General features: G+C 59.1%; 54 protein-coding genes and 4 tRNA genes. 10 read left to right on the top strand and 48 right to left on the bottom strand.

The genetic code is table 11. From position 1 onward, the window contains the following. Positions 1-80 precede the first annotated feature (80 nt). Entirely contained in the window at positions 81-1,241 is a 1,161-nt protein-coding gene (gene lepB / locus RMO51_RS22535) for a signal peptidase I (RefSeq protein ID WP_310398248.1), read from the bottom strand. Between the two features lie 283 nt (positions 1,242-1,524). Between lepB and RMO51_RS22530 the strand changes: the two genes are divergently transcribed. After that, a complete protein-coding gene (locus tag RMO51_RS22530; RefSeq protein ID WP_310398247.1) occupies positions 1,525-1,992 on the top strand; it encodes a hypothetical protein in 468 nt (155 codons plus the stop codon). Between the two features lie 55 nt (positions 1,993-2,047). Here the strand turns inward: RMO51_RS22530 and rpsN are convergent, their stop codons facing one another. From rpsN to rplC, 14 genes are all read right to left on the bottom strand, one after another. Next, a complete protein-coding gene (rpsN, locus tag RMO51_RS22525; RefSeq protein WP_035567891.1) occupies positions 2,048-2,317 on the bottom strand; it encodes a 30S ribosomal protein S14 in 270 nt (89 codons plus the stop codon). A gap of 12 nt (positions 2,318-2,329) precedes the next feature. Further along, positions 2,330-2,884 carry a 50S ribosomal protein L5 gene (gene rplE / locus RMO51_RS22520; RefSeq protein ID WP_310398246.1) on the bottom strand — a complete coding sequence of 185 codons (555 nt, stop codon included), beginning with the start codon at positions 2,882-2,884 and terminating at the stop codon, positions 2,330-2,332. 15 nt (positions 2,885-2,899) lie between these two features. After that, positions 2,900-3,247: a 50S ribosomal protein L24 gene (gene rplX / locus RMO51_RS22515; RefSeq protein ID WP_310398245.1), complete on the bottom strand. Its 348-nt coding sequence runs from the start codon at positions 3,245-3,247 to the stop codon at positions 2,900-2,902. Between the two features lie 3 nt (positions 3,248-3,250). Beyond that, positions 3,251-3,619: a 50S ribosomal protein L14 gene (gene rplN / locus RMO51_RS22510; RefSeq protein WP_035567895.1), complete on the bottom strand. Its 369-nt coding sequence runs from the start codon at positions 3,617-3,619 to the stop codon at positions 3,251-3,253. Positions 3,620-3,628: 9 nt separating this feature from the next. Beyond that, positions 3,629-3,928 (bottom strand): 30S ribosomal protein S17, encoded by a 300-nt coding sequence (rpsQ, locus tag RMO51_RS22505; protein ID WP_310398244.1) that lies wholly within the window; start codon positions 3,926-3,928, stop codon positions 3,629-3,631. A gap of 5 nt (positions 3,929-3,933) precedes the next feature. Next, on the bottom strand, positions 3,934-4,146 hold the full coding sequence (gene rpmC, locus RMO51_RS22500) for a 50S ribosomal protein L29 (protein ID WP_310398243.1): 213 nt from the start codon (positions 4,144-4,146) through the stop codon (positions 3,934-3,936). A 3-nt stretch (positions 4,147-4,149) separates the two neighbouring features. Beyond that, positions 4,150-4,575, bottom strand: coding sequence for a 50S ribosomal protein L16 (gene rplP / locus RMO51_RS22495; RefSeq protein ID WP_035567899.1), 426 nt, complete (start codon positions 4,573-4,575; stop codon positions 4,150-4,152). A gap of 138 nt (positions 4,576-4,713) precedes the next feature. Beyond that, the gene (rpsC, locus tag RMO51_RS22490) at positions 4,714-5,613 is read right to left on the bottom strand and encodes a 30S ribosomal protein S3 (RefSeq protein WP_310398242.1); all 900 of its coding nucleotides are present in this window, start codon (positions 5,611-5,613) and stop codon (positions 4,714-4,716) included. A gap of 6 nt (positions 5,614-5,619) precedes the next feature. Then, positions 5,620-6,036, bottom strand: a complete 417-nt coding sequence (gene rplV, locus RMO51_RS22485) for a 50S ribosomal protein L22 (protein ID WP_310398241.1) — start codon at positions 6,034-6,036, stop codon at positions 5,620-5,622. Between the two features lies 1 nt (position 6,037). Next, positions 6,038-6,316 carry a 30S ribosomal protein S19 gene (rpsS, locus tag RMO51_RS22480; protein WP_068191730.1) on the bottom strand — a complete coding sequence of 93 codons (279 nt, stop codon included), beginning with the start codon at positions 6,314-6,316 and terminating at the stop codon, positions 6,038-6,040. A 3-nt stretch (positions 6,317-6,319) separates the two neighbouring features. After that, positions 6,320-7,147 carry a 50S ribosomal protein L2 gene (rplB, locus tag RMO51_RS22475; protein ID WP_310398240.1) on the bottom strand — a complete coding sequence of 276 codons (828 nt, stop codon included), beginning with the start codon at positions 7,145-7,147 and terminating at the stop codon, positions 6,320-6,322. Between the two features lie 105 nt (positions 7,148-7,252). Continuing rightward, a complete protein-coding gene (gene rplW, locus RMO51_RS22470) occupies positions 7,253-7,540 on the bottom strand; it encodes a 50S ribosomal protein L23 (RefSeq protein WP_310398239.1) in 288 nt (95 codons plus the stop codon). Then, complete coding sequence (gene rplD, locus RMO51_RS22465) at positions 7,540-8,178, bottom strand: 50S ribosomal protein L4 (protein ID WP_310398238.1); 639 nt, start codon at positions 8,176-8,178, stop codon at positions 7,540-7,542. Before rplD ends, rplW begins: the two co-directional genes overlap by 1 nt. A 9-nt stretch (positions 8,179-8,187) precedes the next feature. Continuing rightward, entirely contained in the window at positions 8,188-8,808 is a 621-nt protein-coding gene (gene rplC / locus RMO51_RS22460) for a 50S ribosomal protein L3 (RefSeq protein WP_070727262.1), read from the bottom strand. 293 nt (positions 8,809-9,101) lie between these two features. Between rplC and RMO51_RS22455 the strand changes: the two genes are divergently transcribed. Both RMO51_RS22455 and RMO51_RS22450 read left to right on the top strand, forming a co-directional pair. Continuing rightward, complete coding sequence (locus tag RMO51_RS22455) at positions 9,102-10,643, top strand: glycosyltransferase family 39 protein (RefSeq protein WP_310398236.1); 1,542 nt, start codon at positions 9,102-9,104, stop codon at positions 10,641-10,643. A gap of 6 nt (positions 10,644-10,649) precedes the next feature. Continuing rightward, positions 10,650-12,107, top strand: coding sequence for a hypothetical protein (locus RMO51_RS22450; protein ID WP_310398235.1), 1,458 nt, complete (start codon positions 10,650-10,652; stop codon positions 12,105-12,107). Between the two features lie 267 nt (positions 12,108-12,374). Here the strand turns inward: RMO51_RS22450 and RMO51_RS22645 are convergent, their stop codons facing one another. The 24 genes from RMO51_RS22645 to RMO51_RS22335 form a co-directional block, all read right to left on the bottom strand. Next, positions 12,375-12,884, bottom strand: a complete 510-nt coding sequence (locus RMO51_RS22645) for a carboxypeptidase-like regulatory domain-containing protein (RefSeq protein WP_409025061.1) — start codon at positions 12,882-12,884, stop codon at positions 12,375-12,377. A gap of 97 nt (positions 12,885-12,981) precedes the next feature. Beyond that, on the bottom strand, positions 12,982-13,287 hold the full coding sequence (gene rpsJ, locus RMO51_RS22445) for a 30S ribosomal protein S10 (RefSeq protein WP_035567915.1): 306 nt from the start codon (positions 13,285-13,287) through the stop codon (positions 12,982-12,984). A gap of 39 nt (positions 13,288-13,326) precedes the next feature. Beyond that, positions 13,327-15,465, bottom strand: a complete 2,139-nt coding sequence (fusA, locus tag RMO51_RS22440; RefSeq protein ID WP_310398234.1) for an elongation factor G — start codon at positions 15,463-15,465, stop codon at positions 13,327-13,329. 110 nt (positions 15,466-15,575) lie between these two features. Beyond that, positions 15,576-16,043, bottom strand: a complete 468-nt coding sequence (gene rpsG, locus RMO51_RS22435) for a 30S ribosomal protein S7 (protein WP_035567919.1) — start codon at positions 16,041-16,043, stop codon at positions 15,576-15,578. A gap of 116 nt (positions 16,044-16,159) precedes the next feature. Further along, entirely contained in the window at positions 16,160-16,591 is a 432-nt protein-coding gene (gene rpsL, locus RMO51_RS22430; protein WP_068191715.1) for a 30S ribosomal protein S12, read from the bottom strand. A gap of 302 nt (positions 16,592-16,893) precedes the next feature. After that, positions 16,894-17,217 carry a DUF3467 domain-containing protein gene (locus RMO51_RS22425; RefSeq protein ID WP_035567389.1) on the bottom strand — a complete coding sequence of 108 codons (324 nt, stop codon included), beginning with the start codon at positions 17,215-17,217 and terminating at the stop codon, positions 16,894-16,896. Positions 17,218-17,253: 36 nt separating this feature from the next. After that, positions 17,254-17,730: a hypothetical protein gene (locus RMO51_RS22420; protein ID WP_310398231.1), complete on the bottom strand. Its 477-nt coding sequence runs from the start codon at positions 17,728-17,730 to the stop codon at positions 17,254-17,256. Positions 17,731-17,807: 77 nt separating this feature from the next. Beyond that, on the bottom strand, positions 17,808-22,160 hold the full coding sequence (gene rpoC / locus RMO51_RS22415) for a DNA-directed RNA polymerase subunit beta' (RefSeq protein WP_310398229.1): 4,353 nt from the start codon (positions 22,158-22,160) through the stop codon (positions 17,808-17,810). 394 nt (positions 22,161-22,554) lie between these two features. Then, complete coding sequence (locus RMO51_RS22410) at positions 22,555-23,082, bottom strand: hypothetical protein (protein WP_310398227.1); 528 nt, start codon at positions 23,080-23,082, stop codon at positions 22,555-22,557. A gap of 48 nt (positions 23,083-23,130) precedes the next feature. After that, positions 23,131-23,373: a DUF2442 domain-containing protein gene (locus tag RMO51_RS22405; protein WP_310398225.1), complete on the bottom strand. Its 243-nt coding sequence runs from the start codon at positions 23,371-23,373 to the stop codon at positions 23,131-23,133. Then, on the bottom strand, positions 23,357-23,590 hold the full coding sequence (locus RMO51_RS22400; RefSeq protein WP_310398224.1) for a DUF4160 domain-containing protein: 234 nt from the start codon (positions 23,588-23,590) through the stop codon (positions 23,357-23,359). The genes RMO51_RS22405 and RMO51_RS22400 overlap by 17 nt, the downstream gene beginning before the upstream one ends. 69 nt (positions 23,591-23,659) lie before the next feature. Continuing rightward, positions 23,660-27,529 (bottom strand): DNA-directed RNA polymerase subunit beta, encoded by a 3,870-nt coding sequence (gene rpoB / locus RMO51_RS22395; protein ID WP_310398250.1) that lies wholly within the window; start codon positions 27,527-27,529, stop codon positions 23,660-23,662. Between the two features lie 284 nt (positions 27,530-27,813). Continuing rightward, on the bottom strand, positions 27,814-28,197 hold the full coding sequence (gene rplL / locus RMO51_RS22390) for a 50S ribosomal protein L7/L12 (protein ID WP_310398222.1): 384 nt from the start codon (positions 28,195-28,197) through the stop codon (positions 27,814-27,816). A 65-nt stretch (positions 28,198-28,262) separates the two neighbouring features. Beyond that, a complete protein-coding gene (gene rplJ, locus RMO51_RS22385; protein WP_310398220.1) occupies positions 28,263-28,811 on the bottom strand; it encodes a 50S ribosomal protein L10 in 549 nt (182 codons plus the stop codon). Positions 28,812-28,825: 14 nt separating this feature from the next. Then, positions 28,826-29,524 carry a 50S ribosomal protein L1 gene (gene rplA / locus RMO51_RS22380; RefSeq protein ID WP_310398218.1) on the bottom strand — a complete coding sequence of 233 codons (699 nt, stop codon included), beginning with the start codon at positions 29,522-29,524 and terminating at the stop codon, positions 28,826-28,828. A 19-nt stretch (positions 29,525-29,543) separates the two neighbouring features. Beyond that, a complete protein-coding gene (gene rplK, locus RMO51_RS22375) occupies positions 29,544-29,987 on the bottom strand; it encodes a 50S ribosomal protein L11 (protein WP_310398217.1) in 444 nt (147 codons plus the stop codon). A gap of 233 nt (positions 29,988-30,220) precedes the next feature. Further along, a complete protein-coding gene (gene nusG, locus RMO51_RS22370) occupies positions 30,221-30,787 on the bottom strand; it encodes a transcription termination/antitermination protein NusG (RefSeq protein WP_068191701.1) in 567 nt (188 codons plus the stop codon). A 12-nt stretch (positions 30,788-30,799) separates the two neighbouring features. Beyond that, on the bottom strand, positions 30,800-30,994 hold the full coding sequence (secE, locus tag RMO51_RS22365) for a preprotein translocase subunit SecE (RefSeq protein WP_310398216.1): 195 nt from the start codon (positions 30,992-30,994) through the stop codon (positions 30,800-30,802). Between the two features lie 64 nt (positions 30,995-31,058). After that, positions 31,059-31,129 (bottom strand) — tRNA-Trp (locus RMO51_RS22360). 147 nt (positions 31,130-31,276) lie between these two features. After that, positions 31,277-32,467 carry an elongation factor Tu gene (gene tuf, locus RMO51_RS22355; RefSeq protein WP_310398214.1) on the bottom strand — a complete coding sequence of 397 codons (1,191 nt, stop codon included), beginning with the start codon at positions 32,465-32,467 and terminating at the stop codon, positions 31,277-31,279. A gap of 168 nt (positions 32,468-32,635) precedes the next feature. Next, positions 32,636-32,707: transfer RNA gene (locus RMO51_RS22350), tRNA-Thr, on the bottom strand. Positions 32,708-32,803: 96 nt separating this feature from the next. Next, positions 32,804-32,876, bottom strand: a tRNA-Gly gene (locus RMO51_RS22345). Positions 32,877-32,935: 59 nt separating this feature from the next. Continuing rightward, positions 32,936-33,018, bottom strand: a tRNA-Tyr gene (locus tag RMO51_RS22340). Positions 33,019-33,206: 188 nt separating this feature from the next. Then, the gene (locus RMO51_RS22335; RefSeq protein WP_310398213.1) at positions 33,207-35,795 is read right to left on the bottom strand and encodes a M1 family metallopeptidase; all 2,589 of its coding nucleotides are present in this window, start codon (positions 35,793-35,795) and stop codon (positions 33,207-33,209) included. A gap of 96 nt (positions 35,796-35,891) precedes the next feature. On the opposite strand from RMO51_RS22335, the gene RMO51_RS22330 reads away from it, so the two are divergent. The 4 genes from RMO51_RS22330 (at position 35,892) to frr (ending at position 38,244) form a co-directional block, all read left to right on the top strand. Further along, a complete protein-coding gene (locus tag RMO51_RS22330) occupies positions 35,892-36,395 on the top strand; it encodes a biotin/lipoyl-containing protein (protein WP_310398212.1) in 504 nt (167 codons plus the stop codon). 42 nt (positions 36,396-36,437) lie between these two features. Beyond that, positions 36,438-36,758, top strand: coding sequence for a hypothetical protein (locus tag RMO51_RS22325; RefSeq protein WP_310398209.1), 321 nt, complete (start codon positions 36,438-36,440; stop codon positions 36,756-36,758). A gap of 23 nt (positions 36,759-36,781) precedes the next feature. Then, positions 36,782-37,582, top strand: a complete 801-nt coding sequence (gene pyrH / locus RMO51_RS22320) for a UMP kinase (RefSeq protein ID WP_310398249.1) — start codon at positions 36,782-36,784, stop codon at positions 37,580-37,582. A 98-nt stretch (positions 37,583-37,680) separates the two neighbouring features. Continuing rightward, complete coding sequence (frr, locus tag RMO51_RS22315) at positions 37,681-38,244, top strand: ribosome recycling factor (RefSeq protein WP_310398207.1); 564 nt, start codon at positions 37,681-37,683, stop codon at positions 38,242-38,244. A gap of 96 nt (positions 38,245-38,340) precedes the next feature. On the opposite strand, the gene nadD is transcribed toward frr, so the two are convergent. From nadD to RMO51_RS22285, 6 genes are all read right to left on the bottom strand, one after another. Next, the gene (gene nadD / locus RMO51_RS22310; protein WP_310398205.1) at positions 38,341-38,925 is read right to left on the bottom strand and encodes a nicotinate (nicotinamide) nucleotide adenylyltransferase; all 585 of its coding nucleotides are present in this window, start codon (positions 38,923-38,925) and stop codon (positions 38,341-38,343) included. A 105-nt stretch (positions 38,926-39,030) separates the two neighbouring features. Continuing rightward, positions 39,031-39,615 carry a guanylate kinase gene (gmk, locus tag RMO51_RS22305; RefSeq protein WP_310398204.1) on the bottom strand — a complete coding sequence of 195 codons (585 nt, stop codon included), beginning with the start codon at positions 39,613-39,615 and terminating at the stop codon, positions 39,031-39,033. Positions 39,616-39,644: 29 nt separating this feature from the next. Continuing rightward, on the bottom strand, positions 39,645-39,944 hold the full coding sequence (locus RMO51_RS22300) for a hypothetical protein (RefSeq protein WP_310398203.1): 300 nt from the start codon (positions 39,942-39,944) through the stop codon (positions 39,645-39,647). A gap of 72 nt (positions 39,945-40,016) precedes the next feature. Further along, positions 40,017-40,661, bottom strand: a complete 645-nt coding sequence (locus tag RMO51_RS22295; RefSeq protein WP_310398202.1) for a sigma-70 family RNA polymerase sigma factor — start codon at positions 40,659-40,661, stop codon at positions 40,017-40,019. 288 nt (positions 40,662-40,949) lie between these two features. Continuing rightward, positions 40,950-41,999 (bottom strand): glycosyltransferase family 9 protein, encoded by a 1,050-nt coding sequence (locus RMO51_RS22290; RefSeq protein WP_310398201.1) that lies wholly within the window; start codon positions 41,997-41,999, stop codon positions 40,950-40,952. After that, positions 41,996-42,760 (bottom strand): glycosyltransferase family 2 protein, encoded by a 765-nt coding sequence (locus RMO51_RS22285; RefSeq protein ID WP_310398199.1) that lies wholly within the window; start codon positions 42,758-42,760, stop codon positions 41,996-41,998. Before RMO51_RS22285 ends, RMO51_RS22290 begins: the two co-directional genes overlap by 4 nt. A gap of 146 nt (positions 42,761-42,906) precedes the next feature. Between RMO51_RS22285 and RMO51_RS22280 the strand changes: the two genes are divergently transcribed. The 3 genes from RMO51_RS22280 to RMO51_RS22270 all read left to right on the top strand — a co-directional run bounded on the left by RMO51_RS22280 (position 42,907) and on the right by RMO51_RS22270 (position 45,114). Continuing rightward, the gene (locus tag RMO51_RS22280) at positions 42,907-44,109 is read left to right on the top strand and encodes a hypothetical protein (RefSeq protein ID WP_310398198.1); all 1,203 of its coding nucleotides are present in this window, start codon (positions 42,907-42,909) and stop codon (positions 44,107-44,109) included. A gap of 123 nt (positions 44,110-44,232) precedes the next feature. After that, a complete protein-coding gene (locus RMO51_RS22275) occupies positions 44,233-44,463 on the top strand; it encodes a hypothetical protein (protein ID WP_310398197.1) in 231 nt (76 codons plus the stop codon). 117 nt (positions 44,464-44,580) lie between these two features. Continuing rightward, positions 44,581-45,114 (top strand): GNAT family N-acetyltransferase, encoded by a 534-nt coding sequence (locus tag RMO51_RS22270; RefSeq protein WP_310398196.1) that lies wholly within the window; start codon positions 44,581-44,583, stop codon positions 45,112-45,114. On the opposite strand, the gene RMO51_RS22265 is transcribed toward RMO51_RS22270, so the two are convergent. The 3 genes from RMO51_RS22265 to RMO51_RS22255 form a co-directional block, all read right to left on the bottom strand. After that, the gene (locus RMO51_RS22265; protein ID WP_310398195.1) at positions 45,054-46,301 is read right to left on the bottom strand and encodes a sterol desaturase family protein; all 1,248 of its coding nucleotides are present in this window, start codon (positions 46,299-46,301) and stop codon (positions 45,054-45,056) included. The genes RMO51_RS22270 and RMO51_RS22265 overlap by 61 nt on opposite strands. Before the next feature lie 66 nt (positions 46,302-46,367). Next, complete coding sequence (locus tag RMO51_RS22260; protein WP_310398194.1) at positions 46,368-48,509, bottom strand: matrixin family metalloprotease; 2,142 nt, start codon at positions 48,507-48,509, stop codon at positions 46,368-46,370. 216 nt (positions 48,510-48,725) lie between these two features. After that, positions 48,726-49,709, bottom strand: a complete 984-nt coding sequence (locus RMO51_RS22255) for a glycoside hydrolase family 43 protein (RefSeq protein WP_310398193.1) — start codon at positions 49,707-49,709, stop codon at positions 48,726-48,728. Positions 49,710-49,849 lie beyond the last annotated feature (140 nt).

Raw genomic sequence — 49,849 nt, 5'->3', positions numbered from 1 at the left:
CCGGGGTTGCTCCTGCGTGGAGCAACCCCGGTTGCGTTTTGACTATTCCGGCCCCGGTCAACCAGTAGTCAACCTTGTTTTTAGCTGATTGACCGGAACATGCGGCTCCATCGGATTTTATGCAGGAAGTCCGCGTGAGGGTCGATGGAAAGCCATACAAACACGGCTTTGCCCACGATATGGTCTTCGGGCACAAACCCCCAAAAGCGCGAATCCTCCGAGTTATGCCGGTTGTCGCCCATCATAAAATAATAATTCTGCTTCACGGTGTAGCGTGTCAGCGGTTGGCCGTTTTGCTGAATCATGCCTTCCTTCCAACTGATGCCCTGGTTATGCTCGTACTGCGCCACGATTTTGTAGTAAATCGCGGCGTTCGCAGACGTTAGCGCAATCGTTTGGCCCTTCTTGGGCACCGGCAACGGCCCGTAGCTATCGAGTTGCCACCGGTTGGGAGCGTTGCTCGTCGCGGCTGTGCCATGAAAATCCGCCACGTCGGGGAAAAGCGCCACCCCGGGCGCGGTCACAGTAAGGGCCCTGACGTAGGGCTGCTTGCGAAAATAGTCGGCTACGCTGGCGGGGCAGTTGATAACAAACCCTACCTGACCAGTCGCGGCGTCGGAAACCACCCGCGGAATGCCATCGGGCTCTGCGTAGTCCACAACGCCGTGTTCGTGCAAAGCCTTCCTTATGTCATCGTTGGGAGCCTCCACCGCCATGAAGTAGGTGGTCTGGGGCTGGCCGGCTACCGGCCCCGGCTGGCCGTTCAGGAATACCTGGCCCGCGCGCAGTTCCAAAGCATCCCCCGCTACCGCAATGCACCGCTTGATTAGGTGCGTGCGCATATCGGCCGGCAAAGGCTGCTCATGCGGCACGTGGAAGACAATAATGTCGTTGCGCTGAACGGAGCCGAAACCCGGAAATCGGTACGTGGGTAGCTGAATAAGGTCAGAATAGCTTTTGATGCCCGTTCCCCACACGGTTTGGTGCGTAAGGGGCACCTGCAAGGGCGTTTGGGGCGTGATGGGTCCGTAATGCAGCTTGCTCACAAACAGATAGTCGCCCACCATCAAGGATTGCTCCATGCTCTCCGATGGAATGACGTAGGCCTCCACCGCCGACCAACGAAGCAGCGTGGCTGCGACAACAGCGAAAATCAGCGAGTCGGCCCACTCCCGGGTTCTGGTCTTAGGTTTCGGAGGCTGCGCCTTATCACCGCCGCGGTTGCTTTCAAAAAAGGCCATGAGAGATTGTTAAAGATGGTTGGGGGTTCAGTATTCTATTTCATAGTTGCAATTCACAATACTACGATGACTTCCAAAAGAAATTCCCAAGCCAAGGCCCGATATGCCAAAGTGCCCGTTAGCCGGCTCCTGGCCCACCTCGCCTTTTCCCCCACCCGCCCGGCGCGCATCTGGAGAAACTTGGAGGGGCGGCAGGCTCTATTGAGAATCTTTATTTCAATCTGACAAATTATAGGATGAAGACTTACTAAATTTAGATGTACAAATCTTCCCTATTCTGAGTATGAAAAAATTGTGCATCATTATCTGTTTTATCGCCATTAGACTCCCTCATTTTTGCCATGCTCAACTTAATCCATTGGCAGAGCAAAAAGCTTTAGCGTCAGATTCGTTGATAGGCGCTTGGACCATGTCAGCGACTGAGCACATATGGATAAACAAAAGCTATAAGAGCCAAGTCACTCAGACAACTACACGTATCGTATGCAATGCTTGCCCAACAGTCATATTAGACTCCAATCATACAGGCCAAATAATAAGTGCAAACGGGATAAGGCAAACGTTCGAATGGTCAAGAAGTGGAAGTGAATTAAAAGTTATGAATCATACTCCAAAAAGGATAAAAGCTAACTCAACACTTCAAGACGGTGTTTATAGCATAGCAATGAGCCAAGGTTCATTAGGTGAGAATATACTCAGATTACTTGATGCCAAAGCAACTACTTATGTCTTGGTCAAGGAATACCCATGAGCACAAAAAAGCCCCTGATTATTCAGAGGCTTTTTTGTTTGTCCTAAACCGGATACTACCAGCTCGACTTGGTCACACCGGGAATCTTCCCGGCGAGGGCCATTTCGCGGAAACGCACGCGGCTGATGCCAAACTTGCGCATGTAGCCGCGGGGGCGGCCATCAATCATGTCGCGGTTGTGCAAACGCACGGGCGAAGCGTTTTTGGGCAGCTTGTCGAGACCTTCGTAGTCGCCGGCAGCTTTCAGAGCCTTGCGCTTCTCAGCGTAGCGGGCCACGGTGGCAATGCGCTTGCGCTCCCGTGCTTTGATGGATTCTTTGGCCATGGATTCGGGAGATTAAGCTTCTTTTTTAGCGTTAGCGAACGGCATACCGAAGGCTTTGAGCAGCTCGTAGCTCTGCTCGTCGTTCTCGGCGGTGGTCACGAAGGTGATGTCCATGCCCGAGATGCCTTTAATTTTGTCAATCGAGATTTCGGGGAAGATGATTTGCTCCTTCACGCCGAGCGTGTAGTTGCCACGACCATCGAAGCCTTTGTCGTTGATGCCTTTGAAGTCACGCACGCGGGGCAGGGCCACCGTCAGGAGGCGGTCCATGAACTCGTACATTTTCTCGCCGCGCAGGGTCACTTTAGCACCGATGGGCATGCCTTCGCGGAGCTTAAAGTTCGAGACAGACTTCTTAGCAATGGTGGCAATGGCTTTCTGGCCGGTGATGACCGTCAGCTCTTCCACGCCGTTGTCCACCAATTTCTTGTCAGCTACTGCGGCACCAATGCCGCGGTTGATGCAGATTTTGGTGACACGGGGTACCTGCATCACGCTTTTCAGCTGGAATTTCTCCTGCAGCGCGGGTACGATGTCTTTGTTGTAAATGTCTTTGAGACGGGCCATGAGTAGGGGGGCGGGTTACGCCGTTTTCTTGGCAGTGGCGCGCTTGGCTTTGGCAGGCGCGGCAGCGGGGGCTGCAGCAGCTGCGGCGCCTTTGCGCACACGCTCACCGGTGGTGGGGTTGATGGCCTGCACGTTGCTCACGTGCATGGGCGCCTCCATCTTGGTGATGCCGCCCTGGGGCGATTTGGCGCTCGGCTTGTTGTGTTTCGTCACCAGGTTCAGGCCCTCAACGATGACGCGCTGGGTTACCCGGTTTACCGACTTGATTACGCCGGATTTGCCCTTTTCGTCGCCAGCAATCACCTTCACGGTATCGCCCGACTTTACGTGCAGTTGCACGGGGTCTGCTTTTCTGATAGCCATGATTTAGAGTACTTCGGGGGCTAGGGATACGATTTTCATGAACTGACGCTCACGCAGCTCGCGGGCCACGGGGCCAAAGATGCGCGTACCGCGGGGCTCGTCGTTGTTGTTGAGCAACACGGCGGCGTTGTCGTCGAAGCGGATGTACGAACCGTCTTTGCGGCGCACTTCCTTCTTCACACGAACTACTACGGCCTTGCTCACGGTGCCTTTCTTGGCGTTGCCGGAAGGGATGGCCGACTTAATGGCCACCACAATCTTGTCGCCAACGCTGGCGTATTTCTTGCCCGTGCCACCCAAAACGCGGATGCAGAGGACTTCCTTGGCGCCGCTGTTGTCGGCCACCGTCAGGCGGGATTCTTGCTGTATCATCGAATTAGATTATTTAGCGCGTTCAATAATTTCTACTAGGCGCCACCGCTTGGTTTTGCTCAGCGGACGGGTGCTCATGATGAGCACCGTGTCGCCTTCGCCGCACTCGTTTTTCTCGTCGTGGGCGTGGAATTTCGTGGTTTTGGTCACGAACTTGCCGTACTTGGGGTGCTTCTGCTTTTGCACCACAGCCACGGTGATGGACTTGTCCATCTTGCTGCTCGTCACCTTGCCGGTGATTTCCTTGCGCATGTTGCGCGAGGCTTCTTCGGCAGTGGTTTGGTCTTGGGTTGTTGCGTCGGTTGCCATCGGAATTAAGCGGGGTTAGCGGCCTGCTCGTTGTTCCGACGCGTCTGCTCGGTGAGCAAGCGGGCGACGTTTTTACGGTTGGCCTTGAGGCGGGCCGGGTTTTCCAGGGGCGAAATCGCATGGGCGAAACGCAGCTGCTGGCCCGTAGCCTGCTCGGTTTTAATTTGCTCTTTCAGCGCTTCGGCGGAAAGGCCTTTGTGGTCGGTCTTGTTCTTCATGACTTAGGCAGCGTCCGTGTAGTCGCGGCGAACCACGAATGAAGTACGAACCGGCAGCTTCTGAGCCGCGAGACGCAGCGACTCTTTGGCTACTTCCAGCGATACGCCGTCCGACTCGAACATGATTTGACCCGGCTTCACGCAGGCTACCCAATACTCGGGCGAGCCTTTGCCCTTACCCATCCGCACTTCAGCCGGCTTCTTGGTAATGGGTTTGTCGGGGAAAATGCGAATCCATACTTGCCCTTCGCGTTTCATGGCACGGGTCATGGCGATACGGGCAGCCTCAATTTGGCGAGCCGTAATCCAAGAAACCTCCAGCGACTTGATAGCGAACGAACCGAAGTCTATGGAGCTGCCGCGGTAGGCCAGGCCTGTTACGCGACCCTTTTGCATCTTGCGATACTTGGTCCTTTTCGGTTGTAACATTTGATTGAAATTTAAAAAAGATTCTTGGGGGATGTAGAGACGCATACTTGCGTCTCCGGGACCGCGCCAACTAGATTAGTGCGGCATTCGTTCTAGCGCAGAGACGCAAATATGCGTCTCTACAACCAGCCGAATAAATTAGCGACGCGGGCCGCGGGCGGCACCACCGGCGGCTCCACCACCAGCGGCGGGGCCGTTGCGGCGGGGACCGGCGTTGTCGCCGCGGGGAGCACCACCGCCGGCATTGCCGCCACGGTCGTTGCCACCACGGCCACCGGCACCGCCAGCGCCACCGTCACGACGAGGGCCGCGGTCGCCTTCACGACGCTCGCCACGGGGGCCACGGTCGTCACGACGTCCACCGGCGTCGCCACCGGGGTTGGTGAGCTGCTGGTTGGGCGAGAGGTCGGGCTTGCCGAACACCTCACCGCGCATTACCCACACCTTGATGCCAATTTTGCCATACACAGTCTGAGCTTCCGACAGAGCGTAGTCGATATCGGCGCGCAGCGTGTGCAGCGGCGTACGACCTTCTTTGTACTGCTCCGAACGGGCAATCTCCGCACCGCCGAGACGGCCACCGCACTGAATCTTGATGCCTTCGGCACCAACACGCATAGCGGCCTGAATCGACATTTTCATGGCGCGACGGAAGGAGATACGAGCGGCCAGCTGCTGGGCGATGCTCTCGCCTACCAGCTTGGCATCCAACTCCGGACGCTTGATTTCGAAGATGTTGATTTGAACGTCTTTGCTGGTGATTTGCTTCAGCTCGTCCTTAATCTTGTCAACCTCCTGGCCGCCTTTACCGATTACCACACCCGGACGCGCCGTGTTGATGGTGATGGTGATGCGCTTCAGGGTGCGCTCAATCACAATGCGGCTGATGCCGCCTTTCTGAATGCGCGCATTGATGTACTTACGGATTTTCTCGTCCTCCACCAATTTCTCGGCGAAGTCCTTGCCGCCGTACCAGTTGGAGTCCCAGCCTTTGATTACTCCCAAGCGGAAGCCAACCGGATTTACTTTCTGTCCCATATTAACTTAGGATTTGGCGTCGGCCTTAGGGGTTTCTTCAGTGGTGGTGGCTGCTTTGGCGCCTTTGCTGCCGAGCTTCTCCGCTTTCGTGTCGATTTTCAGCGTCACGTGGTTGCTGCGCTTGCGGATGCGGTGGCCACGGCCCTGGGGGGCGGGGCGCAGGCGCTTCAGCTGGCGTCCTTCGTCCACGAAGATTTCGCTGATGTAGAGGTTTGCGTCCTCAATCCGCTCTTCTTCGTTGTGCTGCTGCCAGTTGGCCAAGGCCGAAAGGAGCAGTTTCTCAATCTTCTCGGCGCCGATGTTGGCTTCGAAGCGCAACAGGCCGAGGGCCTGGGTCACTTTCTTGCCGCGCACGAGGTCGGCCACCAGTCGCATCTTACGAGGCGAGGTCGGCACATTGCGGAGTTTTGCTACTGCTTCCATCTTAGCGCTTGCCTTTATCTTTTTTGGCGACGTGACCACGGAAGTTACGCGTCGGGGCAAATTCGCCCAACTTGTGCCCCACCATATTCTCGGTCACATACACCGGGATGAACTTATTGCCGTTGTGAACAGCGAACGTGTGGCCAACGAAATCGGGGGAAATCATCGAGCGGCGCGACCAGGTCTTCACCACCGATTTCTTACCAGCCGTTTCGAGTGCCGTGACTTTCTTTTCCAGCCGGAAGTCAATGTACGGCCCTTTTTTGAGTGAACGTGCCATATATTACTTCTTGCCTTTGCGGCTCACAATGAGGTTCTCCGAATGCTTTTTCTTGTCGCGGGTCTTGAAGCCTTTCGCCAACAGACCGTTGCGGCTGCGCGGGTGACCACCAGACGACTTGCCTTCGCCACCGCCCATGGGGTGGTCGACGGGGTTCATGGCCACGCCACGGGTACGAGGACGGCGACCAGCCCACCGGTTCCGGCCAGCTTTGCCCATCCGGGTGTTCATGTGGTCACCATTCGAAACGGTACCAACCGTGGCCATGCAGGTCACGAGGACCATGCGCATTTCGCCGGAAGGCAGTTTCAGCGTGGCGTAACGCTCTTCACGGGCTACGATTTGGGCGTAGGTGCCAGCCGAGCGGGCCATGGCCGCGCCCTGACCAGGCTGCAGCTCAATGTTGTGGAGGATGGTACCGAGGGGAATCTCGCGCAGCGGCAAGGTATTGCCAACTTCGGGAGCCACGCCCGTACCCGATACGACCGTCGTACCCACTTGCATGCCAGCGGGTGCGATGATGTAGCGCTTCTCGCCATCGGCATAGCTCAGCAACGCGATGCGGGCAGTGCGGTTGGGGTCGTACTCGATGGTCTTCACCGTAGCCGGCACACCGGCTTTGTCACGCTTAAAGTCAATGATACGGTACTGGGTTTTGTGACCACCGCCGATATAGCGATTGGACATTTTACCGGAAGAGTTCCGGCCACCCGTTTTGGGGAGGGAAGTCATCAAGGACTTCTCCGGGGTCGAGGAGGTAATCTCGTCGAACGCCGGCGCAACGCGGAAGCGTTGCCCTGGGGTTGTTGGTCTGAGTTTTTTAAGTGCCATTACTAGCTAGTTGTGCTTTTGCGGCGGGGAATGGGGAGTTAGGAGTTAGGAGCTGGAAGCTAGAATTTGTATTCTAAGTCCTGTCTCCTAGCTTCTAGCTCCTTTTTAAAGGTTGCTGTAGAAGTCGATGACGTCGCCGTCCTTCACAGTAACAATGGCTTTTTTACCATTGGACCGGCGGCCGGAAACCTGGCCGCCTTTGGTACCCTTGGATTTGATTTTGCCAATGGTGCGCATTGTGTTGATGTCGGTCACGGTCACGCCGTACAGCGTTTCGATGTCCTTCTTGATTTGCACTTTGTTGGCGGTGCGCTCCACTTCGAACGTGTAGCGACCTTTCTCGTTAAGGCCGGTGGCCTTTTCGGTAACGATGGGGCGTTTCAGGGTGCTCATTATTCGGCGGTGCTATAGAGTTCAACCAATGAAGCCATGCCGTCTTCCGAAATCAGGAGCGTGTCCGTGTTCAGCAGGTCGTGGGTGTTGAGGCCGATGGGCGTCGACACTTTCACTTTCTGCAGGTTGCGGGCGCTGAGGATGACGTTCTTGTTGACCTCACCGGTCACGAGCATGGTCTTTTTGCCATTGTTCAGCTTGAGGCCGGTCATGATGGCGAGGAAGTCCTTGGTGCGGGGAGCGTCCATGGCAATGTTCTCCACCACGGAGATTTTGCCATCTTTTGCCAGGCTCGACAGGGCCGAGAGGCGGGCTACGCGCTTGGTCTTCTTGTTCAGCTTGAAGTTATAGTCGCGAGGCTGCGGACCGAACATCCGGCCGCCGCCTACGAACACACCCGACTTCATGCTGCCGGCGCGGGCACCGCCCGTACCTTTTTGCTTCTTCAGTTTCTTCGTGGTGCCGTGCACCTCGTTCCGCTGCTTGGACTTGTGCGTGCCCTGGCGCTGGTTGGCCAGGTACTGCTTCACGTCCAGGTACATCACGTGCTCGTTTACTTCGAGACCGAAGATGGCGTCAGACAAGGTCACTTTGCGGCCGGTGTCTTCGCCTTTGAGGTTGTATACTGCGAGTTCCATCGTACTAGTCTATTTCTCGATTACCACGTAAGAATTCTTCGCGCCGGGAATCGAGCCGCTCACCAGAATCAGGTTCTTGTCGCCTACTACGCGCATCACCTTCAGGTTCTGCACTTTCACGCGGTCGTTGCCCATCCGGCCACCCATGCGCATTCCTTTGAATACGCGCGAAGGCCAGGAGCAAGCACCAATCGAACCGGGGTGACGCAGGCGGTTGTGCTGGCCGTGGGTCTGGCCACCAACACCCTGGAAGTTGTAACGCTTTACAACGCCCTGGAAACCCTTGCCTTTGGAAGTGCCCACTACGTCAACAAACTCGCCCTCTTCGAAAAGAGTAGCATCGATGGTGGCGCCAGCGGCGTAGGTCGATTCGGCGTCGAGGCGGAATTCAACCAATTTTTTCTTGGGGGTCGTACCGGCTTTCGTGAAGTGACCTACCAAAGCTTTGGTGGTGTTCTTCACTTTCTTCTCGCCGTACCCAATTTGAATGGCGGTGTAGCCGTCATTCGCGATAGTCTTAACCTGCGTCACTACGCACGGACCCGCCTCAATGAGCGTGCAGGGAATGTTTTTCCCATCCGGAGTGAAGAGGCTTGTCATACCGATTTTCTTACCGATGATGCCAGGCATTCTGTTACTGATAAAATGACACAAAAAGAAAACGGCCGAATGCCGTTTTCGCTAAGGGAGTGCAAAGCTAAGGAATCAAATGAGAAATTCCAAAAGTAGCGTCGAAATATTCTCCTGGTGAGGCCCTTAGCCGCGTTAGTTGCGTTCTTGCGTCGCCGGAATCAGCGAGTGGGTTCATCTTTGCGTCTGCGTTGTATGTGCGCTTTTTGGCGCATACGCTTTTCCAAACCCGAACCGACTCTGCTTACTATCGGCAGCTCGGGGGCCGCGAAGATTGGCGCGCTGCTTTTTGAATGACTCGGACCCTACCTGAATTTCGTTACCTCGGACGCCGCGCTGGCCTCCTGGTAGGCATTGGCGCGGCCATTGGGCTGCTCGCTGACCTGGCGGGCCTTACGCTCCGGCAATGGGACGAAGCGCGCCTAGCTGTCAGCGCCATCGAAATGACGCAGCGCAGCAACTGGTTTGTCGTCACGTACGGGTTCCAGCCCGACCTGTGGAACACCAAGCCGCCGCTCATGGTCTGGCTGCAAGCCGGCCTCATTCTACTACTCGGCCCGTCCGAATGGGCCATTCGCTTGCCGGCGGCGCTGGCGGCGCTGGCCAGCATCGGCTTGGTTTATTGGTTGCTGGCCAAATTCCTGCGACGGCCCGTGAGTGGCTTAATTGCTGGCATTGTCATCATCAGCGCCTTGGGCTACGTGGGCGAACACCACGGCCGCAGCGGCGACTATGATGCCCTGCTGACCTTGGCGGAGCTCGGCGCGGGTGTATCGCTGCTGCTATTGCTGGAAACCGGCCGGCGTCGCTGGTGGCTGGGTGTGGGCCTGGGATTAATTGCCGCGACGCTTACCAAGGGGGTAGCCGCTCTCCTGCCTTTGCCCGGCGTTGCGCTGTACTGTCTGGTGCTGCCCCGTGGGCGCCGGTTGCTCCTGTCGCCTTGGCTGTGGTTGACGCTGCTGCTGTGGGGCGCGGCAGCGGTGGGATGGTACTACACGCGGGAGCAGCTCGCTCCTGGCTACTGGCAAGCCGTCGACGCAAATGAGCTGAGCGGTCGGTTTGCGACAGTTCTGGATGACCACGTCGGCCCGTGGTATTACTACGTTAAGGAAATGACCCGGAGCAAGTTTTTGCCTTGGGTCTACCTGGTGTTGCCAGCCATTCCTTTCGCCGTGCGCCACCCCGATGCCCGCGCCCGGCGCGTGGCGTGGTTTGCGTTAGCATGGGCAATGTCGCTGTTGCTGGTGCTGTCAGTGGCCAAAACCAAAATAGCCTGGTACGCGGTGCCGGCCTACCCGTGGCTGGCCATTGTCATTGGCGTGGGAGCACCTCGCTTGGCCCGCGCCGTCTACCTCCTCGTCAAGCCGAATAGCAGCCTGCGTACGGGGCTGCGCTTTGTCTTCGTGGTACTGCTCGTCGTGTCGCCGTTAGCCACCATTTGGCGCGTGGTTCGAACTGGTTGGACCGATAAAGAGGCCGAGGTGAGGCCCGGCTACGGCCTGCGGGCGCTCGGCCGGGAAGCGGCGCCGCCTGCTCCGTTGGCGGTGGTGGCTCCAACTGGTTTCTACCAGTCTTTTCGACCCCTCACGGCCGTAGGGGGACAGCCGGGGTACAACGCCTCGTTGCGGTTTTATCTACTGGCTTACCCCCGCTCGGCGCAGATAATACCGCCTAATGAATTGAGGAAACTACGGGGGCCGGGCTACATACTCACCACCACTTCTGCTGATTCCGCGCAAGTACAAGCCACTTTCCCTCAACTCCCGCACCGGCCCGTAGGCCGTTACGCCTGCTGGTTGTGGACGCTGCCAAGCACTGCTCGCCTAGCCAACTGATTTCTCATGTCCGACGCGCCCGCTAGCCGATTGACTGATTTCGTGCTTTTCCCCAAAAAGACTTACTGGATAGTAGCTGGCTTGCTGTTGGTTTTGTTCGCCACCACGCTGTACCACCGCATTGCCCATTTCGACGATGCCTGGTGTACCGAGCAGTCGTACCAGTTGCTGAAGGGTGGCATTGTGCGGTCCGAGCTGTTTCGGGGCTACAATTTTTGGGGTGAGCAGATGTTCGTCTTCCACAAAGCGTTTGTGTACGCCCAGGTTCCGGTGCTTGCGGCGCTGGGCTGCTCCATTTGGGCGGCCCGCCTGGTGCCCATGCTGTTTTCCGTCGTCGGGCTGCTGCTGCTGATTCGGTATTTCCGGGGGCAAGTCGAGGCGCAGTGGCTGGCGGCGGTGCTGTACATCGGGTGTGGCTGTCTCTGGCTCTTTGGCGTCGACAACCGGCCGGAAACGATGACCCTGGCATTTGGCTTTGCTTCCTTCCTGCTGCTGCAACGGGCGCCGCGGTCGACCGGCACTCTGGCCGCGGCAGCAGTTCTGGCGGGCCTCGCCGGCCTGACGCACCTCAACGGCATCATCTACCTAGCGGCCGGTGCCAGCTGGCTACTTTTTCGGGAAGGATGGAGCCGGGCCTTGCCATTCGGGCTGGTAGGGGGCATCGTGACGAGCCTCTACGCCCTCGATGCCGTGCTGGCCGGACAGTTGGACCGGTTACTGTTTCAGTTTGGCAACGACCACGCGGCCCAGGCTAATTTTCACTGGCAGGCTAAGCTGAAAGTCATGGCCTCGTACGACAAGCTTTTTTTCCACAGCGACGGGGAAGTGCCGCTAACCGTATTCGTGCTGGCAATCGTCGGGGCCGTCTTGGCCCGCGCCCTTACCCGTCGCTTGGTTCTGACCGCAAGTATGCAGTACCTGCTGTGGCTACTCGGTGCTTTCTGGCTGCTCACCAAAAGCATGAATGTCTACTACTATCTGCTGTTCGTGCCCTTCTTCATCGCAGCCGCGGTGGATTTGCTAAGCCGCGCCTGGCCGCATTTTACCCGGACGCAGCGCCGGGCCGTGGTGCTCGTCTGCTGCCTTTACCCTTTGGGCGGGGTGGCCCGCACCCGTTACCTGCTACTGGAAAATGCTACCGATGGCAACGTGATGGCCGAAAATGCGCTTCTGGCAACCTACATGCCGCAACGCGGCGCGAAGGTGATTGCCCCGCTCGACTTCTTTTTCGGCCAAATGCCGCACTACCGGGTACGGTCACTAACGTATTTTGCGCTAACCAATAACGAGCAGCCGCTCCCGGACTTTTTCGCTGCCGCTGCCCGCGACACCGTGCGCTACATCGTGTGCGATTACCGCCAGTGGAATCAGGCCTACCACATCCCGCGCACGGCCCCCGTTCGCATCGGACCGTATGAGCGGGTATACCAAGGCCGTTGGCGCGGAGTATACGTGAGGAAATAGCTGCAAACACTATGCTTCTCCGTTCAGCGAGCTACCCGTACTCGGCTATAGCGACTACCTCGGTTTTCAATTTTAAAGCAAAACCGTTAGAAATAAGCTTCCGAATATCGGCCGAGGGTTCAAATAAGCTGCCCGGCGGTACATGACCGCACATACTAGTCCCATTAATGAAATGCCGATGATGACGCAGCCGCAGAAGAAAAAGGTGGCTCTATGTAAGCGGGCCAGGCTGAAGACGGATTACATAATAGGTAGGATGAGGCGCTCTTACAGTTCTATTCTATGAATTGTGCAGTAGTATCTGGGTTCGCAATCTGAAACCGTACAACCTCCCAAGTGCACTTTACCTTGTTCGGCCTTCTTCATCAGTGCGCTTCCTGGCAGGCCATACACTATTGGAATGATGTTATCAGAGTGGCCCCCAACACAGCCCGGCTTACTTCCTTTTGTGTAGACGTACTTACAAGGTCCAGGAAACGGAATAATAAGTTTAGCGCTGTTTTCACTTATAATTACATTCTCCACTGTTTCGGGCCGATAACCTATCGTCTTAACTTCGACACTGTAGTTACCGACCGCGACCTTGTTTATTCTAAATTCACCTGTGCTATCTGTGCTGGTACCTGATACGACTCTGTCTGCTTGCTTTAGCAACACAGTAACTCCTGCAAATCCTTTGTCCGTAGTATTTTCAGTTACTCGGCCAACCAAATAACCGCTCTGACATAGGCCAGTGAGTGTTTTTAGAATACAAAGCACCAACAAGGTAAATTTCATAACTATCTTTTCAGCTCATTTGCCGCAAGTTCCAAAGAAAAAGCCCCACCGCATTCTTGCGGTGGGGCTTTTCTCAATTAACACTGAAATTGAATCCTCAGACTTTGATTTCTACGTCGACGCCGCTGGGCAATTCCAGCTTCATCAGGGCATCTACAGTTTTCGACGAGGTCGAGAAGATGTCCACGAGGCGCTTGTAGGTGCAGAGCTGGAACTGCTCCCGGCTCTTCTTGTTCACGTGGGGCGAGCGTAGCACGGTGAACTTCTCCTTTTGGGTTGGCAAGGGAATCGGGCCGCTCACGATGGCACCGGTGGCCTTCACGGCTTTCACGATTTTCTCGGCCGATTTATCCACGAGGTTGTGGTCGTAGGACTTCAGCTTAATGCGAATTTTCTGATTCATTGGGGGTTTTGGTCCGATTGACCAAGTTAGTGACCGGTATTATTTAGCTCCTTTTACTTTGGCAACAATGGCATCGGCGAGGTTGCTCGGCACCTGCTCGTAGTGCGAGAACGTGAGCGAAGCCGAAGCCCGACCCGACGAAATCGTGCGCAGCGCGGTGACGTACCCGAACAGCTCCGACAGCGGCACGTCGGCCTTAATCAGTTGGGCACCGCCTTTGGTGTCCATGCCCTTCATCAGGCCGCGACGACGGTTCAAGTCACCGGTGACGGGACCCGTGTACTCGTCAGGGCACACCACTTCCACGCTCATGATGGGCTCGAGCAATTTCGGGCCAGCCTGGCGGGCCGCTTCGCGGAAACCACCACGGGCGGCGAGTTCGAACGACAGGGCGTCCGAGTCAACGTCGTGGAAGGAACCGTGGTAGAGGCGCACTTTCATGCCCTCAATCGGGAAACCGGCCAGCGGACCTTGCTTCATAGCCTCTTCAAAACCTTTCTGAATCGGCTGGATGAATTCGCGGGGAATAACCCCGCCCACGATGGCGTTGTCGAACTCAAAGCCGGGCTTTTCGGGCTCGGTCTCTTTCGGGCCGAGTTCAAACACGATGTCGCCGAACTTACCGCGGCCACCGGTCTGCTTCTTATAGGTTTCGCGGTGGTCGACTTTCTTGGTGAGAATCTCCTTGTAGGCCACCATCGGGGCGCCCTGGTTGATTTCCACTTTGAATTCGCGCCGCATCCGGTCGATGATGATTTCCAGGTGCAGCTCGCCCATGCCGCGCAGCACCGTCTGGCCCGTTTCGGGGTCAGTGTTCACCTTCAGCGTAGGGTCTTCCTCGATGAGCTTGGCGATGGCCATGCCCATTTTGTCAACGTCGGCCTGCGTCTTGGGCTCAATGGCGTAACCGATTACCGGCTCGGGGAAGCTCATCGACTCAAGGACGATGGGGTACTTCTCCTCGCTCAGCGTGTCGCCGGTCTTGATGTCCTTGAAACCCACGCCCGCCGCGATGTCGCCGGCCTGAATCCGGTCAATCGGGTTTTGCTTGTTGGAGTGCATCTGCATGAGGCGCGAGATACGCTCCTTCTTGCCGGTGCGGTTGTTGAGCACGTAAGAGCCCGACTCCAGCACGCCGCTGTAGCAGCGGAAGAAGCACAAGCGGCCCACAAACGGGTCAGTCGCAATTTTAAAGGCCAACGCGGTGAACGGCTCCGAGTTGTCGGGATGACGCTCGATTTCCACACCGCTCTCGGGGTCGGTGCCGATGATGGCGGGCATGTCGAGCGGCGACGGCAGGTAGGCCATCACGGCATCCAGCATGGTCTGCACACCCTTATTCTTAAAGGCCGAGCCGCAAAGCACGGGCGAGAACTTCATGTCGATAACCGCCTGGCGGATAACGACCATCATTTCCTCTTTGGTGATGGAGTCGGGGTTGTCGAAGAACTTCTCCAGCAACGCGTCATCGTATTCGGCCACGCTCTCCACGAGCTTCTGGCGCCACTCGGCCACGGTCTCCACCAAGTCCTCGGGCACGGGAATTTCGCTGTACGATTTGCCTTCGGTGGCATCGTCCCACACGATGGCTTTGCCAGTCAGCAGGTCCACCACGCCTTTGAAGGTGTCTTCCGCGCCAATCGGAATTTGCAGGGGCACGGGGTTGGCCCCGAGCTTATCCTTGATTTCGTTCACAGCCTTGAAGAAGTCGGCACCGGCGCGGTCCATCTTGTTCACGAAGCAGATGCGGGGTACTTTGTACTTATCGGCCTGCCGCCACACCGTTTCCGACTGCGGCTCCACGCCCGACACGGCGCAGAATAGGGCCACGGCCCCGTCGAGCACCCGCAGCGAACGCTCCACTTCCACTGTGAAGTCCACGTGGCCGGGGGTGTCAATCAGGTTGATTTTATACTGCATGGTGTCCGCAATCGGGTCACCCTTGATATCGGTGGGGTAGTTCCAGAAGGTAGTCGTGGCCGCCGAGGTAATCGTGATGCCGCGCTCCTGCTCCTGCTCCATCCAGTCCATCGTAGCGGCCCCGTCGTGCACTTCTCCGATTTTGTGGGTTTTACCGGTATAATATAGAATACGCTCCGACGTCGTGGTCTTACCGGCGTCGATGTGCGCCATAATCCCGATGTTGCGGAGGTAGTAAAGCTCTTTGTTAACGGCCATGATTTGGGTTGGGGTCTTAGGAACCAGGGGTCTTAGGGTCTTGGGTTGTTTAACGGCTGTGCTCGTCAAAAAAGTCCCAGTCCCTAAGACCCCAAGTACCTAATGGCTATTTAGAAACGGAAGTGCGAGAAGGCCTTGTTGGCCTCGGCCATGCGGTGGGTGTCGTCTTTCTTCTTGACGGCAGCCCCTTCGCCTTTGGCGGCCGCGATGATTTCGCCAGCCAGCTTGTCCTTCATGGTTTTCTCACCACGACGACGCGCGTACTGAATCATCCATTTGGCCCCCACCGAAATGCGGCGGTCGGCGCGCACTTCAATCGGAACCTGGAAGGTGGCACCACCCACGCGGCGGCTTTTCACTTCCACGGTGGGCATCACGTTGTTCAACGCTTTGCGCCACATTTCGAGGCCGCTCTCCTTGGTGCGTTGCTCCACGAGGTCGCAAGCATCATAGAAGATAGTGTACGCCAGGTTTTTCTTGCCGTCGTACATCATGTAGTTCACGAAACGGGTCACCAGCGTCTCCTTGTACTTAGGGTCCGGCAGCAAGATGCGCTTTTTCGGTTTTGACTTTCTCATTGTATAGGGTCTTGGGGACTTGGGGGCTCGGGGACTTAGTGCGGGGCTGCTTGGGATCCTGGCTATCAAACCGACAACCAAGACCCTAAGTCCCTAAGCTCTTAAGACCCTACTGATTATTTCTTTTTAGCGGGTGCGCCTTTGCCACCCTTGCCAGCGGCTGCGGCGGGCTGGCCCGGCTTCGGACGCTTGGCACCGTACTTCGAGCGGCGCTGCGTGCGGCCGCTTACACCGGCGGTGTCCAGGGCGCCACGGATGATGTGGTAACGTACGCCTGGCAAGTCTTTAACCCGGCCGCCACGAATCAGCACGATGCTGTGTTCCTGGAGGTTGTGGCCTTCACCGGGGATGTATGCGTTGACTTCCTTACCGTTGGTAAGGCGCACACGGGCCACTTTGCGCATAGCCGAGTTCGGCTTCTTAGGCGTGGTGGTGTACACACGGGTGCACACGCCCCGACGCTGCGGGCACGAATCAAGAGCGGGCGACTTCGACTTGGTAGTCAAAGCTTCCCGGCCTTTCCGTACTAACTGATTGATGGTTGGCATTTACGAAATGGTTTGTTTGGAGCCGTTTGCCCCTAAAATTTGGCTTGCAAAGGTAAGGTTATTCCGCCGCAATAGCAAACAGCGTGAGGAGGTTAATTTTCTGTGGCTGTTGCGAAGTCGCCCTCCGTGAGAACCTCACCCCGGCCCCTTTCCCGTGGAGAGGGAATCCTAAAGCCCACGCCGAACCGGTGCCCCCTCTCCCGTGGAGAGGGGGTCAGGGGGTGAGGTTACCGTCAGAACAACAAAAAAGCGCCTTCATTGGAGAATGAATGCGCTTTCGCAACTACCGCTTCTGGTTCAGCCTACGCTTCCCCCACCGCGCCGCCGAAGTTCATCGGGTAGCTAGGCGCTTCGTTCTGCATCTTGATGGGCCCGAAGGCGGCTTCAAACCGCTCGATGTTCTCGGTGAGGGCTTGCAGGAGGCGCTTGGCGTGCTCGGGCGTGACGACGATGCGCGCTTTCACCTTGGCCTTGGGCAGGCCGGGCATCATGCGGATGAAGTCAATCACGAACTCGCTGTTACTATGCGCAATCATGGCGAGGTTGGCGTATTCGCCCTCCGCCATGGCTTCGGAAAGCTCGATGTTGATGGCGTTGGGGTCCGGGTTTTGGTCGGTGGGTTGCATAGTAATGTCCTGTATGAGGGTTCTATTATGTGTCGGCTAATCATTAGCCTCATGCACTTCCAGCATAGTTGTTTCCATGTATTCTACCGCTTTTCCAACTGTGATAGAAAATACTCCGGCCTGGCCAGCATCAAAACTCTGACGCCATTCATCGTAGCCGTCTTTGAAATCAGGAAGCTCAGTTACTGTTCCAAGTTGCTTAGCTACACTTGAATCAATAGCTGCTTCAGAAAAAGGCATGTGCGAAATTGTCTCGCTGTATTTTTCAGGATGCAATGACGTCTTGACCTTAATATTACTTATGTAAACGTGAATAATATTCCCAATGCTGTCTTGGCCTTCAACCTTAACAATAGTCAGCTTTGCATTAGGTTCTGATGGACGCGAATTGTAAGACCATACTTGACCCACCTGATACTTTGACTTGACAGCTTCTCGCAGTGGCGAATGTTTCGGATCCGTAGAACAGCCCGTTAAGAAAATTAATAACCCGGAAAGCGAATGGAGTTTCATCAGCGCGGGAATTTAGGACAAAGAAAAAGCCGACCGGGTTACCCCAATCGGCTTTTCCATTACAAACCTACGGCGGATTACTCAGCCGACACTTCGCGCTTGCCGGCGCGGCTGGGCCGCTTGGCCGGCACCACTTCTTCGGCGGCCTTGGCGGCTTGGGCAGCCTCCATTTCCTCTTTCGAGCCTACTACCTGACGCGTGTACTCGCGCAAGCCAGTACCGGCCGGGATGAGGTGACCGACGATTACGTTCTCCTTCAGGCCCAAGAGTTGGTCGGCCTTGCCACGGATGGCGGCTTCGCTCAGCACCTTGGTCGTCTCCTGGAAACTTGCGGCCGAGATGAACGACTGCGTGCCCAGCGACGCCTGCGTGATGCCTTGCAGCGTGGGGCGCGAAACCGAAGGCTGCGCGTCGCGCACTTGCACCAGAGCCAAGTCGCGGCGCTTCAGGCTGCTGTTCTCGTCGCGGAGGCGACGGGCCGTCACAATCTGGCCGGGCTTCAGGTTGGTCGAATCACCGGCTTCGGTCACGACCTTCATGTCGATAATCATATCGTTCTCAGCCATGAAGATGATTTTGTCAATCACCTGATTTTCGAGGAACGACGTGTCACCGGCATCCAGAATCACCACTTTCTGCATCATTTGGCGGACGACCACTTCGATGTGCTTGTCGTTGATTTTCACGCCCTGCAAGCGGTACACTTCCTGAATCTCGTTCACGAGGTACTCCTGCACGGCGCCGGGACCCTGAATACTCAGGATGTCCGAAGGCGTGATGGCGCCATCCGACAGTGGCATGCCGGCGCGGATGAAGTCGTTGTCCTGCACCAGGATGTGCTTCGACAGCGGCACCATGTACTTTTTCTTGACGCCGTCTTTCGACTCCACGTAGATTTCGCGGTTGCCGCGCTTCACGGTGCCGTAGGTGACCACGCCGTCGATTTCCGACACCACGGCGGGGTTCGACGGGTTTCGGGCTTCGAAGAGTTCGGTAACACGCGGCAGACCACCGGTGATGTCGCGGGTTTTGCCCACCGAGCGCGGAATCTTGGCCAGGATGTGACCAGCCTTGATTTTGTCGTTGTTCTCCACGTTTAGGTGCGAGCCCACGGGGATGCTGTAGGCCTTCTGGCCTTCCGCGTCGCCCTTCTTACCGGGGCGCACGATGATGGACGGGTTCTGGTCTTTGGCCTTCGACTCGATGATGACCTTCTCGCGGTGACCGGTCTGTTCGTCCGACTCCTCGCGGTAGGTCACGCCTTCGGTGATGGCGTCGAACTGCACGGTACCGTCAAACTCGGCCAGAATCACGGCGTTGTACGGGTCCCAGTTGTTCAGCTCCTGGCCCTTTTCCACTTCCTGGCCTTCCGTCACGAGCGTGAACGAGCCGTACGGAACGTGGTTGGACGTGAAGATGCGGCCGGTGCCCTTTTCCACCACCCGGATTTCGCCCGAGCGGCCCATCACCACGGCTCCCTTCACGCCTTCGGCGGTGGTGGTGGCCACGGTGCGGATGTCCTCAAACTCCACCACGCCGGCAAACTTGGCCTTGATGTTGGCTTCCACCGCGATGTTGGAGGCCGTACCACCTACGTGGAAAGTACGCAGCGTAAGCTGCGTGCCCGGCTCCCCAATCGACTGCGCGGCGATAACGCCCACGGCCTCGCCCCGCTGCACCATGCGGCCCGAAGCCAGGTTGCGGCCGTAGCACTTGGCGCAGATGCCACGCTTGCTTTCGCAGGTCAGCACCGAGCGGATTTCCACCGACTCGATGGCCGTCGCGTCGATGCGGCGGGTCGTGTCTTCCTTAATCTCCGAACCAGAAGTCAAAATGACGTCGCCGGTAATCGGGTCGATGATGTCGTGCACCGTTACGCGGCCCAGGATGCGTTCGGCCAGGGGCTCCACGATGTCCTCGTTGTCTTTCAACGCGAAGGTTTCAATGCCGCGCAGCGTGCCGCAATCCGGCTCGTTCACGATTACGTCCTGCGACACGTCCACCAGACGACGGGTCAGGTAGCCGGCGTCGGCCGTTTTCAACGCCGTATCGGCCAGGCCTTTCCGGGCGCCGTGGGTCGAGATGAAGTACTCGATTACGTCCAGGCCTTCTTTGAAGTTCGACAGAATCGGGTTTTCAATAATCTCGCCAATTGAGCCTTGCAGCGACTTCTGCGGCTTGGCCATCAGGCCACGCATGCCGCCCAGCTGACGAATCTGCTCGCGCGAGCCGCGGGCTCCCGAGTGCATCATCATGTAGATGGAGTTAAAGCCCTGGTTTTCGCGCTCCAACCTACCCATCAGCGTTTCCGTGATTTGGTTGTTGATGCGCGTCCAGATGTCGATGACCTGGTTGTACCGCTCGTTGTCGGTAATCAGACCCATCTGGTAGTTCTGGGTCACGGCCTTCACGTCATTCTGCGCCTGTAGCACCAGCTCGTCCTTCTCTTTCGGAATCTGGATGTCGCCCAGGCCCATGCTCAAGCCGCCTTTGTAGGCCGACTGGAAACCGAGGGTCTTAATATCGTCCAGGAACTGCGCGGTGCGGGCCATGCCCGTGCGCTTGAACACCGTCGAGATAATCTGCTGGAGCTTCTTCTTGGTCAGCAGCTCGTCCACAAAACCGACTTCCTCTGGGATGAGCTGGTTGAACAGCACGCGGCCGGCCACCGTCTCCACCACCTTGGTCACAAGGTCGTCGTTCTCATCGCGAATCTGTGTGCGCACCTTGATGTAGGCGTGCTTGGAGAGCTGGCCCTCGTTCAGGGCAATCACCACTTCCTCGTCCGAGTAGAACACGCGGCCTTCGCCCTGAATTTTCTCGTCGTCGGTGCTGCGCTTGCCTTTGGTTACGTAGTACAAACCCAGAACCATGTCCTGCGACGGCACCGCGATGGGCGCGCCGTTGGCCGGGTTCAGGATGTTGTGCGAAGCCAACATAAGCATCGAAGCTTCCAGAATAGCGGCCGGGCCCAGGGGCACGTGCACGGCCATCTGGTCACCGTCAAAGTCGGCGTTGAAAGCCGTACAAACGAGCGGGTGCAACTGGATAGCCTTGCCCTCGATGAGGCGCGGCTGGAACGCCTGGATACCCAAGCGGTGCAACGTAGGCGCCCGGTTGAGGAGCACTGGGTGGCCCTTTAGCACGTTCTCCAAGATGTCCCAGACTACGGCGTCCTTTCGGTCCACAATTTTCTTCGCCGATTTTACCGTCTTCACAATGCCGCGCTCGATAAGCTTGCGGATGATGAACGGCTTGAACAACTCGGCCGCCATGTTCTTGGGTAGGCCGCACTCGTGCAGCTTCAGCTCCGGACCCACCACGATAACCGAACGGCCCGAGTAGTCAACCCGCTTACCCAGCAGGTTCTGCCGGAAGCGGCCCTGCTTGCCTTTCAGCATATCGGACAGCGACTTCAAGGCGCGGTTGCCTTCGGCGCGCACGGCGTTCACCTTGCGCGAGTTGTCGAACAGTGAGTCCACAGCTTCCTGCAACATCCGCTTCTCGTTCCGCAGAATCACCTCGGGCGCTTTGATTTCAATCAAACGCTTCAAACGGTTATTGCGGATGATAACGCGACGGTACAGGTCGTTCAAGTCGGAAGTGGCAAAACGGCCACCGTCGAGCGGAACGAGCGGACGCAGTTCCGGCGGAATAACCGGCACCATGCGGATGACCATCCACTCGGGCTTGTTCTCCACGCGGGTAGCGGCGTCACGGAATGCTTCCACCACGCGCAGGCGCTTCAAGGCCTCCGCCTTACGCTGCTGCGAGGTCTCGTGGGCCGCGGAGTCCCGCAGCGAGTAGCTTAGCTCATCCAAGTTGATGCGCTCCAACAGCATGTGCAAGGCATCGGCCCCCATGCGGGCGATGAACTTGTTGGGGTCCTCGTTGGGCAGCATCTGGTTCTCCCGGGGGAGTTTGTCGATGATGTCCAGGTACTCGTCTTCGGTCAGGAAATCGAGAATCTGTACGCCCTCCTCGGCGAGCGTGCCGGGCTGCACTACGACGTACCGCTCGTAATAGATAATCTGGTCAAGCTTCTTGGTGGGCAGGCCCAGCAGGTAGCCGATTTTGTTGGGCAGCGACTTGAAGTACCAGATGTGGGCCACGGGCACCACCAGCTCGATGTGGCCCATGCGCTCCCGACGCACCTTCTTCTCGGTCACCTCCACGCCGCAACGGTCGCAGATGATGCCCTTGTAGCGAATGCGCTTGTACTTGCCGCAGTGGCATTCCCAGTCTTTTACCGGACCGAAAATCCGTTCGCAGAACAAGCCACCCATCTCGGGCTTGTAGGTGCGGTAGTTTATGGTCTCCGGCTTCACCACTTCGCCGGTGCTACGCTCCAGAATTGCTTCGGGCGAGGCCAGCGAAATGGTGACTTTGGAGAAATCCTGTACCAGTTTCTTGTTTTTTGCGAAAGCCATTTGATTGGTTTTAAGCTGTTAGCTGTTGGCTTTGTTGCTGTTTGGTTCTCCGCTCATCGCCAGATGCGCGCAAGAGTTCCAAACAGTTCGACACTTTTAAAAGGTCCTTTGCCGAACAGATAGGTATGTCTGGCAAAGCCCCTTCCAAAAGGTCAGTTGTAAATCTCACTGTCAGGCTAAGGATAAGAAGGCCTTCGATTAAGTTGCCCAGGGAATCTTGCTGCTGAACTGACCATATCTCGGGACAGCTTCCCCAGCTTCTTTCACAGAAGCGTTTTCTTACTCTCGTGTATAGGTGTCGCTCGGTTAGTGGCTTCGGTTGCCTGGTGGTGAGTTTTTGATTTGCGCTATGCACTAGCACTTGTCAGAAGAGAACTACATTAATAATCCGAGTTTACTTCCAATTAATGGTGACATCCCTGAACTCAACCTGATGTCTTTTGTAATTGGCTTGCTTGAATTCAAAAGGCACTCGTAGCATTTTTATAGTAGTAATCTTGGGCAAAACATCTCCGAATACGTACGTCCCCCGCAGTGGAGCGTCGGTAGCAAGAGTTCTGTAGCCTCCAAAGCCACCTTTGAGCGCAAATTCTTCTCCCTCTGAACTAGAGAAGTTTTCAATTGGAGTGATAAATCCTTCCTTGTTTGCTGCCTTATTCGTAAACTTAATTACCACCGTGACGAGTTGAGTCTTCTTGTCACCAATCGCGCTTTGCAGTTCAAAATCAATGTCATTGCTAGTCTGAATTTGAGGAGCATAAATACCACTGAATCCAGCGCTACTAGCCGTAGTGGTACTACCTTTCAAGAAAGCAATTTCAGCCTTAAGCTTTTTGTTCTCCGCTTTGATGACATCACAGTTCTGCCCGTACACGAATACCGGACTCATTGATAAGCCTACTATGGCGACCATGTGCTTCATTACATGTTGTTGAGATAATCGTGAAAAATGGAACTTAGAAAATGACGATTATAACTTCAAAAAACCGGCAACTGACAAATCCTCGTCGATTGTATCCCAATGAATGCCCTGGCCACGGCCAATGAGCCGCCAGTCGCTACGGGCTGCTTCCGAAGCATCACGCAAACGCGGGTACCAATCAATCGGGACGCCAATTTCACGCCCATCCGTCAGGCGAACGTACAGCTTGCTGTCGTCGAACCAAACATCAGCAGCGAAAACAGTTTCGGGTTTCTTAGTTGAAGTATTCATGCCAGGATTGCACTAGGCGAGGCTGATTCTCGGTAACGAGCTTACGAAGCTGATTGATTTCCTTCGCAGAAAAGCCGAATGAGCTCACCAACTCTACGGGTTCCAGCCAGAACTTCGCGACTTCTTCGCTCCGTTCGACATGAATGTGAGGCGGCTCGCTGCCCTCGTTGCTATAAAAGAAAAAACGAAAACCAGCAATTCGTAAGACCGTTGGCATTACAGAATATATGAGTGACGAATGTTAGTTACCGAAGCCGAGGCTCCGGCAACTAACCATTCAGCCAAACTACTCCAAGGTGATTTCCAATGCCAGACCACGGAGTTCGTGGAGCAGCACGTTGAACGACTCGGGGATATTCGGCTTGGGCAGCACGTCGCCTTTCACAATGGCTTCGTACGCCTTGGCACGGCCCACCACGTCGTCCGACTTCACAGTCAGGATTTCTTGGAGCACATTAGAAGCCCCGAAAGCTTCCAGAGCCCACACCTCCATCTCGCCGAAGCGCTGACCTCCAAACTGCGCCTTACCACCCAGCGGCTGCTGCGTGATGAGCGAGTACGGCCCGATGGAACGGGCGTGCATCTTGTCGTCCACCAAGTGACCGAGCTTGAGCATGTAAATCACGCCCACGGTCACCGGCTGGTCGAACTGCTGCCCGGTCAGGCCGTCGTGCAGGTAGGTCCGGCCGAAAGTGGGCAAGCCCGCCTCGGTCAACTCCGCTGACACTTCGGCTTCCGTCGCGCCGTCGAAAATTGGGGTTGCATAAGTGCGGCCCAGCTTCAGGCCAGCCCAGCCGAGCACGGTTTCGTAAATCTGCCCGATGTTCATGCGGCTGGGCACCCCGAGCGGGTTCAGCACGATGTCCATCGGCGTGCCGTCGGCCAAGAAGGGCATGTCCTCATCGCGCACGATGCGGGCTACCACGCCCTTGTTGCCGTGGCGGCCGGCCATCTTGTCGCCTACCTTCAGCTTGCGCTTCTTGGCAATGTACACTTTGGCTAGCTGCACGATGCCGGCGGGCAGCTCGTCGCCCACTTCCAGGGTGAAGCGCTGACGCTTGAATTTCGCGGTGATGGTGTTGCGGCGCTTGGCGTAGTTACGCACCAGCTCCAACACTAGGCCATTCACGCGGGCGTCGGCCGTCCAGCCTTCCAGAATCAGGTCCTTGAACAGGTTCACCTCTTCCGGCACGGCGTAGTTGCTCTCGTCTTTGTAAGGGTTCTTCTCGGGGAACATCCCCTCGTTGATGTTCTTGCGGTTGAACTTCACGCCCTTAGCAATCATCTCCTCGCCGAAGCGGTGCTTGATGCCCTGACTCGTCTTGCCTTCCAGCAGTTGCACCAACTTATCAATCATGATGGCCTTCACGCCGCGCAGTTCCTGCGCGTAGGTAGCCTTCAGGTCTTCCACTTCCTTCTTCGACTTGGCCCGAAGGTTTTTGTCTTTCTTCGGACGCGAGAAGAGCTTGGTGCCAATCACCACCCCCTGCAAGGAGGGCGGCGCCTTAAGCGAGGCATCTTTCACATCGCCGGCCTTGTCGCCGAAGATGGCGCGGAGCAGCTTCTCCTCCGGCGTGGGGTCCGTCTCGCCTTTCGGCGTGATTTTACCAATCAGGATGTCGCCTTCCTTCACCTCCGCGCCGAGGCGGATGATGCCGTTGTCGTCGAGGTTGCGCACGGCGTCTTCGCTCACGTTCGGGATTTCCGAAGTCAGCTCTTCCTCGCCGCGCTTGGTTTCGCGCACTTCCAACTCAAACTCCTCAATGTGAATCGAGGTGAAAATGTCGTCGCGCACCACGCGCTCCGAGATGACAATGGCATCCTCGAAGTTGTAGCCCTGCCACGGCATAAACGCCACCTGCATGTTGCGGCCCAGAGCGAGTTCGCCCTGGTTGGTGCCGTAACCTTCGCACAGAGCCTGGCCCTTGGTCACCCGCTCACCGCGCTTCACGAGCGGCGTCAGGTTGAGGCAGGTGTCCTGGTTAGTACGACGGAACTTGATGAGGTCGTAGGTAATCCGCTCGGCGTCGAAGCTCACCATGATGTCGTCCTCCGTGAGGTCGTACTTCACCACGATTTTGTTGGCATCCACGTAGTCAATCACGCCCTCGCCTTCCGACATAATCAGGGTGCGCGAGTCGCTGGCAATGCGGCCTTCCAGACCCGTGCCCACAATCGGAGCCTCCGGGCGGAGCAGCGGCACGGCCTGGCGCTGCATGTTCGAGCCCATCAGGGCCCGGTTAGCGTCGTCGTGCTCCAGGAACGGAATCAGTGAAGCGGCCACCGACACAATCTGGTTCGGGGCCACGTCCATGTAGGAGTACTCCGACGGGTTCACCACCGGAAAGTCGCCTTCAAAACGGCCTTTCACCAACTCCTGAGTCAGGTTGCCCTTGTCGTCGAGGCGCGAGTTAGCCTGGGCGATGTGGTGGGTGTCCTCTTCCTCAGCGGTCAAGAACTTCACGTTAGCGCTCATGTCCACCTTGCCGTTCTTCACGTCGCGGTAAGGCGTCTCAATAAAGCCCATGGCATTCACGCGGGCGTGTACGCACAGCGACGAAATCAGACCGATGTTCGGTCCTTCCGGCGTTTCAATGGTGCACAGCCGGCCGTAGTGGGTGTAGTGCACGTCCCGTACCTCAAAACCAGCGCGCTCACGCGACAAACCTCCCGGCCCGAGCGCCGATACGCGACGCTTGTGCGTCACCTCGGCCAGCGGGTTGGTTTGGTCCATGAACTGCGACAACTGGTTCGTACCAAAGAACGAGTTGATAACGCTGGACAGCGTCCGGGCGTTAATCAAATCCACCGGCTTGAAGTCCTCGTTGTCGCGCACGTTCATGCGCTCCTTGATCGTCCGCGCCATCCGGGCCAGACCCACGCCAAACTGCGCGTAAAGCTGCTCACCCACCGTGCGCACGCGGCGGTTGCTCAAGTGGTCAATGTCATCGACAATGGCCTTCGAGTTGCTCAAGCCAATCAGGTACTTCACAATCAGCACAATGTCCTGGTTGGTCAACACCCGCGACTCCTGGTCCATGCCAATCTGGAGCTTCTTGTTAATCCGGTAGCGGCCCACTTCCCCGAGGTCGTAGCGCTTGTCCGAGAAAAACAGCTTCTGAATGATGTCCCGAGCGGTTTCTTCGTCCGGCGCCTCCGTGTTGCGAAGCTGACGGTAAATCTGCTCAACCGCTTCCTTCTCCGAATTGGAGTTGTCCTTTTGTAGCGTGTTGTAGATGATTGCGAAGTCCGCAATGTTCACATTTTCACGGTGCAGAATCACCGACTTGGCGCCGGCCTCCAGAATCACGTCGATGTCGGCTTCCTCAATGGTAGCGTCACGCTCCAGCAACACTTCGTTGCGGTCGATGGACACCACTTCGCCAGTGTCTTCGTCCACGAAGTCTTCCGTCCAGGTGCGGAGCACCCGGGCCGCCAGCTTGCGACCAACGGCTTTTTTGAGGTTTTTCTTGTCGGCCTTCACTTCCTCCGACAAACCGAACAGGTCGAGAATGTCTTTGTCGGTGCCGTAGCCGATGGCGCGCAACAGCGTAGTCACCGGGAATTTCTTCTTCCGGTCGATGTACGCGTACATCACGTTGTTCACGTCCGTGGCAAATTCAATCCACGAACCTTTGAACGGAATGATGCGGGCCGAGTACAGCTTGGTGCCGTTCGTGTGCTTGCTCTGGGCGAAGAACACGCCCGGCGAGCGGTGCAACTGCGATACGATAACCCGCTCGGCGCCGTTGATAACGAACGAGCCCTTTACGGTCATGTACGGGATGTTCCCGAGGAACACTTCCTGTTCAATCGTTTCGAAGTCCTCGTTGTCCTTGTCGTTGCAAATCAGCCGGAGTTTGGCCTTCAGCGGCACCGAATAGGTCAGGCCGCGGTCGATGCACTCGTCAACCGAATATTTCGGCGGGTCAACGTGATAGTCAATAAAGTTGAGCACGAAGTTTTCGCGCGAGTCCGAAATCGGAAAGTTCTCGGCAAACACTTTGAACAGTCCTTCGTTAGAACGGCGCTCAGCAGCCGTTTCTAGCTGAAAGAATTCCTGAAACGAGCGTACTTGCACGTCCAAGAAGTCCGGGTACTCAATAACCTTTCTAATCTTTGCGAATGAAATTCGCTCGGCGGCGGCCTTTTTCAGGGCGGCCGTTTTTGCTTTCGGTGTAGCCAATGCGTAGGGGGGTTAAAAGATGGACACGGAAGCGTATTATTTGCGCCAACCGTTACGTTGGCCCGCGGAAAGCACCCATCCTCAGCCAATTGCGTAGGCCTGGGCACAGTCCAAAAAAGCGCCTGAGGGGCGCGGAATACTCTATAAACGAAAGTCTGTGGCAACTGCCGGACTACAAACAGGAAAAGACCTGGCTAAGTTGCCAGGTCTAATCCTTATTCGAAGCGGGTCCGGAAGTGCTTCAGGAGCAGAAACTACTTAACCTCTACTTCAGCACCGGCTTCTTCGAGCTGCTTCTTCAGCGACTCGGCCTCGTCCTTGGTTACGCCTTCTTTCACGGCCTTGGGAGCGCCGTCAACCAGTTCTTTGGCTTCCTTCAGGCCGAGGCCGGTCAGGTCCTTCACCAGTTTCACCACGGCGAGTTTAGCGCCGCCGGCCGCCTTCAGGATAACGTCGAACGACGTCTTCTCCTCGGGGGCCTCATCAGCAGCAGCGCCAGCGCCGCCGCCAGCCATCATCACGGGAGCAGCAGCAGCGGGCTCGATGCCATACTCGTCCTTCAGGATGGTTGCCAATTCGTTTACTTCTTTCACCGTCAGGTTTACGAGCTGCTCAGCGAATGCTTTCAAATCTGCCATTTCTGTAGATTGTTAAAAAAAGTGTTGTTGAAAATTTAAATTGAAGTGCGAAAAAGGGGTGGCGTTTAGGCGGCCTCTTTTTCGGAAAGCGTTTTGAGGATACCGGCCAGTTTATTGCCGCCGCTTTGCAGCGCCGAAATAACATTCTTGGCAGGCGACTGTAGCAGGCCGATGAGTTCACCGAGCAGCTCCTGCTTGCCCTTGAGGGTCGTAAGACCTTCGAGCTGGTCGGAGCCGATGTAGATGCTGGCATCCACGTAAGCGCCTTTCAGCACCGGCTTGGGCGTCACGCCGCGGCCGTAGGCTTGCGCCTTATAGAAGTCGCGCAACAGCTTGGCGGGCGCCGAGCCGCTCTCCGCAGAGAACAACACGCCCGACTGGCCTTTCAGCGCGTCATCCATCTCCGACGTGTCGTGGCCCAAGGTGTCCAGCGCTTTCCGGATGAAGGTGTTTTTGTACACCTTGTATTCCATTCCGCGGTTGAAGCACAGGCGACGGAAATCGTTGATTTTCGCCACCGACATCACCGAAGCATCGACGATGTAGAACGAGTTGTGCGATTGCATTTTTCCGCTCAACTCATCCACGAGGGTTTGTTTTTCTTCCCTGGTCATGTTTGGTTGGTTAATTAGTTAGCGGAGTTTACTTGGCTGTCCACCGGCACGGCGGGCGACATCGTGCTGCTGAGCGTGATACTCTTGATGTAGGTACCTTTCGACGAAGAGGGCTTCAGGCGACCCAACGTCTGGATAATCTCCAAGGCGTTTTCGGCCAGCATCTGCTCATTGAAGGACACTTTACCCACCGAGCAGTGAATGATGCCGGTCTTGTCAACTTTGAAGTCGATTTTACCCGCCTTCACTTCCTGCACGGCCTTGGCCACGTCGGTCGTCACGGTGCCCGACTTCGGGTTCGGCATCAGACCACGGGGACCGAGCACGCGGCCCAGGCGACCCACTTTGGCCATCACGGCCGGCATGGTGATGATGACGTCGATGTCGGTCCAACCTTTCTCGATTTTGGCGATGTAGTCGTCCAGACCCACGAAGTCGGCGCCGGCGGCCAGCGCTTCGGCCTCCTTGTCGGGAGTAACCAGCGCCAGAACCCGCACAACTTTGCCGGTGCCGTGGGGCAGGGTGGCCACGCCGCGAACCATCTGGTCCGCTTTGCGAGGGTCCACGCCGAGGCGCACGTCGATATCAACTGAAGAGTCGAACTTGGTGTAGGTAATGTCCTTCACCACTTTGGCAGCCTCCAGGAGGCTGCGCACTTCCGTGAGGTCGTGCTTGGCAAGGGCTTCCTTGCGCTTTTTTGTGATTTTTGCCATCTGTGTGTTCTCCGTTTAATTATTCAGCAAAAGGAGAAGTACCGCTGATGGTGATACCCATGCTGCGGGCCGTACCAGCCACCGATTTCATGGCCGACTCCACCTTAAAGGCGTTCAAGTCAGCCATTTTGGTTTCGGCGATGGTGCGCACCTGGTCCCACGTCACGGAGCCTACCTTGTTGCGGTTGGGCTCTTTCGAGCCGCTCTGCAGCTTGGCAGCTTCCATGAGCAGCACCGGAGCCGGGGCCGTCTTCACCACGAAGTCGAACGACTTATCGGTGTACATGGTGATGAGTACAGGACAAACTTGGCCGGCTTTATCTTGGGTGCGCGCATTGAACTGCTTGCAAAACTCCATGATATTCAAGCCTTTGCTACCAAGTGCAGGTCCTACCGGCGGCGATGGGTTCGCTGAGCCTCCCTTTATCTGCAAGCGCAGATAACCTCTGATTTCTTTGGCCATTTGATTGTGTTGGCTGGGACTCCTGCGTCGTAACTCGCGCTCGCCTCAGTTTGCATAAACTCCTGTTTGGAAGCCCCGCCGGTTCGGAGTGAATAACTGGCGTGGTTGTTTTTACTAATTGAATCGGCTAGCACATCATGCCGAGCGCAGTCGAAGCAACTCGGTGGTGTCGTTGACTAAACTATCAGACGAAGCGAGCGAGATGTCTCGGCTGCGCTCGACATGACGTTCTGCTATACTTCTTTTTCTACCTGGGTGTAGCTTAGCTCTACCGGCTGCGAGCGGCCGAAGATTTTTACGACTACGTTGAGCTTCTTACGCTCTTCAAATACCTCGTCCACGTTGCCAGAGAAGCCATTGAACGGGCCATCTACCACTTTCACGAGTTCGCCCACTACGTAAGGCTTGTCGAGGGTGGCAGTGGTCTGCTGCTCGGCTTCGTCCACGATGCCGAGGATGCGGTTCACTTCGGAGATGTGCAGCGGAACGGGCTTGTTGTTGGCCGCGTCCTTCTTGTCTTTGTCGCCGAGGAAGCCAATCACGCCGGGCGTGCTGGTGATGATGTGGTCCACTTCCCCATGGCCGAGGTCGGCGTGGATGATGATGTAGCCGGGGTAGAGGTTCCGCTCGCGGACACGCTTCTTGCCGTTGCGCATCTCAAACACCTTTTCTACCGGAATCAGCACCTGCGGCACCAACTCGGTCAGATTGTGCCGGCCGAGTTCGGTTTCGAGGTAGTTCTTGGCTTTTTTTTCCTGGCCGCTCACGGAGCGCACCACGTACCATTTCAATTCGCCCATCTTGAGTGCTGACTAGCGAAACGAGTTATAAAAGGCTTTGAGCAAAGTCTCAAAGCTGATGTCCATGACGCCCACGACCACGGCAAAGATGAGCGAGCCAATCAGCACCAAGCCGGCGCTTTTTTGCAGTTCCGTCGACGAGGGCCACGTCACGTTGTAACGCATTTCCTCGATGGTGGCGCGGAAATAATTGCTCAGTTTGTCCATTGCTTGAGGAAAAAAACAGCGTTACCGCTGCAACAACATGGAGCGGGCCAACCGGCCCAACGTGCACGAGTGGAGAGATTCGAACTCCCATCAAAGGTTTTGGAGACCTCTATTCTACCCTTGAACTACACTCGTGTAAGAACATTCCCATAAAGCAGATTTCGCCAAAGGGAGTGCAAAGGTAAGAGAAACAGCAGACAAAACAAACAGTGCCTTCTGCTCCAGCGTAAAAAAGCCGCTTCCGAGGTTTCGGAAGCGGCTTTTTTGCTGTTAAGCCGGAGCCTAGTCGAGCACTTCGGTTACCTGACCGGCACCCACCGTGCGGCCACCCTCACGGATAGCGAAACGGAGGCCTTTTTCCATTGCCACCTTCGCGATGAGCTCAACGGTAATGGTGATGTTGTCGCCGGGCATTACCATCTCAACGCCCTCGGGGAGGGTGATGATGCCGGTAACGTCGGTGGTGCGCAGGTAGAACTGCGGACGGTAGTTGTTGAAGAAAGGCGTGTGACGGCCACCTTCCTCTTTCGAAAGCACGTAGACCTCGGCCTTGAACTTCTGGTGAGGCGTTACCGAACCGGGCTTGCAGATAACCATGCCGCGACGGATGGCTTCTTTTTCAATGCCGCGGAGCAGCAGGCCCACGTTGTCGCCAGCTTCGCCGCGGTCGAGAATTTTGCGGAACATTTCCACCCCGGTCACCGTCGACTTCAGGCCCTGGGCAGCGCCCATACCCAAGATGTCCACTTGCTCGCCCGAGTTGATGATGCCGCGCTCAATACGACCGGTGGCCACCGTGCCACGGCCCGTAATCGAGAACACGTCCTCAACCGGCATCAGGAAGGGCAGGTCGGTGAGACGAGCCGGAATCGGAATGAACGAGTCAACCGCTTCCATCAGTTCATCGATTTTGGGCACCCAAGCCGCGTCGCCGTTCAGGCCGCCCAGGGCCGAACCCTGGATAATCGGAATGTTGTCGCCGTCGAAGTCGTAGAACGAGAGCAGCTCGCGGATTTCCATCTCCACCAGCTCAAGCAGCTCGGGGTCGTCCACCATGTCCACTTTGTTCATGAACACCACCAGCTGGGGCACGCCTACCTGACGGGCGAGCAGGATGTGCTCGCGGGTCTGGGGCATGGGGCCGTCGGTGGCAGCTACCACGAGGATGGCACCGTCCATCTGGGCGGCACCGGTCACCATGTTCTTCACGTAGTCGGCGTGGCCGGGGCAGTCCACGTGGGCGTAGTGACGGTTCACCGTCGAGTATTCGACGTGCGAGGTGTTGATGGTGATACCACGCTCTTTCTCTTCGGGGGCGTTGTCAATCGAACCGAAATCGCGCTTTTCGGCTAGGCCCTTGTTGGCCAGCACCATGGTGATGGCAGCGGTCAGGGTCGTTTTGCCGTGGTCGACGTGGCCGATGGTGCCGATGTTAACGTGCGGCTTGGACCGGTCGAAATTTTCTTTAGCCATTGTAAAGAGTAAAAAAAGAGGTGGTGAAGTGAATGTGAAGGGTAAATACGACCCTATAACAAGAAAGCGATACCCAGCCCCTACTACTAGAAAACTGTGCGTCGCTGACCGGAGAGAACCGCGCCGCCGGCCCGAAAATATTGGCCAACGGACTTGAGTTATAATGTGAGCCATTTATGGGATTTGAACCCATGACCTCTTCCTTACCAAGGAAGTGCTCTACCACTGAGCTAAAACGGCTTATTCTTTGGGGCTTTTAGCTGACAGCCATTAGCTGTTAGTTTTCTGTTCTTCTGAGCTAGCAGCTATCAGCCAGAGGCTGATAGCTATCAAGTGAGCGGGAGACGAGGTTCGAACCCGCGACCTGCAGCTTGGAAGGCTGCCGCTCTACCAACTGAGCTACTCCCGCGTTTTGGGGGTTTCTCGTTTCAGGTTTCCGTTCAAACCAAAAACCTGAAACTTCGACCGTGGGGAGAGAAGGATTCGAACCTTCGAAAGTTTACACTAACAGAGTTACAGTCTGTCCCATTTGGCCGCTCTGGAACCTCCCCGATTTTGGTGCTGACTGGCCGATTGCCAGGCAGTTGAATTCTTTCGTTTTGACCGCCACCGAAGCAGTAGTGTTTCGTAAGGAAGCGCAAAATTAAGGTTTTTCTCACACCAGACAAGCGGTATACCAAAAAAAGGTGGGACTTTTTTCCAAAAAGCTGCTTCAGGCGCTGCTACATAAGGTTAGCTGCTACATGAGGTTATAAAAAGCCTTGAGGCGGTCGTCGGTTTCTTTTTCGCGAATGTTTTGCAGCACGGCCTTCAGCGCGGGATTGGTGGGCATGAGCAAGGCCAGGCCCCGGTAGGCGCCGAGACGGATTTCGTAGCGCGGCGCATTGCGGGCGTATTCTTCCAAAACTTTGAGGCCCTTATCGCGCTCCACGGGCGGAATATGGGTCATGAGCGTGCCGAAGGACTGGAAGTAGGCGTAGAGGTCGGCCTCGGCCACGTCGGGCAGGCGGCGCAGGAACCACGGGTACTGGTCGAGGCCGCCGTTGAGGGAATAAAAGTTGGCCACGGCCAGGATGAGCGGGCTGCTGGTCGTGTTGTCGAGGGCGGCCACTTGCTGACGGGAGCTGTTTTCGGGCCGCTTGGCCAGGATGTCGACCGCGGCGGCGGCAACCAGCGCGGAGCTGTCGGTGATGGCGGCACCGTAGATGGGGCCGTACTTGCCGTCGGGAAAGCTGGCGAGGGTGACGAGGGCCTGGGCGCGGACGCGGGAGTTGGGGTCGGTGGTGGCGAGGCGCTGGATGTCTTTGCGCATGGCCTCGGGCTCGGGGCCGCGGTAGCGCCGAAGGTGGTCGAGGGCGGTGCGGCGCAGGGCGTAGAACTTGTCGTTGAGGGCGTTGCGCATGAGGCCGCTCACGGCCAGCTCGTCGGTCTTGTTCTGGAGCAGTTCCAGCACTTCGGCTTTCTGCTGGTAACCTTGGGCGTGGTAAAACTGGAACACCAGCTCGTCCTGGGTCCGCTCCTCGTCGAACTGGGCCAGCAGGTGACTGCCGCTGTCAAATTTGACCAAGCTGGGCTTTTGACTGGCGGGCAGGGCGAACGTCTGGTCGGCTTTGGTAACGGTGATGCGGTGCTCGGTAGGCAGGTTGCCGTTGGTCCAAACGGCCACCGATACGGGGAGGCGGAAGACAGGCTGAAACAGAGTATCCTGCACCTGTCGCACCCGGAGCGCCACCTGGCCGTTGGTGTAGCTGTGCGTGATGCGCAGCTCCGGGTGCCCGCGCTGCAGGAACCACTGATTAAAAAACCACATCAGGTCTTCCCCGGTCGTTTCCTCAAACGCGGTGCGCAGCTTGGATAGCTCGACGGAGGTTTGCTTATTCTGGACGAGGTAGCGGTTGAGGGAGGCAAAGAAAGCGTCGTCGCCCACGTACTTGCGGAGCATGTGCAGGACCCGGCCGCCCTTGTCGTACGAGTGCCGGTCGAACATGTCCTCGCGGTTGGTGTAGCGGTAACGGACAAGGGGCTCGCGCTTGCTCTGGGCTTCTTCGAGGTAGTTGTTGAGCTTGGTGGCCTGAACGAGGCCGGCTTCGTCGGCGCCGTATTTGTACTCGGCCCACAGCAGTTCGGAATAGTCGGCAAAAGATTCGTTCAGGGGCAGGTTGGCCCAGGATTCGGTGGTGACATAATCGCCGAACCAGTGGTGGAACAGCTCGTGCGCGATGGTGGACTCGGCGGTCTGGTAGTTGGCGTCGAGCAGCTCGCGGCGGGTGGCCTGAATGGTGTGGCCGTGGGTGGTGGCGGTGGTGTTTTCCATGGCGCCGCTCACGTAGTCGCGCACGGCCACCTGGGCGTATTTGTCCCAGGGATACTCCACGCCCAGCTTCTTGGAGAAGAAGTCGAGCATCTCGGGCGTGCGGCCGAATACGGCGCGGGCCGTGCCGGCGAACGGCGGCTCCACGTAGTAATCGATGGGCTTGCCGCGCCAGGAGTCGTTCACCACGGCAAATTCGCCCACGACCATGGTGGCCAGATAAGGCGCGTGGGGCTGGCTGAGCTTCCAGGTGTCGGTGCGGGTGCCGTCGGCGTTGACCTTGGAAGAAGTGAGCAGGCCGTTGGAGAGCGTCTTGAATTGCTTCTCCACCGTCAGGCTGATTTCCTGGGTCATCCGCTGGTTGGGCTTGTCGATGGTCGGAAACCAGCAGGAGCTGGACTCGGTCTCGCCCTGGGTCCAGATTTGGCGGGGCTTTCCTTTTTCCAGGCCCAGCGGGTTGATGAAGTACAGCCCCTTGTCGGCCCGGATGGCGGCGGAACCACCCTGGGGCAGCTCGTTGGGGCGGGCCACGTACACGATGCGGACCTGGTAAGGGGTGGTGCGCGGGTAGGCGCGGTCGAGGGCGATGACCAGCTTGCGCCGGTTGTAATTGTAGTTGAGGCTTTTGTTTTTCTTGTCGCTCACCAGCTCCACTTTCTGGACGTCGAAGCCCTTGGCGTCCAGCACGAGTTCGGACTGCGGGTAGAAGTGCGAGCGCAGCGTGAGGATGGCCGTGCCCAGCAAATACTGCTTCTTGTAGTCGAAGCGCACGTCGAGCTTGGTGTCGAGCACGTCGGTGAGGACGGTGGCGGCGGGCTGCAGCGGCGCATCGGCCGGCAGCCACGACGGCACCACGATGCCCGCCGACGCGGGGGCCGGCGCCGCGGCGGGAATTGCTTTTTTATTGACGGGGGCCTTGGTCGCGGGCTTGCTCGGGCTCCGCGTGGGCGATTGGGCCGGGGCCAGCAGGTGGACAAACAACAGCAGGCTGGTGAGGCCCGAAACCAGATACTTCATGCCAACGACTACGGGCGAAAAACGCCTCAATTTCCGAATTAATTTGAGATTAGGCCTACCTTTAGGCCCGCTCCTGCTCCATCCCACCCGCTTCAGATGCTCCAAATCAGCACCGGCCCCGACCAAATCTGGGAAGTTGACTACCGCGCCGCCGACGCCGTCACGCTCAACGGCCAGCCTTTGGCCTGGGACTTAGCGGATTTGGGAGCCGGCCGCTTCCACGTGCTCCACGAAGGTCGCTCCTACAACGCCGAAGTTGTCTCGGCCGACTACGTCACTAAAAACATCGTGCTGAAGGTGAATGGCCAGCGCGTGGAGCTGCACGCCAAGGACCGGTTCGACCTGCTGCTCGAACGCTTGGGCATGAGCAACGCCGCCACCGCCAAGGTAAACGAATTGAAGGCCCCCATGCCCGGGCTCATCGTCGACATTCGGGTGACGCCCGGCCAGGCCGTGCAAAAAGGCGACCCGCTGCTGGTGCTGGAAGCCATGAAAATGGAAAACATCCTGAAAGCGCCGGCCGACGGCACGGTGGGCAGTCTCAAAGTGAACCTGCGCGACAACGTGCAGAAAGGCCAGGTACTGGTGCAGTTTTCGTAGCTTCAACTCAAAAAAGCTTCTTTTCACGTTCTCTTCTCCATCATGACAACTGACGAACGGTTTAAGCAACTAGAAGATGTGATGGTTGAGATGCTGCGCAAGCAAGACCGCACGGTAGAAGAACTGGCCCACCTGCGCGAGGGTCAGAGCGAACTGAACACGAAGGTGGTGCGCATGGAAAACCGAGTCGAACGCGTGGAGGGACGTCTCGAGCGCGTGGAAGGACGTCTGGAACGCGTGGAGGGCAAGCTGGAAGACGTGAACCGAAACGTGTTGGAGCTGCGCCGCGACACGGAGAAGTATCAGCAGGAAACCACGACCGGCCTGTCCCAAATCATTGACTTAATTCGCGGCCTCAAGTAAAAGACGCGCCAGCACACATGCCCTTGAAATACAACCGCATTCTCCTTAAGCTCAGCGGCGAAGCACTGATGGGCCAGCAGCAATTCGGCATCGACCCCGAGCGGCTGATGCAGTACGCCTCCGAAATCAAGGCCGTGGCCGCCACGGGCGTGCAGGTGGCCGTCGTGATTGGCGGCGGCAACATTTACCGCGGCGCGCAGGCCGAAGCCTTTGGGCTCGACCGTGTGCAGGGCGACTACATGGGCATGCTGGCCACGGTCATCAACTCCATGGCCATGCAAAGCGCCCTGGAGAAGCTGGAGGTGAGCACCCGGCTGCTCTCGGGCCTCACCATTCAGCGGGTGTGCGAGCCCTACATCCGGCGGCGCGCGGTGCGGCACCTGGAGAAGGGCCGCGTGGTCATTTTTGGGGCCGGCATTGGCTCGCCGTACTTCACCACCGACTCGGCAGCCTCGCTGCGGGCCATTGAAATTGAGGCCGACGTGGTGCTGAAGGGCACCCGGGTAGATGGCATCTACACCGCCGACCCGGAGAAGGACCCTTCGGCTACGAAGTTTGCTGAAATCACCTTTGACGAGGTACTGGCCAAGAATTTGAACGTGATGGACATGACGGCCTTCACGCTGTGCAAGGAAAATAACCTGCCCATCATCGTGTTCGATATGAACACCCCCGGCAATCTGCAGCGCCTGCTGAACGGTGAGCCGATGGGCACGCTGGTGAGCATGGGCGGCACGGGCCGTCGCGACGGCCGCAAGCCGCTGCTAGACCCCAAGCACAGCGCCTTGCAGCCACTGGTGGGCAACCAGCCGGAGCAGGCCTAACTTTTAGTTGTCACTTGCTCGTTGTCGGTTGTTAGTTTGCACTGAAAACGGGGGCCGGTGCTGACAACTGACAACCAACAACTGACAACCAAACGAAGATGGACGAAGAAATTCAGTTTTACCTCGACGACCTTGCCGAATCGATGAGCAAGGCGCTGGCGCACGTGGGCGTGGAAATGAGCCGCATCCGGGCCGGCAAGGCCTCACCGGCCATGCTCGACGGCCTGCGCGTGGACTACTACGGCACGCCCACCCCCATCAGCCAGATTGCGACCGTGACGGCCCCCGACGCCCGCTCGCTGCTCATCAAACCCTGGGAAAAAAACATGGTGAGCGAGGTCGCCAAAGCCATTAAAAGCAGCGACCTGGGGCTGAACCCGGTGTCGGATGCCGACGGCGTGCGCCTCAACATCCCCGCCATGACGGAGGAACGCCGCCGCGAGTTGGTGAAACAGGCCAAGAACGAGTCGGAAGCCGGTAAGGTGCGGGTGCGCGGCATCCGCAAAGACGTGAACGAGGCCCTGCGCAAGCTGCTCAAAGAAGGCGCTTCGGAAGACGCCGTAAAGAGCGCCGAAGAGAAAGTGCAGAAAACCACCGACACCTACATTGCCGAAGTGGAAAAGACGCTCAGCAAGAAAGAATCGGAGATTATGACCATCTGAATGTGCTTCCTGGCGCAGAAAAGCCCGGCGGATTACCGTCGGGCTTTTTTTGTGGGCATTGTTTCCGCACGGAGTTTTGAAGGAGTGAAAAGGGAGTTACGCGGAGTTTTGCTGCTGCTGGCTCAGGAGTTGGGCTTCCACCGCGGCGGGCACCAAGTAGCGAATGCTGCGGCCGGCGCGCAGGCTTTCCCGGATGTAAGTGGCGGAAATGTCAAGCAGGGGCGCGGCCACGACCTTCACACGGGGAAAGGCAGCCACGTCTGGCAGGTCGGCGCCGGGGCGCGGATACGCGTAGATGTCGACCCCGGCCAGCAGGCGGGCGGACTCCTGCCAGCGCGAAAGGCCGGGCAGGTTGTCGGCCCCCATCAGCAGCACAAATTCATGCGTCGGGTGGCGCTGGCGCAGGGCATCGAGCGTGGCGATGGTGTAGCTGGGGCGCGGCAGGCCAAGTTCAATGCCCTCGGCCCGCAGGCGCGGGTTACCGGCAATGGCCAGTTCCACCAGGCGCAGGCGCTCGGCGGCGGACAGCAGGTCGGCAGTGCGTTTGAAGGGACTGAGGGGCGAGACGACAAACCAGACTTCGGCCAGGTCGGTGCGGGTGGCGAAGTGCTCGGCCAGGATGAGGTGGCCGGTGTGCACCGGGTTGAACGAGCCGAACAGGAGTCCGATGCGGCTGGTCATGGTCCTAGTTATTGGTTTCTGACTGCTGGTTTCTGGTTAGCGGCCCTTCCTTTATGGAGCTTCGATAGAGCTTCGGAAACAAGGAGCCAGCAACCAGGAACCCATTCAGACGATGGCCAGCTCGGCGCTGATAAACTGCCGCACCAGCTTTTCGGCGTGGGCCGAGGCCTCGTCGAGGTTGTCGTTGACGACGGTCACGTCGAACCGGTCCTCGAAGGCCAGCTCGAAATTGGCCTTGTACACCCGCGAGGAAATGCTGGATTGCGAGTCGGTGGCCCGCGCCTGCAGGCGCTGCTCCAGGACCTCGATGGACGGCGGGCGGACGAAAACGGCCAGCGCCCGGTCTTTGTAAAACTCTTTGATGCTGAGGCCGCCTTTCACGTCCACGTCGAGGATGGCGTGTTTGCCGCTTTCCCAGATGCGCTCAATCTCCGACTTCAGCGTGCCGTAGAAAGCGCCTTCGTACACTTCTTCCCACTCCACAAATTCGTCGTGCCGAATCTTGTCCTGAAATTCCTGGACGGAGATGAAGTAGTAGTCCTTGCCATTGGCCTCGGTGCGGCCGCGGCGGTCGCGGGTGCAGGCCGAAATGGAAAAGTTGAGCTCCGGCAGCCGTTGCATGAGCCGGTGCACAATGGTGGTTTTGCCCGCCCCCGACGGCGCCGAGAACACAATGATTTTGCCTTGCATTGCGCAAAGCTAGCCAGAAGGGTCCGGTATTAGGCCGTTTCGGCGCTCACCCGGGCCAGTATGGCGTCGTGCAGTTGGGCCGGAATGGACTGGCGCGACACGCGCTGGTTCAGGAAGCCAATGAAAATGTGCTGCTTCTTGAGGTCGTCGAAGCAGGGCGAGCAGTCGGTGGCGTGGTCGTAGAGGTAGTCCTCGTCCTCCGCCGTCACGGGCTGACCTTCGATGAGTTGGTCGAGTACAGTGTTCACGCGTTCGCAGTCGGGACCGTTGTCGGGAGACATGGCAACGGGGGCCGACGTGTTGGTTTGTGTAGTAGCGGATTGGTCCATAAGTGAAAATACAGGAATGGGGAGAGGAACAGCAGGGCGCCGCACCGCCGTAGCGGATGCTTGCTGGGAGGGTTAATTATTATCGGGCGCGGTTAGTTCCGCGTCGTTGTCTATTCCATCATTGCCATACCCCATTGACTGCGCATATTTCTCCAATTTATCCTTGAGAAAGTTACGTGCCCGGTGCAACCTTGACCGCACCGTACCAATCGGGATATCAAGCACTTTGGCCATTTCCTCGTACGTAAATCCCTCCAGGTCGCAAAGAATGATGACGGTGCGAAAATCCACTGGCAAAGAATTTAGCGCGCTGGCCACTTCGTCGCCAATCAAGTCGCGGGCCGACTGCTGGCGCATGTCGGACGACGAAGCCCCGATTTCCCCCTCGGCCTCCACGTCATCGGGGTTGTAGTAGCCCTCAATCTCGCTGTAGTCAACCTTGGCGGGCTGCTTGCTTTTTTTGCGAAAATCGTTGATAAACGAATTTTTCAGGATGCGGAAAAGCCACGCTTTGGCGTTGGTGCCGGGTTCGAAATACTCAAAAAAGCGGTAGGCTTTGAGGTAGGTTTCCTGCACCAGGTCGTTGGCGTCGTCCTCGTCGAGGGTGAGGCGATAGGCAAAGTTGTAGAGCGGGTCGAGCACGGGCATGAGCTCGGCCTGGAAGCGCCGGTCTTTTTCCTCTTTGCTCAGTTTGACCCGTTCGGGGGAATCGCTCATACAGGTGGGCGGGGGGAATAGCAGGCCGAAGCCTGCAACTAATGAAGAATTGGGACAAATTTAGCGAAACCTACTACTCGGCGGCGGCGGGCCTTCGGGTTGCTCAGCCCCAACGGCATCGGCCAGATGTAGGAACCGTCGAAGCCGCAGCCGGTTGCCCGGGGTGAGCAATAGCCCACTGGCCGCGCTCGGCAAGCATGGCCGGTTCTGATGTACGGATTGCACTGCCGGGTAGGTTGCGCCGCTGGCTGGCCGTCAACCGGACAGCAGGAGTCGTTGTTTGGGCCGTTACGGGCGCTGGGCGTTCAAAGGTAGCGGCAGCCAGGCCAGCACCTGCGCCGCTACGGCCAGCGGCGCGATGGCGCGAATGCAGGTGCAGGCCGCCGGGCGGGCGCGGCAGTCTTCGCAGCCGGGCCTGTCGAATACCATGAATTCGGCCAGCGGCCCCAGGGGCGCCCAGCGGCCGGGGTGCATGGGCCGGATGGGCGGGTACAGGCCCAGCGCGTGGCGGCCCAGGGCCGCGGCCAGGTGCAGCGGGCCGGTACTGCCGGCCACGAGCCCATCGGCAGCGGCGAGGAAGGCCAGAAGCTGCGCCAAGCTGAGCCGGCCGGTGAGGTTGGCGGCGAGAAAGGGCGCGTGCTGCACCAGCCAACCGGCCAGCTCCTCCCCCTCGGCGGCCGTACCGGTGACGAACACGCGGTGGCCGGCCTGGTGCAGTAGCCGGGCCAATTGACCGTAGCGGTCGAGGCCCCACTCGCGGGCGCTGCCCCGGCTGCGGGGGTGCAGGACGACGTTGAGCTGATGGGGCTGGCGGGCGGCTAGCTGCTGCTGCAAGTCGGGCGCCAAGGGCTCCACTGAGGTCAGTCGAACCAGTTCGGCAACCGCGGGCAGGGCGGGCGTTTGGGCGTAACCCAGCGGCCGGAGCAACTGCAGGTTCAGCTGGGCTTCGTGCAGGGGCGAGTGGCGGCGGCTGAGGGCGACCAAGCGGTTGCAGGTGAGCCAGTGCTGCCAGCGGTTGCGGGTGCCAATGCGAACGGGAATCCGGGCCTTTTGGGCCAGGCGGGCCAGGGCTTTGTGGGGGAAAACGTGGACGATGGCCGCGGCCGCGTAACGCCGCAACGCAGCCACTTGCTCCGTCTCGGGCTGCCCGAGCAGCTCGTCCAGGTTCAGGAAATCATCAACCCACAGGCAGGCCGCCGCCACCGGCGCGGTGTAGGTGCGGCCAATGAGCACCACCCGGCAGCCGGGAAATAACTGCTTCAGCTGTCCGCACACCGGCAGGGTCAGCACCACGTCGCCGATGGCATCGGTGCGGGAAACGAGGAACGTCGGGCTCATGCTTCGGCGCGCTCGGTGCGGGTTTTGAGCTTTGCAAATTTCAGGAACACGCCCCAGGCCGAGATGCCGGCGATGCACAACCCGGCAAACCCATCGAGCAGACCCAGCCGAAAGAAGTAGCCGTGCACAAACTTCCACAGTGGCTTGAGCAGCAGGTGAAACAGACCAACGCGGGTTTTGCCGCGCAGGGCCAGCTCCTGGGCCGTGAGGCTGGTGAACTTGTTGAGCTGGCTGACGTGCTGGGCAATGGAATGGTACGAGTAGTGCAGGGCGTCGCCGGCGAGCTGGCCGGTGGTCTGGCCGGCGTCTGCCTCGTAGCGCTCGTGCAGGAGCAAGCCGGTCCAGCGGCCCCGGCGGCGGTCGTAGAGGCGCAGCTTGCAGTCGGGGTACCAGCCGCCGTGGCGCACCCAGTGGCCGCAGTAGTTGGTGAGGCGGGCCAGCGAATAAGCGGCGTGCTGCCAGTCCCGCTTGACCGCGCGGATGGACGCGCGCAGCTCCTCGGTCAGTACTTCGTCGGCGTCGAGCTGCAGGACGTGGTCGAATTTGGCCTGAGCGGTGGCGTAGTTCTTCTGCGCCACGTAGCCGGCGAAGGCGTGCTGAACGACGCGGGCGCCGTGCTGCCGGCAGATTTCCACGGTGGCGTCGGTGGAAAAAGAATCGACGACGAGGACGTCGTCGGCCACGTCGCCCAGGGCCTGGAGGCAGCGGGCAATGTTGGCCGCTTCGTTGAAGGCGATGATGACGACGGAAAGTTGGACCACGCGGAAAAAGCTGGCGGAAACACCAGCGGCGGGGCAAAGGTACGCGGGCCGCTAAGCGCCCGGGCCGGCTGCGAATTGAAAAGTCCCAAACCACCTTACTACTTTAGTATATAGATGTTGTTTCACCCCAGCGCTTTTTCTCTACGATGGAGTCACTTTCGCGGGCCCTCCCGGACCGGGAATACCGCATGGCCAAAGGTTACCGCACGCTCATCTACCTGCTGGCCCCGCCGCTGGCCCTGTGCTCGCTGGCCCTGCCTTTTCTGATGGCGGAAAACAAGGACTCGACGGGGAGCGCCGTCGCCGGTTTTTCGGCGTTGGGGCTGGGCCTGGCCGGCGTCATGGTTTGCGCGGTGCTTGGTGCGGCCCGGGGGCGTTTCATCATTTACCAGCAGCACATTTGCCAAGTGGGGATTTTCGGAACCAAGGTTCTGGCCCTGGACGCCATCAGCGGCTTCCGGGTTGGCTACAACCTTCTCCGCATTTGTCCGAAAGGCGTCGGACTACCCACCCTTGCAATCAGCCCAACCATCGAGCGGAAGGCGGAAATTGTGAGCTGGCTGACCGCGCACTACCCCAACCTCGACCGGGCAGACACCCGGCGGGCCAGGGCCGACTTGCGCTCCTGGGAGCAGCAAAACCTAGGCCGCACCCCGGCGGAGCGGGTCAAAAATCAGGAGCGCGCCGAAACAATAGCTTTCGGGCTGAACGTGGCCAGCATTGCGACTGGGGCCTGGATTTTATTTGCGCCGCGCCCGTACCAATGGGCCATTGGGGCGGGCCTGCTGCTGCCGGCATTGGCCATGGCCGCCCTGTGGCGGCTGCCCAACGCGCTGCGCGTGGACGTCACCCGGGACAGTGATTACTCGTCGATGCTCTACGCCTTTGTGCTGCCCTGCATGGCGCTGTTTTTTCGGACTGATGCGGATTACAAGATAGTCAGCCACGCCCCGCTGTGGCCCCTGGCGGGCGCGGCAGCAGCGGGCGTGGCCCTGTTGCTGGCCGTTGGCAGCCGCCGCTTTTTGCTTCATCGCGGCTCGGTGCTCCGCGTGGGAGGCACCATTGCGCTGCTGGCCTCGCTCTACGGCTACGTGGCCAGCTTCACCGTCAACGCCGTGTACGACGAAGGCCCCGCCACCACCTTCACGCCGCAGGTGCTGGGCAAGCATTTTATTCCGGGCAGGAGGGCCAAGTACTACCTCGAAGTCGGTCCTTGGGGGCCAATTACTTCGGCCAATGAGCTGAGGGTGAGCCGCACGTACTACGAGCAAGTGCAACAAGGCCAGCCGGTCACCATTGCCCTGGGACCTGGGCGCTTGGGGGTGCCGTGGTTCACGGTGGTCGAATGAGCTACCGAAAAGGCGCTGCCTGTTCCAACAGAAATGCCCCCTTCACCGTAGGGAAACCCCTGATTTGCCGCGCCGCGAGCCGTCCACCGTGCGTAACTTGCGCCCGCATTCGTTTTCCCCTACATGAAAAAAACGCTTTTCTCCGGCCTGCTGGCCGCTGCTTTGCTCTCGCTCATCCTGCCCTCGTGCGGTCCTTCGGCCACGGAGGGCGACGACGACATCCCCACCGCCGCGCTGCCGCCCCTGCCCGCCGCCCCCGACACCACCAAGGGTGCCAAGCAACCCTCCCAATACCGCGAGCTGAATTCGGTGAATGCCACCGAGGACATCAAAAAGATGCAGCCGCAGATGTGATAAGACAATGGGCAGTAAGTGATGAGCAGTGAGCAATGCCCGGTGAGGCGTTTTTCATTGCTCGTTTTTATTATTACCGCTGCTGTTTGGTCCGACCTTATTAGTGCTCCCTGCTCCTTGCAAACTGCTCCTTGTAACATCCGCCGCGGCGTGGAAGCCGACCTGCCGCAGGTCCTGGCCCTCATCCGGGAGCTGGCCGCCTACGAGCGGGCCCCGGAGGCCGTGACCAACACGCTGGCCACCATGCAGCGCGACGGCTTCGGGCCCGCGCCCATCTTCGGCTTTTTCGTGCTGGAAAACGACGCGGCCGACATCATCGGCTTGGCCTTGTTCTACACCGCGTATTCGACCTGGAAGGGCCGGATGCTGTACCTGGAAGACCTGGTGGTGACCGAGGCCGCGCGGCGCGGCGGCCTGGGCCGGCTGCTGTTCGACGCCGTGGTGGCCGAAGCCCGGGCCACCGGCGCCGTGCGCCTCAAATGGCAGGTGCTGAACTGGAACGAGCCGGCTATTGCCTTCTACAAAAAGCTGGGCGCGGCTATCGAAGACGAGTGGCTCAACGGCAACCTCGACGAAGCCAAACTGGCCGCCTACGCCGTGGCCCCGGCCGCCGCATCGGTCGCCGTTGCGCCCACCGGCCGCAGCTTGTAGAGCCACGCGGCGGAGGCCAGCACCGCCACGCCGCCCGCCCCAGCAGCTCCCGGCAGCCACGCCGTTCCCCACAGCAGCGCCACCAGCAGCGCCAGCGAGCCCAGCAGGCGCGGCACTTCGAGCTGCCAGGCCCAGGCCCGGTTTTCGAGCAAGCCGCCGCCGGCCACCACCCCCGCCGCAATCCAGAGGGCCAGCAGGTAGCGCGTGGCGGGCTCCATGTTTTTTTGGGTGAACACAAACAGCGCGGCCACGCCCACCAGCACCACGTACTGGGCCAGCACGTAGCCGGGCACGCCGCGGGCCGGCGCGACGTGGTACTTCTGGTGGGTGGTTTCGTCCACGGCCGGAATGGCCAGGGGGCCGCCCTGCTCGGCGGGCCGCCAGCCGGGCCGGCCAAAGATGACCCGGAGGCGGTTGGCCAGGCCGGGCGTGCCCTGCACCTGCCGCCACAGGGCCGGGTAGTGGCTCACGTTGGCCCAAATCGGGTTCCAGGACTGGAGCGGCACGGTGATGCCGTACACCGGCCGCTCGGTTTCGGGCTCGAAAGTGCCGAAGAGCCGGTCCCACACGATGAGGGCGCCGGCGTAGTTCTTGTCGATGTAGCGGGGGTTACGGCCGTGGTGCACGCGGTGGTGCGAGGGCGTGTTCAGCACCCATTCCAGCGGGCCCAGCTTGCCGATAAACTCGGTGTGAATCCAGAACTGGTAGAGCGTAGCCAGGGCCGAGACGTACACGAAAAAGACGGGCTCAAACCCGATGACGGCCAGCGGCAGGTACACGAAAAAAGTGAACAGGCTTTGCAGTGAGCTTTGGCGCAGGGCCACGCTCAGGTTGTAGTCCTCGCTCTGGTGGTGCACCACGTGGCCGCCCCAGAACAGGTTAATCTGATGGCTGAGGCGATGGGCCCAGTAGTAGCCCAGGTCGGCCAGGATGAAGAGCAGAATGCCCGCCGTCCAGCTTTGCCGGATGTCCAGGATGGCGAATTCCTGGTACACGAACGTGTAGGCCCCCACCCCCACGATGCGCATGAACACGCCCGCCACCTGCGACGTCATCCCGCAGCTGATGTTGGTCAGGGCGTCGGCCAGGCGGTAGCGCTTGGTTTGCTGCCAGCGCTCGGCCAGCAGCTCCACCCCGATGAGGACGAAGTAGATGGGAATGCTGAGGACAATGGGGCTGAGGGACATCGGTTTTTAGTTGTCCGTTGTTAGTTGTCCGTTGTCAGTGAGTTTGAAAGCTGACAACGGACAACTTTAAATCCGTACGAATTTACGGCTGCCGGTGCTGCCTTGCTCGTCCTCCCAGTGCAGCACGTAGAGGCCCGGCACCAGGCCCGCCACGTCCAGGGGTAGCACGTTGAGGCCAGCCGACGCGGCGAGGGCGGTGACGCGCACTTTCCGGCCCAGCGCGTCGTAGAAGCGGAAGACGACCGTGCCCGCGGCCGCGGCCGGGTACTGCACCTGGAGCTGGCTGCCGACCACGGGATTCGGAAAGATGCCGACGCTGGCCGTGGCGCCTTCCGTGTTCAGCAGCGTGGGCGCCGCGTTGTCGAGCGAGCCATCGGGCCGCGTTAGGCGCAGGCGGTAGTAGAGCAGGCCACCGGGCGGCTGCGCGTCGGTGAACTGGTACTGGCCGGCGGGGGGGCGGGCAGTCACAGTGCCCAGCGGCTCCCAGGCCGTGGTGTCAATGCCGCGGCTGCGCTCCACCACAAAGCGGCTCAGGAAGCACTCGTCGCGCGTGGCCCAGGCCAGGGCGACGCCGGTGGCGGGCGCGTACTGGGCCGTGAAGCCGGTGAGCGGCGCCGGCAGCAGGGCCGGGCCGCTGCAGCCCAGGTTCTGGAAGCTGCGCCCGCGCAGCACCTGCCGGCCCCCGGCCACGTCGCTGGTTGGGTTGAGGGTGCGGGTGTTCTGGCCGCGCGCGATGGCGTAGTGCATCACGGCGCCGGGCAGGTTGAGGTGGCTGAGCTGCTGGGCGTGGCCCAGCTCGTGCACCACCACCGTTTCAAAGTCAATCTGATTGAGGGCGCCCACGGCCGGGCCGGGACCCAGCTGAAAGTTGGCCGCGTCGTCGAACTGCAGGTCAATCTCCTTCACCCAGAATATCACCTCGCCGCCGGGCGCGAAGCAGCCGCGGTAGTAGCTGGTGGTGCGGCCCAGCACCCGCTCGGGCAGCTCGGAGCCCGCGTCGAAGGCCACCACGTTCTGGTCGTCGTCGGCGATGGCGTTGGTGGGGCTGGCCGGGCCCACTTCCCAGTTCATGCCCGTCTGGCAGCGCCAGGTGGCCAGCGCCCGCTGCCAGGCGGCGAGCGCGGCGGCCCGGGCGGTGAAATTGGGGCCGAAGCGGAAGGTGACGCCGCCGGTGGCGTTCAGGGCAATGTGGTTGGGGCGCTGGAGTAAGTCCCCGGTGGTGCTTTCCACGTTGGTCAGGGCGTAGACGATGGTGAGGGTGCCGGTGCTTTCCACGGCCGTCTGGTCGGCCGCAACGACGCGCACGGTGCCCGAGCCGGCCGGGCGGCCGTTGCTCGCAGGCTGCCCGCCGTTGGCCGCCGAGGGCACCCGCACCTGAATGCGGGTATTGGTCCAGGCGAGGTAGTCGGCGTCGCGGGCCCGCACGCGGGTGGCCCCGCCGTCGTCGGCGTTTTTAAACTCGACAAACCCGCTGCCCCGGCTGTTGCCAAAGCCGTCGCCGGTGATGGTGAGCACCGCCCCGGTGCCGGCCGTCAGGCTGAGCGGCGCCAGGCCGGCGATGGTGGCCAGGGTGGTTCGCCGGGCCGGTCGGCCAGCCGCAATCAGGGCCGGATTGGCTTGCAACACCCGACGCGGCTGCCCGGTGAGGGCAGTTATTTTTTGGTAGAACCCTTTGTCGAGCGCCGCATAGGTTTGAAATGGTTCGGCGGCGGTGCCTTCGGCGGGGTCGAATTCGATGAAGCCCTGCTCGCTGCCGAAGGGCGTGTAGGCATGGCCGGCGGCGGTGGGCAGGCCGGACCAAGCGGCGGGCGCGGGCGTCAGGAAGAAAATGCCCTGCTGGCCGGCCGTCAGGCGCAGCGTGTTGGTGAGGGTTTGCTGGTCGAGGCCCAGCCGGCCGCCTTCGGTGACGAGCACGAGGCCGGTGGTGTCGGCCACCTGGCCTTTCAGCAGCGAAAACACCCGCAGCCGGTGCCGGGTGAACAGCCGGCCGTGGCCCGCGTCCCAAAAGCCCTGCGCGTCGAGCACCTGCGCCTCCACCACCAGGGCCGACTGCTGCGCGCGCCGGGCCGGCTCGATGGGCAGCATCAGGCAGTGCGTTGCGGGCGCGGAAATCTGGGCGCGTACCAAGCCGGTTCCGGCCAGCCCCAAGCCCAAAACCAGTGCCGCCCGACGGCAAGCACGGCGGAGAAACGACAACGTAGACGACATAGGCAAGAGCGAATACTAAGCGAATACTAACGGCTGCCCAAGATACGGGGAATGGCCCGCTGGCGGCTTTGCAGGCCGTGTTAAGTATTATCAGGTATAGCGGTTCGGCCCGGCGCCACAACAGCCACCGGAGTTTCCCAGGCGGTATTCGCAGGGGCGGGGTGGCCCCCGCCCGTCGTTCGGCAATGGCCAGCCCGTGGAGGGCCCGCTGCCTGGCTAGGACTCCTGCCCCACCGGCGCGGGCTGGGGCTGCCACGACGGCCCGCCGCCCGCCACCACGGGCCAGCCGTCGGCGTAGTCCAGCCGGTCGAGCAACAGGACGCGGCGCGAGTAGCCCTCCGAGTCGTCGATGGCGTCGAACGTGGGCTGGCGCGGGTCGATGGCGTGGTAGGCCAGCCAGTCCTGGCCGGCGGCGTCGGTCACCACGCAATTGTGGCCGGGGGCGCCCCAGTGGGCGTTGGCAGCGAGCAGGGCGGCGCGGGGGTTGGCAGTGGCGGCGGCGTAGGTCTCGAACGGGCCGGTGGCGTGGCGGGCGCGGGCCACCAGCACGGCGTAGTGCGCCTGGGCCCCGCAGCAGTTGTCGCCCGAAAAAAACAGGTAGTACCAGCCGGCGCGGTGGTGCACCCAGGCCGCTTCGACGAGGCGATGGTAGTCATCGGGGTCATCGGAAGGGCTGGGCTGGATGAGGGCCCGCGCCGGGCGGTCGGGCCGGAAGCTCAGCCGGTCGTCGGCCAGCTCACGCACCCAGATGGGCCCGAAGCCCGAGCCCCAGTACAGCAGCCGCTGGCCAGTGGCGGGGTCGTCGAAGGCCATGGGGTCGATGCAGGTGAAGCCGGGGCCGGGGAGCAGCGGCCGGCCGCTGTCCACGAAGGGCCCGGCCGGGGCGTCGGCCACGGCCACGGCCAGGCTGAGGTCGGCGGCGCCATCGGGCCGGGCGGAGTAGTACAGAAAATAGCGTCCGCCGTACGCGCTCACATGCGGCGCCCAGATTTTCTGGCTCTCGCGGGCCCAGGCAGGCTTTTGGGGCAGGCCCTCGCCGAGGTATTCCCAGTTGGTCAGGTCCCGGGACCGCGCCACCTGCAGGTTGATAATAACGCCCGCCCGCTTGGTCTGAGTACCGTAGGCGTAATACCAGCCGTCGGCCGCCTGGATGATGGTGGGGTCGGGGAAATTGTCGTCGATGACGGGGTTGGTATACATGAGCAGTTGGCAGTTTGCAATTAGCAGTGAGCAGTGAGCAGTGAGCAACAGGAACGTCATGCAGAGCGGAGCGAAGCATCTCGCGTGGGGTAGTAATTCAATCGTTCAACGATGCGGGCGAGATGCTTCGCTCCGCTCTG

This window comes from Hymenobacter sp. (assembly GCF_031398885.1).
GTDB lineage: Bacteria > Bacteroidota > Bacteroidia > Cytophagales > Hymenobacteraceae > Hymenobacter.
The sequence above is the reverse complement of the archived record's forward strand: the minus strand, read 5'-3'. Positions and strand labels throughout refer to the sequence as shown.

Bases quoted from the DNA above. Each gene is read 5' to 3' on its own strand.
- lepB (WP_310398248.1), bottom strand. From the start codon at position 1,241: ATGGCCTTTTTTGAAAGCAACCGCGGCGGTGATAAGGCGCAGCCTCCG.
- RMO51_RS22530 (WP_310398247.1), top strand. From the start codon at position 1,525: ATGAAAAAATTGTGCATCATTATCTGTTTTATCGCCATTAGACTCCCT.
- rpsN (WP_035567891.1), bottom strand. From the start codon at position 2,317: ATGGCCAAAGAATCCATCAAAGCACGGGAGCGCAAGCGCATTGCCACC.
- rplE (WP_310398246.1), bottom strand. From the start codon at position 2,884: ATGGCCCGTCTCAAAGACATTTACAACAAAGACATCGTACCCGCGCTG.
- rplX (WP_310398245.1), bottom strand. From the start codon at position 3,247: ATGGCTATCAGAAAAGCAGACCCCGTGCAACTGCACGTAAAGTCGGGC.
- rplN (WP_035567895.1), bottom strand. From the start codon at position 3,619: ATGATACAGCAAGAATCCCGCCTGACGGTGGCCGACAACAGCGGCGCC.
- rpsQ (WP_310398244.1), bottom strand. From the start codon at position 3,928: ATGGCAACCGACGCAACAACCCAAGACCAAACCACTGCCGAAGAAGCC.
- rpmC (WP_310398243.1), bottom strand. From the start codon at position 4,146: ATGAAGAACAAGACCGACCACAAAGGCCTTTCCGCCGAAGCGCTGAAA.
- rplP (WP_035567899.1), bottom strand. From the start codon at position 4,575: ATGTTACAACCGAAAAGGACCAAGTATCGCAAGATGCAAAAGGGTCGC.
- rpsC (WP_310398242.1), bottom strand. From the start codon at position 5,613: ATGGGACAGAAAGTAAATCCGGTTGGCTTCCGCTTGGGAGTAATCAAA.
- rplV (WP_310398241.1), bottom strand. From the start codon at position 6,036: ATGGAAGCAGTAGCAAAACTCCGCAATGTGCCGACCTCGCCTCGTAAG.
- rpsS (WP_068191730.1), bottom strand. From the start codon at position 6,316: ATGGCACGTTCACTCAAAAAAGGGCCGTACATTGACTTCCGGCTGGAA.
- rplB (WP_310398240.1), bottom strand. From the start codon at position 7,147: ATGGCACTTAAAAAACTCAGACCAACAACCCCAGGGCAACGCTTCCGC.
- rplW (WP_310398239.1), bottom strand. From the start codon at position 7,540: ATGAGCACCCTGAAACGCCCCATCGTTACCGAAAAGGCCACCGGCCTT.
- rplD (WP_310398238.1), bottom strand. From the start codon at position 8,178: ATGGAACTCGCAGTATACAACCTCAAAGGCGAAGACACCGGCCGCAAA.
- rplC (WP_070727262.1), bottom strand. From the start codon at position 8,808: ATGCCTGGCATCATCGGTAAGAAAATCGGTATGACAAGCCTCTTCACT.
- RMO51_RS22455 (WP_310398236.1), top strand. From the start codon at position 9,102: ATGACTCGGACCCTACCTGAATTTCGTTACCTCGGACGCCGCGCTGGC.
- RMO51_RS22450 (WP_310398235.1), top strand. From the start codon at position 10,650: ATGTCCGACGCGCCCGCTAGCCGATTGACTGATTTCGTGCTTTTCCCC.
- RMO51_RS22645 (WP_409025061.1), bottom strand. From the start codon at position 12,884: ATGAAATTTACCTTGTTGGTGCTTTGTATTCTAAAAACACTCACTGGC.
- rpsJ (WP_035567915.1), bottom strand. From the start codon at position 13,287: ATGAATCAGAAAATTCGCATTAAGCTGAAGTCCTACGACCACAACCTC.
- fusA (WP_310398234.1), bottom strand. From the start codon at position 15,465: ATGGCCGTTAACAAAGAGCTTTACTACCTCCGCAACATCGGGATTATG.
- rpsG (WP_035567919.1), bottom strand. From the start codon at position 16,043: ATGAGAAAGTCAAAACCGAAAAAGCGCATCTTGCTGCCGGACCCTAAG.
- rpsL (WP_068191715.1), bottom strand. From the start codon at position 16,591: ATGCCAACCATCAATCAGTTAGTACGGAAAGGCCGGGAAGCTTTGACT.
- RMO51_RS22425 (WP_035567389.1), bottom strand. From the start codon at position 17,217: ATGCAACCCACCGACCAAAACCCGGACCCCAACGCCATCAACATCGAG.
- RMO51_RS22420 (WP_310398231.1), bottom strand. From the start codon at position 17,730: ATGAAACTCCATTCGCTTTCCGGGTTATTAATTTTCTTAACGGGCTGT.
- rpoC (WP_310398229.1), bottom strand. From the start codon at position 22,160: ATGGCTTTCGCAAAAAACAAGAAACTGGTACAGGATTTCTCCAAAGTC.
- RMO51_RS22410 (WP_310398227.1), bottom strand. From the start codon at position 23,082: ATGAAGCACATGGTCGCCATAGTAGGCTTATCAATGAGTCCGGTATTC.
- RMO51_RS22405 (WP_310398225.1), bottom strand. From the start codon at position 23,373: ATGAATACTTCAACTAAGAAACCCGAAACTGTTTTCGCTGCTGATGTT.
- RMO51_RS22400 (WP_310398224.1), bottom strand. From the start codon at position 23,590: ATGCCAACGGTCTTACGAATTGCTGGTTTTCGTTTTTTCTTTTATAGC.
- rplL (WP_310398222.1), bottom strand. From the start codon at position 28,197: ATGGCAGATTTGAAAGCATTCGCTGAGCAGCTCGTAAACCTGACGGTG.
- rplJ (WP_310398220.1), bottom strand. From the start codon at position 28,811: ATGACCAGGGAAGAAAAACAAACCCTCGTGGATGAGTTGAGCGGAAAA.
- rplA (WP_310398218.1), bottom strand. From the start codon at position 29,524: ATGGCAAAAATCACAAAAAAGCGCAAGGAAGCCCTTGCCAAGCACGAC.
- rplK (WP_310398217.1), bottom strand. From the start codon at position 29,987: ATGGCCAAAGAAATCAGAGGTTATCTGCGCTTGCAGATAAAGGGAGGC.
- nusG (WP_068191701.1), bottom strand. From the start codon at position 30,787: ATGGGCGAATTGAAATGGTACGTGGTGCGCTCCGTGAGCGGCCAGGAA.
- secE (WP_310398216.1), bottom strand. From the start codon at position 30,994: ATGGACAAACTGAGCAATTATTTCCGCGCCACCATCGAGGAAATGCGT.
- tuf (WP_310398214.1), bottom strand. From the start codon at position 32,467: ATGGCTAAAGAAAATTTCGACCGGTCCAAGCCGCACGTTAACATCGGC.
- RMO51_RS22335 (WP_310398213.1), bottom strand. From the start codon at position 35,795: ATGAAGTATCTGGTTTCGGGCCTCACCAGCCTGCTGTTGTTTGTCCAC.
- RMO51_RS22330 (WP_310398212.1), top strand. From the start codon at position 35,892: ATGCTCCAAATCAGCACCGGCCCCGACCAAATCTGGGAAGTTGACTAC.
- RMO51_RS22325 (WP_310398209.1), top strand. From the start codon at position 36,438: ATGACAACTGACGAACGGTTTAAGCAACTAGAAGATGTGATGGTTGAG.
- frr (WP_310398207.1), top strand. From the start codon at position 37,681: ATGGACGAAGAAATTCAGTTTTACCTCGACGACCTTGCCGAATCGATG.
- nadD (WP_310398205.1), bottom strand. From the start codon at position 38,925: ATGACCAGCCGCATCGGACTCCTGTTCGGCTCGTTCAACCCGGTGCAC.
- gmk (WP_310398204.1), bottom strand. From the start codon at position 39,615: ATGCAAGGCAAAATCATTGTGTTCTCGGCGCCGTCGGGGGCGGGCAAA.
- RMO51_RS22300 (WP_310398203.1), bottom strand. From the start codon at position 39,944: ATGGACCAATCCGCTACTACACAAACCAACACGTCGGCCCCCGTTGCC.
- RMO51_RS22295 (WP_310398202.1), bottom strand. From the start codon at position 40,661: ATGAGCGATTCCCCCGAACGGGTCAAACTGAGCAAAGAGGAAAAAGAC.
- RMO51_RS22290 (WP_310398201.1), bottom strand. From the start codon at position 41,999: ATGAGCCCGACGTTCCTCGTTTCCCGCACCGATGCCATCGGCGACGTG.
- RMO51_RS22280 (WP_310398198.1), top strand. From the start codon at position 42,907: ATGGAGTCACTTTCGCGGGCCCTCCCGGACCGGGAATACCGCATGGCC.
- RMO51_RS22275 (WP_310398197.1), top strand. From the start codon at position 44,233: ATGAAAAAAACGCTTTTCTCCGGCCTGCTGGCCGCTGCTTTGCTCTCG.
- RMO51_RS22265 (WP_310398195.1), bottom strand. From the start codon at position 46,301: ATGTCCCTCAGCCCCATTGTCCTCAGCATTCCCATCTACTTCGTCCTC.
- RMO51_RS22260 (WP_310398194.1), bottom strand. From the start codon at position 48,509: ATGTCGTCTACGTTGTCGTTTCTCCGCCGTGCTTGCCGTCGGGCGGCA.
- RMO51_RS22255 (WP_310398193.1), bottom strand. From the start codon at position 49,709: ATGTATACCAACCCCGTCATCGACGACAATTTCCCCGACCCCACCATC.